General features: G+C 62.6%; 53 protein-coding genes and 1 pseudogene (1 of these 54 only partly in view). 33 read left to right on the top strand and 21 right to left on the bottom strand.

Features of this window, described 5'->3' with window-relative positions:
- The 9 genes from ccoG to ccoN (PPL01S_RS18105) all read right to left on the bottom strand — a co-directional run.
- Positions 1-900 carry the 5' portion of a cytochrome c oxidase accessory protein CcoG gene (gene ccoG / locus PPL01S_RS18145; RefSeq protein WP_016393733.1) on the bottom strand. Its footprint begins 516 nt before the window's first position, so only the first 900 of its 1,416 coding nucleotides appear in the window; the start codon lies at positions 898-900; its stop codon lies beyond the left edge, outside the window.
- 302 nt (positions 901-1,202) lie between these two features.
- Complete coding sequence (gene ccoP, locus PPL01S_RS18140; RefSeq protein ID WP_016393732.1) at positions 1,203-2,180, bottom strand: cytochrome-c oxidase, cbb3-type subunit III; 978 nt, start codon at positions 2,178-2,180, stop codon at positions 1,203-1,205.
- Positions 2,177-2,374 (bottom strand): CcoQ/FixQ family Cbb3-type cytochrome c oxidase assembly chaperone, encoded by a 198-nt coding sequence (locus PPL01S_RS18135; RefSeq protein WP_016393731.1) that lies wholly within the window; start codon positions 2,372-2,374, stop codon positions 2,177-2,179. Before PPL01S_RS18135 ends, ccoP (PPL01S_RS18140) begins: the two co-directional genes overlap by 4 nt.
- Positions 2,375-2,379: 5 nt before the next feature.
- Entirely contained in the window at positions 2,380-2,988 is a 609-nt protein-coding gene (gene ccoO / locus PPL01S_RS18130) for a cytochrome-c oxidase, cbb3-type subunit II (RefSeq protein ID WP_016393730.1), read from the bottom strand.
- Positions 2,988-4,430, bottom strand: a complete 1,443-nt coding sequence (ccoN, locus tag PPL01S_RS18125) for a cytochrome-c oxidase, cbb3-type subunit I (protein ID WP_016393729.1) — start codon at positions 4,428-4,430, stop codon at positions 2,988-2,990. The genes ccoO (PPL01S_RS18130) and ccoN (PPL01S_RS18125) overlap by 1 nt, the downstream gene beginning before the upstream one ends.
- A gap of 458 nt (positions 4,431-4,888) precedes the next feature.
- Positions 4,889-5,824 carry a cytochrome-c oxidase, cbb3-type subunit III gene (gene ccoP / locus PPL01S_RS18120; RefSeq protein WP_016393059.1) on the bottom strand — a complete coding sequence of 312 codons (936 nt, stop codon included), beginning with the start codon at positions 5,822-5,824 and terminating at the stop codon, positions 4,889-4,891.
- Positions 5,824-6,012 carry a cbb3-type cytochrome oxidase subunit 3 gene (locus tag PPL01S_RS18115; protein ID WP_016393060.1) on the bottom strand — a complete coding sequence of 63 codons (189 nt, stop codon included), beginning with the start codon at positions 6,010-6,012 and terminating at the stop codon, positions 5,824-5,826. Before PPL01S_RS18115 ends, ccoP (PPL01S_RS18120) begins: the two co-directional genes overlap by 1 nt.
- Before the next feature lie 5 nt (positions 6,013-6,017).
- Positions 6,018-6,626, bottom strand: coding sequence for a cytochrome-c oxidase, cbb3-type subunit II (ccoO, locus tag PPL01S_RS18110; RefSeq protein ID WP_016393061.1), 609 nt, complete (start codon positions 6,624-6,626; stop codon positions 6,018-6,020).
- Between the two features lie 13 nt (positions 6,627-6,639).
- Positions 6,640-8,064 carry a cytochrome-c oxidase, cbb3-type subunit I gene (gene ccoN / locus PPL01S_RS18105; protein WP_016393062.1) on the bottom strand — a complete coding sequence of 475 codons (1,425 nt, stop codon included), beginning with the start codon at positions 8,062-8,064 and terminating at the stop codon, positions 6,640-6,642.
- Between the two features lie 50 nt (positions 8,065-8,114).
- Between ccoN (PPL01S_RS18105) and PPL01S_RS18100 the strand changes: the two genes are divergently transcribed.
- On the top strand, positions 8,115-8,807 hold the full coding sequence (locus tag PPL01S_RS18100) for an alpha/beta family hydrolase (RefSeq protein WP_016393063.1): 693 nt from the start codon (positions 8,115-8,117) through the stop codon (positions 8,805-8,807).
- 87 nt (positions 8,808-8,894) lie between these two features.
- Here PPL01S_RS18100 and ppnP read toward each other — a convergent pair whose 3' ends face one another.
- The gene (gene ppnP, locus PPL01S_RS18095; RefSeq protein ID WP_016393064.1) at positions 8,895-9,179 is read right to left on the bottom strand and encodes a pyrimidine/purine nucleoside phosphorylase; all 285 of its coding nucleotides are present in this window, start codon (positions 9,177-9,179) and stop codon (positions 8,895-8,897) included.
- 65 nt (positions 9,180-9,244) lie between these two features.
- Positions 9,245-9,793 (bottom strand): 3'-5' exonuclease, encoded by a 549-nt coding sequence (locus tag PPL01S_RS18090; protein WP_016393065.1) that lies wholly within the window; start codon positions 9,791-9,793, stop codon positions 9,245-9,247.
- A 162-nt stretch (positions 9,794-9,955) separates the two neighbouring features.
- On the opposite strand from PPL01S_RS18090, the gene PPL01S_RS18085 reads away from it, so the two are divergent.
- Positions 9,956-10,756, top strand: coding sequence for a substrate-binding periplasmic protein (locus tag PPL01S_RS18085; protein WP_028625108.1), 801 nt, complete (start codon positions 9,956-9,958; stop codon positions 10,754-10,756).
- Between the two features lie 82 nt (positions 10,757-10,838).
- Here PPL01S_RS18085 and dsbG read toward each other — a convergent pair whose 3' ends face one another.
- Genes dsbG through dsbD form a run of 3 tightly spaced genes read right to left on the bottom strand, consistent with a single transcriptional unit; the run spans position 10,839 to position 14,156 of the window.
- Complete coding sequence (dsbG, locus tag PPL01S_RS18080) at positions 10,839-11,597, bottom strand: thiol:disulfide interchange protein DsbG (protein WP_016393067.1); 759 nt, start codon at positions 11,595-11,597, stop codon at positions 10,839-10,841.
- Between the two features lies 1 nt (position 11,598).
- A complete protein-coding gene (locus PPL01S_RS18075) occupies positions 11,599-12,435 on the bottom strand; it encodes a TlpA disulfide reductase family protein (RefSeq protein WP_016393068.1) in 837 nt (278 codons plus the stop codon).
- Positions 12,435-14,156, bottom strand: a complete 1,722-nt coding sequence (gene dsbD / locus PPL01S_RS18070) for a protein-disulfide reductase DsbD (protein WP_016393069.1) — start codon at positions 14,154-14,156, stop codon at positions 12,435-12,437. The genes PPL01S_RS18075 and dsbD overlap by 1 nt, the downstream gene beginning before the upstream one ends.
- 254 nt (positions 14,157-14,410) lie before the next feature.
- On the opposite strand from dsbD, the gene PPL01S_RS18065 reads away from it, so the two are divergent.
- Genes PPL01S_RS18065 through PPL01S_RS18045 form a run of 5 tightly spaced genes read left to right on the top strand, consistent with a single transcriptional unit; the run spans position 14,411 to position 20,522 of the window.
- Complete coding sequence (locus tag PPL01S_RS18065; protein ID WP_016393070.1) at positions 14,411-17,242, top strand: xanthine dehydrogenase family protein molybdopterin-binding subunit; 2,832 nt, start codon at positions 14,411-14,413, stop codon at positions 17,240-17,242.
- Positions 17,235-17,771: a (2Fe-2S)-binding protein gene (locus PPL01S_RS18060; RefSeq protein WP_028625107.1), complete on the top strand. Its 537-nt coding sequence runs from the start codon at positions 17,235-17,237 to the stop codon at positions 17,769-17,771. The genes PPL01S_RS18065 and PPL01S_RS18060 overlap by 8 nt, the downstream gene beginning before the upstream one ends.
- A gap of 2 nt (positions 17,772-17,773) precedes the next feature.
- Positions 17,774-18,985 (top strand): cytochrome c, encoded by a 1,212-nt coding sequence (locus tag PPL01S_RS18055; RefSeq protein ID WP_016393072.1) that lies wholly within the window; start codon positions 17,774-17,776, stop codon positions 18,983-18,985.
- Between the two features lie 2 nt (positions 18,986-18,987).
- Positions 18,988-19,959, top strand: a complete 972-nt coding sequence (locus PPL01S_RS18050) for an XdhC family protein (RefSeq protein WP_016393073.1) — start codon at positions 18,988-18,990, stop codon at positions 19,957-19,959.
- Positions 19,956-20,522: a nucleotidyltransferase family protein gene (locus PPL01S_RS18045; RefSeq protein WP_016393074.1), complete on the top strand. Its 567-nt coding sequence runs from the start codon at positions 19,956-19,958 to the stop codon at positions 20,520-20,522. The genes PPL01S_RS18050 and PPL01S_RS18045 overlap by 4 nt, the downstream gene beginning before the upstream one ends.
- On the opposite strand, the gene PPL01S_RS18040 is transcribed toward PPL01S_RS18045, so the two are convergent.
- From PPL01S_RS18040 to PPL01S_RS18030, 3 genes and pseudogenes are all read right to left on the bottom strand, one after another.
- Positions 20,455-21,165, bottom strand: coding sequence for a GAD-like domain-containing protein (locus tag PPL01S_RS18040; RefSeq protein WP_081833288.1), 711 nt, complete (start codon positions 21,163-21,165; stop codon positions 20,455-20,457). The two genes, PPL01S_RS18045 and PPL01S_RS18040, sit on opposite strands and share 68 nt — an antisense overlap.
- A gap of 49 nt (positions 21,166-21,214) precedes the next feature.
- Positions 21,215-21,718: a GAD-like domain-containing protein gene (locus tag PPL01S_RS18035; protein WP_345940130.1), complete on the bottom strand. Its 504-nt coding sequence runs from the start codon at positions 21,716-21,718 to the stop codon at positions 21,215-21,217.
- A 57-nt stretch (positions 21,719-21,775) separates the two neighbouring features.
- Positions 21,776-22,222 (bottom strand): annotated as a pseudogene (locus PPL01S_RS18030) (DUF6861 domain-containing protein); the annotation flags it as partial.
- Positions 22,223-22,471: 249 nt separating this feature from the next.
- Here PPL01S_RS18030 and PPL01S_RS18025 point away from each other — a divergent pair.
- On the top strand, positions 22,472-23,155 hold the full coding sequence (locus PPL01S_RS18025) for a response regulator (protein ID WP_016393078.1): 684 nt from the start codon (positions 22,472-22,474) through the stop codon (positions 23,153-23,155).
- Positions 23,152-24,474, top strand: a complete 1,323-nt coding sequence (locus PPL01S_RS18020; protein ID WP_016393079.1) for an ATP-binding protein — start codon at positions 23,152-23,154, stop codon at positions 24,472-24,474. Before PPL01S_RS18025 ends, PPL01S_RS18020 begins: the two co-directional genes overlap by 4 nt.
- Before the next feature lie 107 nt (positions 24,475-24,581).
- Here PPL01S_RS18020 and PPL01S_RS18015 read toward each other — a convergent pair whose 3' ends face one another.
- Together PPL01S_RS18015 and PPL01S_RS18010 are read right to left on the bottom strand one after the other, a co-directional pair.
- Positions 24,582-25,364 carry a TorF family putative porin gene (locus PPL01S_RS18015; RefSeq protein ID WP_016393080.1) on the bottom strand — a complete coding sequence of 261 codons (783 nt, stop codon included), beginning with the start codon at positions 25,362-25,364 and terminating at the stop codon, positions 24,582-24,584.
- A 116-nt stretch (positions 25,365-25,480) separates the two neighbouring features.
- Positions 25,481-27,223, bottom strand: a complete 1,743-nt coding sequence (locus PPL01S_RS18010; protein WP_028625106.1) for an amidohydrolase — start codon at positions 27,221-27,223, stop codon at positions 25,481-25,483.
- A 108-nt stretch (positions 27,224-27,331) separates the two neighbouring features.
- Between PPL01S_RS18010 and PPL01S_RS18005 the strand changes: the two genes are divergently transcribed.
- The 5 genes from PPL01S_RS18005 (at position 27,332) to PPL01S_RS17985 (ending at position 31,664) form a co-directional block, all read left to right on the top strand.
- Complete coding sequence (locus PPL01S_RS18005) at positions 27,332-28,249, top strand: LysR family transcriptional regulator (RefSeq protein WP_016393082.1); 918 nt, start codon at positions 27,332-27,334, stop codon at positions 28,247-28,249.
- Between the two features lie 291 nt (positions 28,250-28,540).
- A complete protein-coding gene (locus PPL01S_RS18000; protein WP_016393083.1) occupies positions 28,541-28,876 on the top strand; it encodes a TonB-dependent receptor domain-containing protein in 336 nt (111 codons plus the stop codon).
- 268 nt (positions 28,877-29,144) lie between these two features.
- A complete protein-coding gene (locus PPL01S_RS17995; RefSeq protein WP_016393084.1) occupies positions 29,145-29,621 on the top strand; it encodes a sigma-70 family RNA polymerase sigma factor in 477 nt (158 codons plus the stop codon).
- 170 nt (positions 29,622-29,791) lie between these two features.
- Positions 29,792-30,271: a response regulator gene (locus PPL01S_RS17990; RefSeq protein WP_016393085.1), complete on the top strand. Its 480-nt coding sequence runs from the start codon at positions 29,792-29,794 to the stop codon at positions 30,269-30,271.
- 67 nt (positions 30,272-30,338) lie between these two features.
- Entirely contained in the window at positions 30,339-31,664 is a 1,326-nt protein-coding gene (locus tag PPL01S_RS17985; protein WP_016393086.1) for an MFS transporter, read from the top strand.
- A gap of 70 nt (positions 31,665-31,734) precedes the next feature.
- Here the strand turns inward: PPL01S_RS17985 and PPL01S_RS17980 are convergent, their stop codons facing one another.
- The gene (locus PPL01S_RS17980) at positions 31,735-33,417 is read right to left on the bottom strand and encodes an electron transfer flavoprotein-ubiquinone oxidoreductase (RefSeq protein WP_081663525.1); all 1,683 of its coding nucleotides are present in this window, start codon (positions 33,415-33,417) and stop codon (positions 31,735-31,737) included.
- 534 nt (positions 33,418-33,951) lie between these two features.
- On the opposite strand from PPL01S_RS17980, the gene PPL01S_RS17975 reads away from it, so the two are divergent.
- The 9 genes from PPL01S_RS17975 to PPL01S_RS17935 all read left to right on the top strand — a co-directional run bounded on the left by PPL01S_RS17975 (position 33,952) and on the right by PPL01S_RS17935 (position 40,920).
- A complete protein-coding gene (locus PPL01S_RS17975; RefSeq protein WP_016393088.1) occupies positions 33,952-34,701 on the top strand; it encodes an electron transfer flavoprotein subunit beta/FixA family protein in 750 nt (249 codons plus the stop codon).
- Entirely contained in the window at positions 34,702-35,631 is a 930-nt protein-coding gene (locus PPL01S_RS17970) for an electron transfer flavoprotein subunit alpha/FixB family protein (RefSeq protein WP_016393089.1), read from the top strand.
- Positions 35,632-35,708: 77 nt separating this feature from the next.
- Positions 35,709-36,530, top strand: coding sequence for a substrate-binding periplasmic protein (locus PPL01S_RS17965; RefSeq protein ID WP_028625105.1), 822 nt, complete (start codon positions 35,709-35,711; stop codon positions 36,528-36,530).
- A 9-nt stretch (positions 36,531-36,539) separates the two neighbouring features.
- Positions 36,540-36,893 carry a DUF4398 domain-containing protein gene (locus PPL01S_RS17960; RefSeq protein WP_016393091.1) on the top strand — a complete coding sequence of 118 codons (354 nt, stop codon included), beginning with the start codon at positions 36,540-36,542 and terminating at the stop codon, positions 36,891-36,893.
- A complete protein-coding gene (locus tag PPL01S_RS17955) occupies positions 36,890-37,702 on the top strand; it encodes an OmpA family protein (RefSeq protein WP_028625104.1) in 813 nt (270 codons plus the stop codon). Before PPL01S_RS17960 ends, PPL01S_RS17955 begins: the two co-directional genes overlap by 4 nt.
- 235 nt (positions 37,703-37,937) lie before the next feature.
- Positions 37,938-39,380, top strand: coding sequence for an aminotransferase-like domain-containing protein (locus PPL01S_RS17950; protein WP_016393093.1), 1,443 nt, complete (start codon positions 37,938-37,940; stop codon positions 39,378-39,380).
- A 64-nt stretch (positions 39,381-39,444) separates the two neighbouring features.
- The gene (locus PPL01S_RS17945) at positions 39,445-39,903 is read left to right on the top strand and encodes a hypothetical protein (protein ID WP_028625103.1); all 459 of its coding nucleotides are present in this window, start codon (positions 39,445-39,447) and stop codon (positions 39,901-39,903) included.
- Between the two features lie 122 nt (positions 39,904-40,025).
- Positions 40,026-40,280 carry a YkgJ family cysteine cluster protein gene (locus tag PPL01S_RS17940; protein WP_016393095.1) on the top strand — a complete coding sequence of 85 codons (255 nt, stop codon included), beginning with the start codon at positions 40,026-40,028 and terminating at the stop codon, positions 40,278-40,280.
- 34 nt (positions 40,281-40,314) lie between these two features.
- The gene (locus PPL01S_RS17935; RefSeq protein ID WP_016393096.1) at positions 40,315-40,920 is read left to right on the top strand and encodes an START domain-containing protein; all 606 of its coding nucleotides are present in this window, start codon (positions 40,315-40,317) and stop codon (positions 40,918-40,920) included.
- 138 nt (positions 40,921-41,058) lie between these two features.
- Here the strand turns inward: PPL01S_RS17935 and gltA are convergent, their stop codons facing one another.
- Positions 41,059-42,348 carry a citrate synthase gene (gene gltA / locus PPL01S_RS17930; protein ID WP_016393097.1) on the bottom strand — a complete coding sequence of 430 codons (1,290 nt, stop codon included), beginning with the start codon at positions 42,346-42,348 and terminating at the stop codon, positions 41,059-41,061.
- Positions 42,349-42,700: 352 nt separating this feature from the next.
- Here gltA and sdhC point away from each other — a divergent pair, with 352 nt between their 5' ends.
- The 10 genes from sdhC (at position 42,701) to brnQ (ending at position 55,655) form a co-directional block, all read left to right on the top strand.
- Positions 42,701-43,087 (top strand): succinate dehydrogenase, cytochrome b556 subunit, encoded by a 387-nt coding sequence (sdhC, locus tag PPL01S_RS17925; protein WP_008091902.1) that lies wholly within the window; start codon positions 42,701-42,703, stop codon positions 43,085-43,087.
- Positions 43,081-43,449, top strand: coding sequence for a succinate dehydrogenase, hydrophobic membrane anchor protein (gene sdhD, locus PPL01S_RS17920; protein ID WP_008091903.1), 369 nt, complete (start codon positions 43,081-43,083; stop codon positions 43,447-43,449). The genes sdhC and sdhD overlap by 7 nt, the downstream gene beginning before the upstream one ends.
- Before the next feature lie 3 nt (positions 43,450-43,452).
- Positions 43,453-45,225, top strand: a complete 1,773-nt coding sequence (sdhA, locus tag PPL01S_RS17915) for a succinate dehydrogenase flavoprotein subunit (protein WP_016393098.1) — start codon at positions 43,453-43,455, stop codon at positions 45,223-45,225.
- Positions 45,226-45,236: 11 nt separating this feature from the next.
- Positions 45,237-45,941 carry a succinate dehydrogenase iron-sulfur subunit gene (locus tag PPL01S_RS17910; RefSeq protein WP_012315348.1) on the top strand — a complete coding sequence of 235 codons (705 nt, stop codon included), beginning with the start codon at positions 45,237-45,239 and terminating at the stop codon, positions 45,939-45,941.
- Between the two features lie 246 nt (positions 45,942-46,187).
- Positions 46,188-49,019, top strand: a complete 2,832-nt coding sequence (locus PPL01S_RS17905) for a 2-oxoglutarate dehydrogenase E1 component (protein WP_028625102.1) — start codon at positions 46,188-46,190, stop codon at positions 49,017-49,019.
- Between the two features lie 42 nt (positions 49,020-49,061).
- Positions 49,062-50,273, top strand: coding sequence for a 2-oxoglutarate dehydrogenase complex dihydrolipoyllysine-residue succinyltransferase (gene odhB / locus PPL01S_RS17900; RefSeq protein ID WP_016393100.1), 1,212 nt, complete (start codon positions 49,062-49,064; stop codon positions 50,271-50,273).
- A 97-nt stretch (positions 50,274-50,370) separates the two neighbouring features.
- Positions 50,371-51,807, top strand: a complete 1,437-nt coding sequence (gene lpdA / locus PPL01S_RS17895; RefSeq protein WP_016393101.1) for a dihydrolipoyl dehydrogenase — start codon at positions 50,371-50,373, stop codon at positions 51,805-51,807.
- A gap of 173 nt (positions 51,808-51,980) precedes the next feature.
- Positions 51,981-53,147 (top strand): ADP-forming succinate--CoA ligase subunit beta, encoded by a 1,167-nt coding sequence (gene sucC, locus PPL01S_RS17890; protein ID WP_011534748.1) that lies wholly within the window; start codon positions 51,981-51,983, stop codon positions 53,145-53,147.
- The gene (gene sucD, locus PPL01S_RS17885; RefSeq protein ID WP_016393102.1) at positions 53,147-54,031 is read left to right on the top strand and encodes a succinate--CoA ligase subunit alpha; all 885 of its coding nucleotides are present in this window, start codon (positions 53,147-53,149) and stop codon (positions 54,029-54,031) included. Before sucC ends, sucD begins: the two co-directional genes overlap by 1 nt.
- A gap of 310 nt (positions 54,032-54,341) precedes the next feature.
- Entirely contained in the window at positions 54,342-55,655 is a 1,314-nt protein-coding gene (gene brnQ / locus PPL01S_RS17880; protein ID WP_016393103.1) for a branched-chain amino acid transport system II carrier protein, read from the top strand.
- The last annotated feature ends 160 nt before the right edge of the window (positions 55,656-55,815 follow it).

The following is a 55,815-nucleotide window of genomic DNA, read 5'->3' as shown; positions in this document are numbered from 1 at the left end:
GCAGGCGGCGCAGCCGATGCACTCGATCTGCAGGCCGTCGCGGATGTCGATGCCGGTGGGGCAGACCTGCACGCACATGGTGCAGTCGATGCAGTCACCGAGGCCCTTGGCCTTGTAGTCCAGGTCTTTCTTGCGCGGGCCACGGGTTTCGCCGCGGCGCGGGTCGTAGGAGACGATCAGGGTGTCCTTGTCGAACATCACGCTCTGGAAGCGCGCATAGGGGCACATGTACACGCACACCTGCTCGCGCAGCCAGCCGGCGTTGCCATAGGTGGCGAGGGTGAAGAAGCCGACCCAGAAGTAGGCCCAGCCATCGGCCTGGCCGGTGAAGAATTCGATGACCAGTTCGCGGATCGGCGAGAAATAGCCGACGAAGGTCATGCCGGTGACGAAGCCGATCAGCAGCCACAGGCTGTGCTTGGCGAACTTGCGCAGGAACTTGTTGCCGCTCATCGGCGCCCGGTCGAGCTTCATGCGTTGGTTGCGGTCACCCTCGGTGACTTTTTCGCACCACATGAAGATCCACGTCCACACGCTCTGCGGGCAGGTGTAGCCGCACCACACGCGGCCGGCGAACACGGTGATGAAGAACAGGCCGAAGGCGGCGACGATGAGGATGCCCGAGAGCAGGATGAAGTCCTGTGGCCAGATGGTGGCGCCGAAGATGTAGAACTTGCGTTCGGGCAGGTTCCACCAGACGGCCTGGTGGCCTCCCCAGTTCAGCCACACGGTGCCGAAGTACAGCAGGAACAGCAAGGCCCCACCGGCGATCCGCAGCCTGCGGAACACGCCGGTGAAGGCGCGGGTGTAGATTTTCTCGCGAGAGGCGTAGAGATCGACGGAGTCCTTCCCTTTGCTGGCAGGCGGGGTGACGTCATGTACCGGAATTTGCTTGCTCATCATCAAGTCCCACGGCAGTGGAGAAACGCCGCGGCCAGTGCGTGCCGGCCGCAGTCTCGCGCCTTCTGCTGGCGCGCTGCGATCCATGATACGCCGGTGATGGCACGCTGGGGTCGCGCTGCGACCTTTAGTCGCGTTGGGTCCAGGATATGAATCGTGTTATGGCGGGTGTCAATTGATTCAGGTCATGAAGCGGGTGGATTCGCTGGCCCTATCGCCGGCAAGCCGGCTCCCACAAGGTCTCCACAACACTGGGAGGCATCTGTAGGAGCCGGCTTGCCGGCGATAGGGCCAGGCCTCCCTTACTCGGCCTTGGCCGGCTCAGCCTGATGCGACAGGCTGTAAACGTAAGCCGCCAGCAAATGCACCTTGTCGTTGCCCTGCAGCTGTTCCTGCGCCGGCATCTGCCCCTGGCGACCATAACGAATGGTCTGCTGCAGCTGGGCGAAGCTCGAACCGTAGATGAACGCCTGCGGGTGGGTCAGGTTAGGCGCACCCATCGCCGGCGTGCCCTTGCCCTCGGGCCCGTGGCAGGCGACGCAGTTGGCAGCGAAGATCTTCTGCCCGTTCTCGGCGTCGGCCTTGACGCCTTCCGGCAGGCTGCGGCCATCGAGCTTGCTGACCACGAAGGCCGCCACATCGGCAACGCCCTGCTCGCCGATCACTTCCGACCAGGCCGGCATCACGCCGTGGCGACCGCCCATGATGGTGGTCTTGATGGTGTCCGGCTCGCCGCCCCAGCGCCAGTCATTGTCGGTCAGGTTGGGGAAGCCGTAGGCACCCTTGGCGTCGGAACCGTGGCAAACCGAGCAGTTGGAGGCGAACAGCCGTGCGCCCATCTTCAGGGCTTGCGGGTCCTTGGCCACATCGACGATGGGCATGGCCGCGAACTTGGCGAAGATCGGCCCGAAGCGGGCATCGGCCTTGGCCATTTCCTTTTCCCACTCGTGCACGCCGGTCCAGCCTGGCTGGCCGTTGGTGAACTCGGTCTGCTTGTCGGTATCCAGGTAGCTATAGCCTGGCAGGATGCCTTTCCAGTTGCCCAGGCCCGGGTACAGCACCAGGTAGCCGAGGGCGAAGATGATGGTGCCGACGAACAGCCAGAACCACCATTTCGGCAGTGGGTTGTCGTATTCCTCGATGCCATCGAAGGCATGCCCGACGGTTTCGTCGGTGACCTCTTCGCGTTGGCCCTTGCGGGTCGACAGCAGCAGCCAGGTCAGCGAGAAGATGGTGCCCAGGGTCAGGACGGTGACGTACAGACTCCAGAAGGTTGTCATTGGTGTTTGCTCCCAGAAGCTTTTGCTTGCGCTTGCTCGACGTGCTTTTTGGCTTCGGGATCATCCGCGAAGGGCAGTTGCGTGGCTTCGTCGAATTCCTTTTTGCGCCGTGGGTTGAACACCCACAGCGCCAGGCCCACGAACGCCACCATCACCACCACGGTACCGAGCCCGCGAATCATCCCGATATCCATCAGCGTCACCGTTTGCTCTTGATGATGGTGCCAAGACCCTGCAGGTACGCGACGATGGCGTCCATTTCGGTCTTGCCCTTGACCGCGTCACGGGCACCGGCGATATCAGCGTCGGTGTACGGCACACCGAGGGTGCGCAGCACTTCCATCTTCTTCGCGGTGTCCTTGCCGTCGAGCTTGTGCTCGACCAGCCACGGGTAGGACGGCATCTTCGATTCCGGCACCACGTTGCGCGGGTTGTACAGGTGCGCACGGTGCCAGTCGTCCGAGTAGCGCCCGCCGACACGGGCCAGGTCCGGGCCGGTGCGCTTGGAGCCCCACAGGAACGGGTGGTCCCAGACGCTTTCACCGGCCACCGAGTAGTGGCCGTAGCGCTCGGTTTCGGCACGGAACGGGCGGATCATCTGCGAGTGGCAGCCGACGCAGCCTTCGCGGATGTAGATATCGCGGCCTTCGAGTTCCAGCGCGGTGCGCGGCTTCATGCCTTCGACGGGTTTGTTGGTCACGTCCTGGAAGAACAGCGGGACGATCTGGGTCAGGCCACCGATGCTCACGGCGATGACCATGAAGAAGGCCAGCAGGCCTATGTTCTTCTCGACGGCTTCATGCTTCATCAGTGCGCTCCCACGACGACGATCTTGGCGGCTTCTTCAGCCTGCGCCGGGTTGGCGGCGCGTACAGTGCGGAACACGTTGTAGGCCATCAGCAGCATGCCGGAGGCGAAGAACGCGCCGCCCAGGGCCCGGACGATATAGCCTGGGTGGCTGGCCTGCAGGGCTTCGACGAAGGAGTAGGTGAGCGTGCCGTCATCGTTGATGGCGCGCCACATCAGGCCCTGGGTGATGCCGTTGACCCACATCGAAGCGATGTAGAGCACGGTGCCGATGGTTGCCAGCCAGAAGTGCGCGTTGATCAGGCCGACGCTGTGCATCTGCTCGCGGCCATACAGGCGCGGGATCATGTGGTAAACCGCGCCGATGGAGATCATCGCCACCCAGCCCAGGGCGCCGGCGTGGACGTGGCCGATGGTCCAGTCGGTGTAGTGCGACAGCGAGTTCACGGTCTTGATGGCCATCATCGGGCCTTCGAAGGTGGACATGCCGTAGAACGCCAGCGATACCACCAGGAAGCGCAGGATCGGGTCGGTGCGCAATTTGTGCCAGGCACCGGACAGGGTCATCATGCCGTTGATCATGCCGCCCCAGCTCGGTGCCAGAAGGATGATCGACATCACCATGCCCAGCGACTGTGCCCAGTCAGGCAGCGCGGTGTAGTGCAGGTGGTGCGGGCCGGCCCAGATGTACAGGGTGATCAGTGCCCAGAAGTGCACGATCGACAGGCGATACGAGTAGATCGGCCGTTCGGCCTGCTTGGGCACGAAGTAGTACATCATCCCCAGGAAGCCGGTGGTGAGGAAGAAGCCCACGGCGTTGTGGCCGTACCACCACTGGATCATCGCATCGGTGGCGCCGGAGTAGGCCGAGTACGACTTGAACAGGCTCACCGGCAACGAGATGTGGTTGACGATGTGCAGCATCGCGGTGACCAGGATGAAGGCACCGTAGAACCAGTTGCCGACATAGATGTGTTTGGTCTTGCGTTTGATGATGGTGCCGAAGAACACCAGGGCGTAGGTCACCCAGACCACGGCCAGGAGGATCGCCAGCGGCCACTCGAGCTCGGCGTATTCCTTGGAGGTGGTGTAGCCCATCGGCAGGGTGATCCCTGCGCCGAGGATCACCGCCTGCCAACCCCAGAAGGTGAAGGCGGCCATGCTGTCGGAGATCAGTCGGGTCTGGCAGGTTCGCTGCACCACGTAGTAGCTGGTGCCGAACAGCGCACAGCCGCCAAAGGCGAAGATGACCAGGTTGGTGTGCAGGGGGCGCAGGCGGCCGAAGCTGGTCCAGGGCAGGTCCAGGTTCAGCTGTGGCCACACCAACTGCGAGGCGATGTAGACGCCGAGGCCCATGCCAAGGATCCCCCAGACCACCGTCATGATGGCGAACTGGCGGACGACCTTGTAGTTATAAGCAGTCGGACTGATTGCTGTGCTCATTGCTAAGGTTCCACGGTTTTGGTGTTCTTGTTGGTTGAAAAATCGGCGCCAGTATCGTTAACCACCAGGGTTAAGGCAACGCAAGGAAACCTGCGCCGACCCGTGTCCGGGCCCTGTCGCCGATGTCCCGCGGCAACAGGTTGTGGACGATTGTACACAAATAAATATTTGTAATGTGTACCGTTTTTCACCTTTTTCTGATCGATCGGTCAGGCTTTTCATGCGGACGGCGTCAGGCAATGCACCGCGTCTGCCTCGCTGGATTGGCAGCGAAGCCCACTGAGGCAACAAGCTTAGTTCGGTTAGGGGGGGGTGCAAGGCGGAGAGTGGTGCGGGAGAGGGCTGGGGGCTGCTTTGCAGCCCAATCGCCGGCAAGCCGGCTCCCACAAAGATCGCAGCGCTGCAAAATCCTGTGGGAGCCGGCTTGCCGGCGATGGGGCCGCAAGCGGCTCTGGGTATTACTTGGCAGTCAGGTTTTCAGCCTCCTGCGACAGGCTGTACACATAAGCCGCCAGCAAATGCACCTTGTCATTGCCCTGGATTTGCGCCTGGGCCGGCATGTGCCCCTGGCGGCCATAGCGAATGGTCTGCTGCAACTGGGCGAAGCTCGACCCATAGATGAACGCCTGCGGATGGTTCAGATTGGGCGCGCCCATGGCCGGTGTGCCATTGCCGTCAGGCCCGTGACAGGCCACGCAGTTGGCCGCGAAGATTTCCTTGCCCTTCGCCGCATCGGCCTTGATCCCTTCCGGCAGGCTGCGGCCGTCGAGGTTGGTCAGCACATAGGCGGCGACGTCGGCCACCCCCTGTTCGCCGATCACCTCGGCCCAGGCCGGCATCACCCCTTGGCGCCCATTCATGATCGAAGCCTTGATGGTTTCCGGCTCGCCACCCCAGCGCCAGTCCTTGTCGGTCAGGTTGGGGAAGCCATAGGCGCCCTTGGCGTCCGAGCCGTGGCACACCGAGCAGTTGGAAGCGAACAGGCGGCTGCCCATCTTCAGTGCCTGCGGGTCCTTGGCCACTTCCTCCACGGGCATGGCCGCATACTTGGCGAAGATCGGGCCGAACTTGGCGTCGGCCTTGTCCATTTCCTTCTGCCACTCGTTGGCACCGGTCCAGCCGTTCTCGTAACCGGGCAGGATGCCTTTCCAGTTGCCCAGGCCAGGGTAGAGCACCAGGTAACCGGCACCGAACACCAGGGTGCCGACGAACAACCAGAACCACCACTTGGGCAGCGGGTTGTCGTATTCCTCGATGCCATCGAAGCTGTGCCCCATGGTCTGGTCGGTGGTGCTGTTGCTCTGGCCCTTGCGGGTCGACAGCAACAGCCAGGCCAGGCCGATCAGGCTGCCGATGGTCAGTACGCTGATGTACGTACTCCAGAAGGTGGTCATTACCCTTTACTCCTCATGGCAGGTTCCCGCCCGGCTGGGGGCAGGCGGTCGTCGACGAAGGGCAGCAGGCGCGCTTCGGCGAAATCACGGTCGCGACGGCGGTTGAACACCCACAGGGTGAGGCCGATGAAGGCAATCACCACCACCAGGGTGCCCAGGCCGCGGATCATGCCGATGTCCATTTCCATCGCACTCACCTCTTGTTCTTGATCGCGGTGCCCAGCACCTGCAGGTAGGCGACCAGGGCGTCCATTTCGGTCTTGCCCTTGACCGCATCGCGGGCGCCGGCAATGTCCTCGTCGCTGTACGGCACGCCGAGGGTGCGCAGGGTGCGCATCTTGGTGTCGGTGTGGCTGTTGTCGACCTTTTGCGCCACCAGCCACGGGTAGGATGGCATCTTCGACTCCGGCACCACGTTGCGCGGGTTGTACAGGTGCGCGCGGTGCCAGTCGTCCGAGTAGCGCCCGCCGACGCGTGCCAGGTCCGGCCCGGTGCGCTTGGAGCCCCACAGGAACGGGTGGTCCCAGACGCTTTCGCCAGCCACCGAGTAGTGGCCGTAGCGCTCGGTTTCGGCGCGGAACGGGCGGATCATCTGCGAGTGGCAACCGACGCAGCCTTCGCGGATGTAGATGTCGCGGCCTTCCAGTTGCAGCGCGGTGTAGGGCTTCATGCCTTCGACCGGCTTGTTGGTCACGTCCTGGAAGAACAGCGGGACGATCTGGGTCAGGCCGCCGATGCTGACGGCGAACACCATCAGCAGGGCCAGCAGGCCGACGTTCTTTTCGATCACTTCATGTTTCATCAGGCATCTCTCCTCAGGCCAGTTGCACGTTGGCAGGGGCAGCATTGGCGGCCGGGGCGCGCACGGTGCGCCAGGTGTTCCAGGCCATCAGGAACATGCCGCTGAGGAAGATCGCGCCACCGACGAAGCGCACGATGAAGCCAGGGTGGCTGGCCACCAGGGTTTCCACGAACGAGTAGGTGAGCGTGCCGTCGCTGTTGACCGCCCGCCACATCAGGCCCTGGGCGATGCCGTTGACCCACATCGAGGCGATGTACAGCACGGTGCCGATGGTTGCCAGCCAGAAGTGCGCGTTGATCAGGCCGATGCTGTGCATCTGCTCCTTGCCGAACACTTTCGGGATGGTGTGGTACAGCGCGCCGATCGAGATCATCGCCACCCAGCCGAGGGCGCCGGCGTGGACGTGGCCGATGGTCCAGTCGGTGTAGTGGGACAGGGCGTTGACCGTCTTGATGGCCATCATCGGGCCTTCGAAGGTGGACATGCCGTAGAACGCCAGCGATACCACCAGGAAACGCAGGATCGGGTCGCTGCGCAATTTGTGCCAGGCCCCGGACAAGGTCATCATGCCGTTGATCATGCCGCCCCAGCTCGGCGCCAGCAGGATCAGCGACATCACCATGCCCAGCGACTGCGCCCAGTCAGGCAGCGCGGTGTAGTGCAGGTGGTGCGGGCCGGCCCAGATGTACAGGGTGATCAGCGCCCAGAAGTGGACGATCGACAGGCGATAGGAATACACCGGGCGCTCGGCCTGCTTGGGCACGTAGTAGTACATCATCCCCAGGAAGCCCGCGGTCAGGAAGAAGCCCACGGCGTTGTGGCCGTACCACCACTGCACCATGGCGTCGGTGGCACCGGCATACACCGAGTACGACTTGGTCAGGCTGACCGGCAGTGCCAGGTTGTTGACGATGTGCAGCATCGCCACGGTGAGGATGAACGCGCCGAAGAACCAGTTGCCGACGTAGATGTGCTTGGTGTTGCGCTTCATCAGCGTGCCGAAGAACACGATGGCGTAGCTGACCCAGACGATGGTGATCAGGATGTCGATCGGCCATTCCAGTTCTGCGTACTCCTTGGAACTGGTGTAGCCCAGCGGCAGGGTGATGGCTGCCAGCAGGATGACCAGTTGCCAGCCCCAGAAGGTGAACGCGGCCAGCTTGGGTGCGAACAGGGTGGTCTGGCAGGTGCGTTGCACCGAATAATAGGAGGTCGCGAACAGCGCACAGCCGCCGAAGGCGAAGATCACCGCATTGGTATGCAGGGGTCGCAGGCGGCCGAAGCTGGTCCAGGGGAGGTCGAAATTCAGGGAAGGCCAGGCGAGCTGGGCGGCGATGAAGACGCCGAGCCCCATCCCGACGATTCCCCACACCACCGTCATGATGGCGAATTGGCGGACCACCTTGTAGTTATAGGCGGTACTGTTGGTTGTGTTCATGTATGGGTTCCCATCCACGGTTATTTGGCAGGCTATATAGCGAGGCAAGCATGATTAATGGGCAAAGTGCCTGTATTGACGGGGATCAATGGGCGAAGATCGGAAATGTCCCAGGCTTGCGCTGCGATTCCCCTTCGAATCAGGCACATAGTGCACCTGCGGGGTGCTTGATCCTGGCCCACGGCGCAGGTGCGCCAATGGACAGCGAGTTCATGAACGAAATGGCGCAAAGGCTGGCTGCGCTTGGGGTTGGCGTGGTTCGCTTCGAGTTCCCCTACATGGCCCAGCGCAGGGCTGGCGGGGGCAAGCGGCCACCCAATCCGCAGGGGGTATTGCTCGAGTGCTGGCGCGAGGTGTACCGGCAGGTGCGACCTTTGGTCACGGGAAAGCTGGCGATTGGCGGCAAGTCCATGGGCGGGCGCATGGCCAGCCTGCTGGCGGACGAACTGGGGGCCGATGCGCTGGTGTGCCTGGGGTATCCGTTCTATGCGGTGGGCAAGCCGGAGAAACCGCGGGTCGAGCATTTGGCGGGCTTGAAGACACCGACGCTGATCGTGCAGGGCGAGCGGGATGCGTTGGGTAATCGCGAGGCGGTGCAGGGGTATGCGTTGTCAGCGGCGATCGAGGTGAGCTGGCTGGTGGCGGGGGATCATGACCTCAAGCCGCTGAAGGCTTCGGGGTTCAGCCATGATCAGCACCTGCAGGTGGCGGCTGAGCGGGTGGCGGGTTTTTTGCTGAAATAGCGCTGGCTTCATCGCCGGCAAGCCGGCTCCCACACGATTGTTGTGGGAGCCGGCTTGCCGGCGATAGGGCCAGAGCAGGCGTGTTGCTTAGTCGCGATACTCGCACAGGTAAGCGGTATCCACCTTGACCTGCAGCTGGAACTTGCTGTCGGCAGGCACATTGAACTTGTCGCCGGCGTTGAAGGTTTCCCAGTTGTCGCTACCCGGCAGCTTGACGGTCAGCGCGCCGGAAACCACGTGCATGATTTCACGCTTGGCGGTGCCGAACTCGTATTCGCCCGGGGCCATCACACCGACGGTGGCCGGACCTTCGGTACCTGCGAAGGCGATCGACTTGACGGTGCCGTTGAAGTACTCATTGACCTGGAACATGGGCGACTCCTGAAAGAATGGGGGTGAAAACGGGCTGGCCAGTATGCCCAAGCCCATTCCCGCCGTCATCTGCTTTCAGGCAGGCTCAAGGGCAACAGGCGCGCGGTATTGCGGGCATCTTCCAGGGCCCTGTGCTGCTGGCCGCAAAAGTGCATCCCGGCCAGTTGCAAGGCGCCGTTGAGCCCGGTCGGGCGCTGCAGATGGCGGGCCTTGGCGAAGCGCTGCTTGAGGTTGATGTGCGGCAGTGTGCGCAACAGGCTGTCGAGATGATGCTGCTGCCATTCCTGCAACAGTTGCTGGCGATCGTAGTCGCCCCAGCTCACCCACGCCTGCAGTTGCCCGCGGTGGTGCCCCAGCCAGCGTTCGAAGCGCGCCCACACCTCCGGGAACGGCGCGGCGCTGTCGACGCTGGCCTGGCTGATGTGGGTCAGCTCGCGGCAGAACGGCGTCAGCTGCGGCCGCCGCCGCGGCCGCACGAAACGCTGGAAATGGTCCACCTCGCGGCCCTCGCGGGTCACCAGGCTGGCGCCGATTTCAATGATTTCCATTTCCGTGACCGGCCAGCCACCGTCATCGGTGGTGGCTTCCAGGTCGATCACCAACCAGTGGCCCATACCAGGCTCCCTCGCCATGAATGCTAGAGCAGCGTAGCCAATGTCCGGGCGCATGGCACCCTCTGGCAAAATGCCCTCATTTTGGCGCTTCCAGCAGTTGTGCCCGTTTCGGAAAACGCCTAGCTTAGGCCATCCAGGTATGAACCGTGATGAGTGTCCGTCTTGACTCCAGCGCCCGGCCTGAAGGTTGTTTCCACGCTGTTGCTGTTTGCCGCTATCTGGCTGGCGGCACCGGCATGGGCTGCCGATGCCATCGAGGTGAAGGTCGGTGCCGCGCATTTCCCGCCATATACCGTGCGCCCGGAGCAGGGCGCCGACACAGGGCTCTTGCCGCAACTGGTGGATGCCTTGAACCGCTTGCAACGGGATTACCACTTCGTCCTGGTGCCCACGTCCATCCAGCGGCGTTTTGGCGACCTGCAGCAAGGCCGCACCGACATGGCCATCTTCGAGAACCCGGGTTGGGGTTGGCAGCAGATCCCGCACCAGACCGTGGACATGGGCCTGGAAGACGCCGAGGTGTTCGTCGCCAAAAGGCTCGAGGGCCGTGGCCAGCAGTACTTCGATGACCTGCAGGGCAAGCGCCTGGCGCTGTTCAATGGCTATCACTACGCGTTCGCCAGCTTCGACCCCGACCCCGATCACTTGCGCACGGCCTTCAACGCGACCCTGACCTATTCCCATGACAGCAACCTGCTGATGGTCCAGGCCGGGCGTGCCGACATCGCCCTGGTCACGCGCTCCTACCTCAGCGATTTCCTCGTGCGCAACCCCGCAAGCCTCGAGCAGCTGATGGCTTCCGAGCGCATCGACCAGGTCTATCACCACTATGCCTTGCTGCGCCCAGGCGCCCCCATCAGCGCCGAGCAGTTCGCCGCGCTGCTGCGCTACCTGCGCGAGACCGGCGAACTGACGCGGATCTTCCAGCCTTATCGGATCAGCGTCACGGCGCCTGCCGATTGAATTCCGAAGCCTGGGGGCGCGGTTGCTCGAACGTTGCACGTTGCGCCGAGTTCGTGGGGCCGCTGTGCGGCCCGCCGCCAACTCAACGCTTGCCGAGAATCTGCCCCAGCAGTTCCGGCCGCGGCGCCCCTTGCTGGCTCTGCAGGTTGCCCTGTTCATCCTGATAGAAGATCGCCGGCGTCGCCTGCAATCCCATCTCTTCCATCAACGCCAGATTGCCTTCGAGCTTCTTCTGCACCGCCTCCGGTACCTTGTCCATCGCCTTCAGGGTGCTCGCCCTGCCAGCCGACTCGTGCTGTTGCAGCGCCTTGGCCGGGTCCTTGGACGCCAGCAGCGCCGCCGACTTGCCCGGGCTGTCCTCACGGATGATGCCGACCATGATGTGCCGCAGCTGCACCTTGCCCGACTCCACCCACGGTCGGGCCTGCTGCCAGAACATGTTGCAGTACTGGCAGTTCGGGTCGCTGAACAGGTACACCTTGCGCGGCGCATCGGCCTTGCCGTCGGCGATCCAGCTGGTGTTTTCCAGCTTCGCCCAGATGGCCTTGGACATTGGCCCGTACACCAGCTTTTCCAGCGGCTCGGCGCTCATGTCCTTGCCTTGCTCGTCGAACAGGCTACCGACCAGCACGTGCTTGCCATCCGGCGTCAGGTACAGCGCGATGCCATTGTTCTGGTACTCGGCGGCATAGCCGCGCAGGCCGTCGGGCGCATCGAAGCTGCCCTTGATCACGGCACCCTTGGCTTGCAGTTGCTGGATCGCCTTGGGCAACTCCTCGGCGTGTACCAGTGGGGCGGCCAGCAGGGCCAGGGAGAGGGGCAGCAGTGCAGTCAATCGCATGTCAATTTCCTTGTGCGGCAGAGGCGGGCGCGGCGGCCCGTTGGAAAGGTTCCAGGGCATGGCGCAGGCTGGCCCGGGACAGTTCGCCAAGGTGGCTGCCGATCAGGCGGCCGTCGGCGTCGTAGAACAAGGTGGTCGGCAGCGCCATCGAGCCGACCCGCTGGGCCAGCGCGCCGGTGCCGTCGAACAGCACGTGGGTCAGGCTCAGCCCGGTGGTGGCGAGGAAGGTGCTGACGTTTTCCGGCGTCTCGCCCTGGTTGACGAACAGGAAGGTCACGTGGGGGTATTCGCCCTGGGCCTGCTGCAGCACAGGCATTTCCCGCCGGCAGGGCGGGCACCAGGTGGCCCAGATATTGATTACCAAGGGTTTGCCACGGTAGCTGTGCAGGGCCACGGGCTGGCCGCCGGCATTGCGCAGGCTCAGCTCGGGCAGCTCGGTGCCTTTGCTGTACAGGTGGCTGCCCAGGCTGGCCAGGCCCCAGAACAGCGCACCGCTGAACAACGCCCAGCCCAGTGGGCGGCGCAGCCCGGGGTGGCGCCAGCCTTGCCAGAGCGCGGCGAGGACGATGCCGACCAGCCCCGACCAGAACAGGAAACCGCCATCGCGGATATCGATGACCTGCAGCGGGTCGTCGCGGTACATCGGCCAGTAGGCGGCGACGAAGCCCAGGCGGGCACACACGATGCCGACCAGGAACAGGTTGAACAGCGCCGATTCCGGGCTTTCACCGCCACGCCGGGCTGCCCACCATCCGACCAGGCTGGCCACGCCCAGAGCCGCGAGCATCAACAGGTGGTTCAGGGCCATGGTCAGCGGCCCCAGCGTGACGGTCAGCATCAGCCTTGACTCCGGGTCTGGGTCCAGTGTTGCAGGAACGCGGCAGCGTCCACTTCACCGGTAATGCGCCGCGCCCGGCGCTCTTCGCCTTCCGGGCCGAGCCAGATGATGCTCGGCGGGCCGGGGACCTGGTAGCGCTGCAGCAGCTCGCGGCTGGCCGGCGCGTCGGCGGTCACGTCCAGGCGCAACAGGTGCACGCCAGCCAGGCTGTCCTGCACTTCATTATGGGCAAACACCTGCTTTTCCATGACCTTGCACGACACGCACCAGTCGGCATAGTAGTCCAGCATCACCCACTGGCCGCGGGCCTTGGCGGCGTCCAGTTCGCGTTGCAGGTCTTGCGGGGTGCTGACCGTGACGAACACCTCTTCGCCTTGCTGGGCCGAAGCCGGCGCGGCGACACCGGCGAACGGCCGCAGCGGTTGCCAGAGGTCATCGCCACCGGCTGCGGCGCCGACCAGCAGCAAGCCACCCCACAGGGCCCCCAGCAGCGGCACCGCGCGCAGCGCCGGCAGGCGCTGCAGGGCAGGCCAGGCGGCCCAGCCCAGGGCGATCAGCCAGGCGCCGCTCAAGGCCAGCAGCAGCGGGGCACCCAGCAGGCCGCGCACGGTGTACAGGGCCATGGCCAGGAACACGAAGCCGAACACCCCCTTGACCCGATTCATCCAGGCGCCGGGGCGCGGCAGGTAACGGTTGCCCAGGGTCACCAGCAACAGCAGTGGTACGCCCATGCCCAGGCCCAGGGTGAACAGTACCAGCGCGCCCTGCAGTACATCCCCGCTCTGGGCGATGAACAGCAGCGCACCGGCCAGCGGCGCGGTCATGCACGGGCCCATCAGCAGCCCGGACAATGCGCCCAGCAACGCGGCACCGAACAGGTTGCCGCCCTGGGTGCCTTGCCCGGCACGGTCCAGGCGGTCGCGCAGGGCGGCGGGCAGCTGCAGCTCGAAGGCGCCGAACATCGGCAGCGCCAGTACCACGAACAACGCCGCCAGGCTGCCCAACAGCCACGGCTGTTGCAGCCAGGCCTGCAGGCTCGCGCCCAGCAGGGCGGCGACCACGCCCAGCGCCGCATACACCAGCGCCATGCTCAATACGTAGACGCCTGCCAGCACCCAGCCACGCCGGGCGCTGGCGCCGTTGCCGAGGACGATGCCGGCGAGGATTGGCAGCATCGGCAGCGAGCAGGGGGTGAATGCCAGCAGCAGGCCGAGGCCGAAGAACGCCAGCAGGCTCCAGGCCAGGCTGGCGCTCTGCAGGCCGCTGGCCAGGGCCTGATCGCTGGCCTGGTCAGCGGGTGCGGCGAAGGGTGCGGCCTTGCCGCCCAGTTCGATCACCGTGGTCTGCGGCGGGTAGCACAGGCCGGCGTCGGCGCAGCCCTGCCAACCCAGGCGCAGTTGGCCCTGGGCGTCGGCCGGCAGCAGCAATTCGAGCTGATCGCGGTACACCGCGCTGTCACCGAAGAATTCGTCGTGGTGGTTCAGGGCGGGTGGCAGCTGCGGCTGTTGCTCGGCGGGCAGGCCGTCGAACTTCAGGCGCTTCTGATACAGGTAGTAACCCTGCTTGATCTGGAAGAACAGGCGCACCTGGCCGTCGGCCTGGCGGTCGTGGGTCAACACGAAGGCCTGGTTCACCGGCAGGAAGTCGGGCTTGACGTCGAAGGGATTGGCTTGCAGTGGGCCGGCCAGCAGCAATGTCAGGAAGAGCAGGAAAACGCGCATGTCTTCGCCTTGGCAGTACGTGAAGTGGGGCCATGCTGGCGTGGGTCGATTAACCCAAGGTTAACCCGCTTCCCACACATGCTGTCGTCCGATTGAGACACGCCGCGACATACTGTCCGCTTGACTTTGCCTAGGGGCGTTTTTCTGATATAAATCTGACCTTGTAGTCAGCTTCCAGGCTTCCCCCCTCCCAGTTCTCCAGCACCTAGAATCAAAAGATGGGCAGACCTCCCTTTCTGCCCAGAGGATCAAGCATGTCCAACCGTGATATTTCCCGGCGCTCCTTCCTGCAAGGTGGGTTGATCGCCGGCGTCGGCGTGACCCTGGCGCCACTCGGCAGCCAGGCGTTCGCCGCCCTGATGGAAGACCGCGTCACCACCTCGCCGCAGAAGTGGATGAACCACGATGGCAAGGCGCGTTTCCGTAACGATGCCCTCTCCAAGGTGTGTGGCAACAAGGTCTTCGCCCGCGACATCCGTTCCAAGGACATGCCCGGCTGGCCCGCCCAGCAAGGCCACGCGATGTTGCTCAAGATCACCAAGGCCGACCGTATCTACGCAGGCTACGACCTCGACTGGCTCGGCGCCGACCTGCAACCGGACCGCATCGTCACCGCCGCCGACCTGCAGAAGGACGGTATCGCCTGGCCCGAAGCCCATTCGCCCGACCCGCTGCTGCCGCCGGGCAAGGTGCCGATGTTCATCGGCCACCCGGTGGCGATCCTGATCTGGCACGACTTCGAGCGCTATCGCCAGGCCAAGCGCAAGCTGCAGTTCAACGACAAGGCGATCCGCTACGGCGCCCAGGCGCCGCTGTTCCAGCGCGACCCCTACGGCAGCTTCCGCTTCGTGCGCGTCGGCGGTGCCACGCCGTTCGATGACGACGAGTTCTCCAGCCTGAAGAACTCCATGCTGTTCCCGACCATCCTCAACCGCAAACCGGTGTGGTCGAAGGAACCCAACCAGCACGGCGACCTGACCGAGCAGGGCCTGTTCTATGCCAAGCGCATCGGCGAGCAGCTGGACAACCCGCCGCAGGACTGGCTGGTGTTCGACGAGCGCTACAAGACCCCGTCCATCGAGCCGGCGGCTCTTGAGCCGGACAACGGCAACGGCTGGTACGACCCGGCCAGCGGCACGCTACACTTCGTGGTCGCCACCCAGTGCCCGTTCGAAGTGGCGCAGGAATGCGTGCACATGATCAAGCCGTCGCGCTTCGCCCTGCAGCACCTGAACATGCACCCTGGCTACACCGTGGGTTACGGCTCCAAGGACAACAACATCTTCGTGTTCTACGCCGCAGTCGCCGCGCTGTATGGCGCCGGTGTGCCGATCCGCCTGGCCAACGACCGCTACGAGCAGTTCCAGAGCGGCATCAAGCGTCACGCCTTCGACATTCGCTACCAACTGGCCGTGGACAAGAAGGACAACAGCTTCAAGATCTTCCGCGCCGACATGAGCTGCGACGGCGGTGGTCGCATCAACTACAGCCCGTCGGTGGCTGCAGTGGGCGCCACGGCTGCCCAGTCGATCTACTACATGCCGCAGAACGACCTGTCGGTCACCGCTTACCACTCGCGTGGCGTCGAGGCCGGCTCCATGCGCGGCTACGGCACCCTGCAGTCCATGGCCGCCACCGAAATGATGGTCGACGAGGTCGCCGGCCGCCTGGGCGTGGATGCCATCGAACTGCGCCGTGCCAACGCGCTGAAGTCGGGCATGAAGAACACCCAGGGCGCGGTCCCGGCCGGTGCCCTGCGCCTGCACGAGATCCTCGACAAGGCTGCCGCCCACGAGTGGTGGCGCAACCGCGACGCGCGCAAAAAGGCGATGGACGCCAAGGACCCGGACCACTGGTACGGCGTGGGCTTCGCCATCTGCCAGAAAGACTTCGGCACCGGCTCCGAAGCGCCGATGGCCAGCGTCGAGTTCACCGCGGACGGCCGCATCAGCCTGCGCCACATCGGCACCGAGCTGGGCACTGGCATGTCGACCTCCCAGGCCCTGGTGGTCAGCGACTTCCTCGGCCGCTCGGCCGATGAGGTGAAGACAGCCATCACCGAATGGCCCGAGCTGCAGCTGAGCACCAGCGGCAACCCGTACCTGATCAGCCAGGCCGAGCAGGATGCTGCGCTGCGCAACCCGCGCTGGGTCGGCAAGCTGGCCTCGCCGTCGTCGGCGACCAACTCGGCCTTCTACTTCAGCCACGCCACCCGTGAAGCGGCGCGTGTGCTGTTCAACCACGGCCTGTGGCCCGCAGCGATGGCCCTGTGGAGCAAGGGCCCGTTCGGTGGCCAGGCCAACCCGCTGGTGGTGCGCCGCGAGAATGCCGTGTGGGTCAACGGCGAGCTGACCGGCAACGGCCTGGCGCCAATCCCGTTCGCCGAACTGGCGAAAAAAGCCCACGAAATGGGCCTGGTGACCGGCGTCAGCGTGCACGGTTTCAACCGCTGGAGCTGGGCCGAGGCCGACTTCGTCATCGACGGCGTGCGCGAGCGCTTCCCGCTCGACGCCATGGCGGTGAAGTATGGCGACGGTGCGCCGAATGCCAAGAAAGCCCAGATGAGCAGCAACGGCTTCCACCTGCTCGACCGGCAGAACCCGGGCTACCCGGCCACCCAGCTGAACAACGCCATGGTCACCTACTACAGCCCAGTGGCGACCATCGTCGAAGTGAAGGTGAACAAGGGCACCCGCGAAGTGCAGGTGCTCAACCACCACAGCTGGGTCGAATGCGGCCGTGTGCTGGTGCCGGAACTGGTCAAGGGCCAGCTCGAAGGCGGTATCGCCATGGGCATCGGCCATGCGCTGACCGAAGACATGCCCCTGCATGAAGGCGGCCCGGGGGAGGGCGACTGGAACTTCAACCGCTATCGCTTGCCGTTCGCCAAGGACGTGGCGGTATGGCAGCAGACGTCCGAAATCCTGCCGCCGCTGTCGCCGACCGACCCGTCCAAAGGCATCGCCGAAGTGGTGATGATCCCGGTGGTCGGTGCCATCGGCAACGCCGTGGCCCATGCCATTGGCAAACGTGTACGCGATCTTCCGATTACTCCAGCCCGTATCAAGGAGGCCCTCAATGGCTAACCGTTCGCTTCAACTGACCCTCAACGGTCAACCGGTCGGCCCGGTCGAGGTCCCCGATAACCTGGCGATGATCGACTACCTGCACGAGCACCAGAACCTCACCGGCTCCCGCCTGGGCTGCGGCCAGGGCATTTGCCACGCCTGCGTGGTGATCGTCGACAACCCCGACGGCACCAGCGAAGAAGTGCGCACCTGCATCACCGGCGCCCATTACTTTGCCGGCAAGAAAGTGCGCACCATCGAAGGCCACGCCAAGCAGGACGAGGCCGGCAACCTGACGTTGAACCCGATCCAGCAGAAGTTCGTCGACCTGTTCGCCTTCCAGTGCAGCTACTGCGCACCGGGCTTCGTCAACGCCGCCACCGTGCTGGTGGAAAAGGCCCAGCGCCAGCCGCTGAAGAAAAGCGAAGTGGAAGACAGCATCGAGGCCAGCCTCGGTCACCACATCTGCCGTTGCACCGGTTATGTGCGTTATTACGACGCCACGCGCACGGTGCTCAATGATCTTGGCCTGGTCAAGGAGGGTTGAGCATGGGCTTCGTTCGTTCCGGCCTGGCGCTGGCGCTTGGCCTCGCCGTCTCGCTGGCTGCACAGGCGTCCGATGACGCCCAGGTCAAGCGTGGTGAATATCTGTCCCGCGCCGCCGACTGCATGGCCTGCCACACCGCCGAGGGTGGCGCACCGTTCGCCGGTGGCCTGCCGATCCATTCGCCGTTTGGCACCATCTACGGCAGCAACATCACCCCGGACAAGCAGCACGGCATCGGCAACTACAGCGCCGACGAGTTCTTCGCCGCGGTGACCGAGGGCAAGCGCAAGGATGGCGCCAACCTGTATCCGGCGATGCCGTACACCTCGTACCACCTGATCACCCGGGAAGATTCCGACGCGATCCTGGCGTATCTGATGACCATCCCGCCGATCAACCGTCCGGCACCGGAAACCAAGCTGAGCTTCCCGTTCAACGTGCGCACGGGCCTGTCCGGCTGGAACATGCTCTACGGCAAGAGCGTGCAGTTGCAGCCCACCGAGGGTAAGAGCCCGGCCTGGCAGCGCGGGCAGTACATGGTTGAAGTCATGGGCCACTGTGGCGAGTGCCACACCCCGCGCAATCCGATCGGTGCACTGCAACAGGACAAGCGCCTGACCGGTGGCCTGCTCAACGGCTACCTGGCCCCGAGCCTGCTGGCCCAGGACCTGGCGGATCGTGGCTGGACCCAGCCTGACCTGACCACCTTCCTCAAGCACGGCATCAGTGCCCAGGGCAGCATGTTCAACGAGATGTTCCCGGTGGTGCACCACAGCACCCAGCACCTGGAGGACGCCGACCTGGCCGCCATGGCCACCTACTTGCTGGGTGAACAGCCACCGGCTGCCAAGGTCATAAAGGCAGTGCCACTGGACCAGCTCACAGGCAGCGCCAAGCGCGGCCGTCAGCAGTACCTCAACGTCTGCGCCGGTTGCCACGGCGTCGACGGCGAAGGCAAGCCGCACATTGCGGTGGCCATGCAGGGCAACACGGTGCTGCGCCAGGGCGACTCGCGCAACCTGGTCAAGGCGATCCTCGACGGTATCCGTGAGCAGCAGTTCACCGGCTTCGAACGCATGCAGCCGATGCCGGGCTTTGCCGACAAGCTCAATGACGAGCAGGTGACGGACATGGTCAACTACCTGCGCCAGGCCTGGGGCGGACTGCCCGGTGACCTGAGCGTGCAGCAGCTCGCCGAGCTGAAGGCGGAGTAACAGTGCAGCATCTCGATCTGCAGGTCATACGCCAGGCGTTGCAGTGGTCCTGCAACGGCCAGCGGGTATGGTTGTGCACGGTGCTCGCCACCTACGGCTCGGCGCCCCGTGCGCCGGGCTCGTTGCTGGCGGTCAACGACAGCGGGCAGTGGGTTGGCTCGCTGTCGGGTGGCTGCGTGGAAGACGACTTCCTCGAGCGCGTGGCGCTGGGCGAGTTTCCGGAGCCGGTGGCCATCGTGCGCTATGGCGACGGTAGCGACCGGCGCTCGAACATTCGCCTGCCGTGCGGCGGCGTGCTCGAGGTGCTGGTGGAGAACCTGCCGAGCGACTGCGAGGTGCAGGCGCATTTGCGTGCGCTGGAAAGCGCCTTGCAGGGGCAGCGTCGGTTGCTGCGCGAGGTGAGCTTGCCGCAAGGCGACCGCCTGCTCAGCGATGACAATGCCCAGGGACCACGGGTTTCGCGGGATGCCAGCCGTGTGCAGGTGCGGGTCGGTGCTGCCCAGCGCCTGCTGTTGGCGGGCTATTCCAGCGTCGCCCATTACTGTGCCGAGTTCGGCAAGGGCATGGGTTTCGAGGTCATCCTCTGCGACCCACGCGATGAAGTGCTCGAAGGCGTCGTGCTGGACGGCATCGAAGTGCGCCGCGAGCTGCCCTCGGAGTTCATCGCCAATGGCGGTTGCCATGCCGACACGGCAGTGGTGGCGCTGACCCATGACCCCAAGATCGATGACCTGGCCATGCTCGAAGCCGTGCGCACCGAAGCGTTCTACATCGGTGTGATGGGTTCCCGGGCCACTTCGGACAAGCGTCGCGAACGCCTGCACCGGATTGGCGGCCTGGGCGCCGATGAGCTGGCCCGCATCCATGCGCCGATCGGCCTGAATCTGGGCAGCAAGACACCGGCGGAGATCGCCCTGGCGGTGCTCGCCGATATCCTGCGCCAGCGCAACGGCATCGAGCGGGCAGCGCTGTGAGTGTAGTGGCGCTGGTTCTGGCGGCAGGGCGCAGTGTGCGCTTTGGCGCCGACAAGCGCCGGGCCGCGCTGGACGACGGGCGCAGCTTGCTGGTGCACAGCGTCGAGCGGGCCTGTTCGGTGTTCGGCGATGTGCGGGTTGTGCTGCGTGATGGCGAGCGGGGCGAGGATCTCGGGTTGCCGGGGGACTGCCGGATCATTGCCAGCCCTGATGCCGGGTTGGGCATGGGGCATAGCCTGGCGGCTGGCGCCGCTTCGCTGGTCGACAGCGATGCCGTGGCGGTGGCGATTCTGTTGGGCGACATGCCCTGGATCGCTCCGGCAACCTTTGGCCAGCTGGTATCGGCTGCAGGTCCATCCACCATCGTCTTGCCATGGCATGAGGGGCAGCAGGGGCATCCCGTGTTGTTCGGGCGTGATTTCTGGCCGGCGCTTTCATGCCTGACCGGTGATGAAGGGGCGCGTTCTGTGCTGAAGGCGCACCCGGCGAGTTGCATCAGGCTTGAAGTACAGGACGCCGGGGTGTTGCAGGACGTGGATCGGCCTGAAGCGGTTTACCGCTGAGCGCTTTCGTTCTGCCTTCATCTTCTGCTTCCTCGTCATCGAGCTCATACGGCTCGAGTTCAGCCATCTGCGAGAGCAGAATCAAATGCACTTCGGCGTCGAGTCGCTGAAGACGTTCCAGTTTGGCTGAGCCTCCCAGCATCAGGGCAGGCACGAAACCGTACATCTCATTTGGCGCCAGGTCGCCCAATGTTGCCCGCGCCTCGTCGAAAAGGTCCAGGCCGATGTTTTCGGTCATGGCCCACATGAGCAGGCTCTGGATCTTGTTGTCCCGTTCTTCGCTGCTTGAGCTTGGAGCGCTCAGGAAGTAGCGGGAATGGTAGGCCGCAAGGGTCAGGATGGAACCGGTGTTTTCACCCCACAGGTACAGGTCTCCGAAAGCACTTCGTGCAATCAGGTGGTAGGTGTCGTGGGAGCCAAGATTGGTATTTTCTAGCCAATATGAAACCATGGCATCGTATTCTTGTGGATTGACCAGCCAGAATATGCCATTTCCATAGCCAGCCCACCCATGCTCTGACCAATACTCCAATAGTTTGGGAGGGAGCTTATCTTTGTACCGCTCAATTGTTGAGGTGGGTACTTCTCGGCGGTCGATTGGTGGGCCGAAGGCTTCGACGAATCTAGTAAAAAACCTATCCATTGTTTATCTCGAGGAGGTTGAATTTAAAGTCAGTATATGTTTTAGGATTTCATTGGTTGTAACCCTGGAGGTCTGCTATCTGAGATAGTAAGGTCAGGTGCTCTACGGCTTTAAGTTTCGCAAGATGCTCAAGTGTGTTTGGGCCGCCCAGCATTACGGCTGGGACAAAACCGTACATTTCGTCCGGTGCGAGAGGGCCAAGCCTGTGATAAGCGGGTTCGAACAAATCGCCGTAATTGTTAGAGTCTGTGCTTATGGATAAGAGAAAAGCAGGAAAGCCTTTGTCAAGCTGGTCGCCGGTGTACATGGATGTGCGGGTTACATACCGTGAAAGAATGCTGCTTATTTTAAGTGAGGCCCCGGTTTTCTCTCCCCAGAAGTAGAGGTCGCCAAAAGCGCTGCGTGCTATGAGATGATAGTTGTCATATGTCGCGAATTTTGTGTTTTCTAACCAAGCGTTGACGACACAGTCGTACTCTTGGGGATTGACCAGCCAAAAAATACCTTTGCCAAAACCACTCCAGCCATGTTGAGACCAGTAATCAGTACTGATTCAGCGGCGATGGCGAGGTTGTGGATCTCGCTTTTCCACTGTGGGCCAATGGTGGGGGCCTTCGACGAAGAACTCGGCGATGGAGGCAAGCCCCAGCACGCCGAGGATCCAGCCACTGACCTTCAGGCCCATCGCCGCGCCGGCGCCGGCAAAGGGAATGGCCCCTGCACCTGCGCCAAATGCCCCGATCCCGGCGCCGATGGCGCCGCCGGTGAGGGTGCTGGCGGCGACGATCATCGCCATGTCCCTCACCACCCTCAGCAGGTCATCGACGATGCTGGCGATCTCAAGCTCGGCAAAGCGTTGGCGCAGCATGACGCTGGCCTGCCACTCGGCCTGATTGAAGGCCGAGCGCACCGCCTTGACCCGGTTCAGGTTGAGGGACAGCGAGGGGGCGGCCTGGTTGAGGTGATCGAGAAAATGGGCGCCTCCTTGATAGCCCATTGCGTCAATGATGCGTGACTCGATCTCGAACCATGACGGCACGAGGTAATCCAGATACATGAGGTGTCTCCCTGACATCGCGTACAGGGGGAAATCTCACCACAGATCAATTGAGGAAAAATCCGTAAAGCTTGTAGGGAAGGTCTCTATCGTCTCCGAACGAGTAGAATCATGCGCAAATTCAGAAATGGTTTTTTCCGACTTGCGCCGAGGTAATGACCCCACACCGTCCACCGAATAAAGCCCATAATCCCCAGTTAATCCCCTCATAGTGCAATGCCACCCACACCATTCCGGGAGCTCCTGACCATGCACGTTCTGCTTTGCGAGGACGACGACCTGATCGCCAGCGGCATCTGCGCCGGCCTTACCGCCCAGGGCCTGACCGTCGACCGCGTGGCCAATGCCGCCGCTGCCCGGGCCATGCTCCAGGCGGCGCAGTTCGACGTGATGATCCTCGACCTCGGGCTGCCCGACGAAGACGGCCTGAAGTTGCTGCGCCGCCTGCGCCAGCAGGGCATCGACCTGCCGGTGCTGGTGCTCACCGCCCGCGATGCGGTGACCGACCGGGTCGACGGGCTGCAGGCCGGCGCCGACGACTACCTGCTCAAACCGTTCGACCTGCGCGAACTGGCCGCGCGCCTGCACACCTTGCTGCGGCGGGTCGCCGGGCGGGCGGTGAACGTGATCGAGCACGGCCCGCTGCGCTACGACCCCAGCAGCTGCGAAGCCACGCTGGCCGGCCAGCCGGTCGACCTGTCGCGGCGTGAGCAGGCCTTGCTCCAGGCCCTGCTGCAGAACCCGGGCAGGGTGCTGTCCAGCGAGCAACTCAAGGACTGCGTGTACGGCTTCAGCGACGAAGTCGAGAGCAACGCGCTGAACGTGCACATCCACCACTTGCGCCGCAAGCTCGGCAACAGCATCGTCGAGACCGTGCGCGGCCTGGGCTACCGCCTGGGGCCGGCGCAGGCGCCGGAGGAAGCCGCCTCATGAGCCTGCGGGTCCGCCTCAGCCTGATCCTGGGCAGTGCCTTCATCATCATCTGGGTGCTTGCCGCCGCCTGGATGCTGCGCGACCTGCGCCAGCAGATGATGTTTTCCCTCGACCAGCGCCTGGTGGCCTCGGCGCGGATGGTCGCCGGGCTGATCGACCAGTTGCCGCAACCGCTGACCGCCAAGGGCGAAGAAGCGCATTTCTTGGCCGACCAGTTCAGCGTGCCCGACGGCATGGCGTGCCAGGTGACCTCGCTGCGCGGCGAGATCCTGGCCAGCAACCACAAGCACGACGGCACGATGGACGACCAGCAGAGCGGCTTTCGCGACCAGACCATCGACGGCGCGTTGTGGCGCACCTTCACCTACAACCACGGCGATGTGCGCATCACCACCGCCGACCGTCACATGGAGCGCGAAGCGCTCAACCAGTCCATCCTGCTGGCGGCCTCGGCACCGGTGCTGATGGCCCTGCTGGGCAGCCTCGGGTTGTTGTGGATCGGCCTGGGCAAGGGCCTGGAGCCGCTCAACCGCATGCGCGATGCCTTGCGCAGGCGACGCGCCGACAGCGTCGAACCCCTGCAGGTGTCCGGCCTGCCCAGCGAGCTGCAACCCTTGCTCGAAACCCAGAACCAGCTGTTCCTGCGTATCGGCCAGACCCTGGAGCGCGAGCGGCGCCTGACCGACGATGCCGCGCACGAACTGCGCAGCCCGCTGACGGCGATCAAGACCCACCTGCAGGTAGCCCGCATGACCGACGGCGTGGTGCGCGAGCAGGCGCTGGAGCATGCCGAGCAGGGCGCCGATCGCATGCACCGGACCCTGGAGCAGTTGCTGATGCTGGCGCGGGTCGAAGGCAGCCTGTCGTTCGAGGACGGCGTGCAGTGCAGCGCCGAGCAAGTGGCACGGCAGGCGGTGCAGGATGCCGGGGGCGGTGACAACCGGCGCATCGTGCTGCACTTGCCCGACGAGGCCACGCAGATCTACCTGGGCATGCCTGCGCCGCTGGCCGTGGCGGCCTTGCGCAACCTGCTCGACAACGCCCTGCGCCATGGCGGTGACCGCGAGGTGGAGCTGGAGGTGCAGATGGAGGCGGGGCAGGTCGGTTTCATGGTTCGCGACCACGGGCCGGGGATTGCCGAAGGCGATCTGCAGCACCTGACCGAGCGCTTCTGGCGTCATGGGCAGAGTGGCGGGTGCGGGCTGGGGCTGGCGATCGTGCAGGCGATCGTGCAGCGCTGTGCCGGCAGCCTGAAGTTCGACAGCCGCAGTGATGGGTTGCGGGTGTTGTTGCAGGTGCCGGCGCGTGCGGGCCAGTGATCTTCATCGCTTGCACTGGCCCTATCGCTGGCTTGCCAGCGATAGGGCCAGTGGCCGCAAAGAAATTCTGAACCTGAAACCTTCAGTATTTGCTTGGGAAGCTGCACCTAGAATGTCTTGCTGGCACTGGCAATCACGGCAGGCCCACACAAGTCGTCGTAACCGGTAAAGCTCTGGCACTCGGCATCGGACAACTCGGTATCGACGTAGCTGAGCCCCCATGTCACACCCACCAGTTCACGGCTCAGCTTGACCTCCCAGTTGCGGTACGCAGAGCGGCCGTTGCCATCGTTACTGAAAAAGACATCATCCTTGTAGTCCACGTATTCGTAACGGGCTTCGAAACCGACCTCTGCCGGCAACACGGTGCGATAGCCGATCAGCAACGAGGCCAGGTCCTCGTCTTTGCCTGCCGGGTGAATGATGTGCGCTTCATTATCGTCCCAGACCTCCGGCCCCAGGGCGTTGTGAACGTACTTGGCACCGAACAGCACGCCGTAGACATCCAGCAGTGCCTGTACGTCACTCTGGTTGAAGTCGCTTTCTCGGGGGTAGTCGTACTTGGTGTAGTACGTGTCGAGGCTGATGTCGTCCGTCATCTGCCAAAAGTAGCCAGCGTAATACTCGACTTCCTGGCGGGTCCGGGTGTGATGGCCGAAATCGACATTTGATGTCCACGTACCCGCGTACAGGCCGCTGGCGTGGCTGAGCACGATGTTCAACTGCGCGGCGGGGTCGCCGAGGGTTTGCGAGAGGCCACTGGAGCGATAATCGCTGACCAGCGTGGGCGTCACATCGAGACGAAACTGATCATTGAGCTCGAACGCCTGAGCACTGCCCAGTGGCGCTAGCACAAGGCCAAGCAGAAGCTGAGCGGGTAACGTGCGCATACGAATCTTCCTGTTCTTGTTGGTGTCGGGCAGATGCGGCAATGCTTCGCCCAGCCCCGTGCAATGCACGGGGCTGGGCTATTGAGGTTGTTGTTCTGGTGTTCTGAGGGGGCGTATCAGGACTTGGGGGCGTATACCTGCTTGCCCGCGAAGTAGGTCTTCAGCACCTGGGTTTCGAACAGTTCTTCGTCGCTGACCTTGAACACATCTCGGTCCAGGACAATCAAGTCAGCTTGCTTGCCGGGCGCCAGGGAACCGATCTGCCGGTCCAGACGCAGGGCTTTGGCGGCGTTGAGGGTGTAGGCGTAGAACATGCTTTCGCGGTCGATGCTTTCGCCACTGTTGAGCACGCCAAGCGGGCCTTTGCGGGTGCTGGCCTGGGCAATGGCATTCCACGGATTAGGGCTCGACACCGGCCAGTCGCTGCCACCGGCAATCACTGCGCCGGCCTTGTGCAAGGACTGCGCGGGGTACATGTAGCGGTAGGCGGAGTCGCTGATGTAGGGCTTTACCAGTTCCTCGGTATAGGACTCGGCGGTGGCCCAGAGCAGTTGCATGTCGGCAATCACCCCTAGTTGCTTGAAGCGTGGGAAGTCTTTCGGGTCAATCAGCTGAATGTGGCCAATGCTGTGCGGCATTGGGGTGGGGTCGAGCTTGCGGGCATACGCGAAGCCATTGAGTGCTTCACGCACGGCACGGTCACCAACCGCGTGCACATGCACGATCCAGTCGTGTTTTTCCGCAGCTTCAACCAGTTTGCCGAAGCTCGCCGGATCGATCAGCAGCTCACCCTTCTTCTGGCTGTTCTTGTAGGGCTCAAGCACTGCGGCGCTCTGGCCCGGGAATTCCAGGATGCCATCGGCGAAGACCTTGAGGCCGGGGAATGTCAGGTTCGGCACACCTTCAAACTGTTGCATGACCTTGGCCAACGCTTCGAGCGCTTGCGGCTTGCTTTTCGGGTAGGCAATCAGCAGGGCGGCGACGTGGGCATTCAGTTCGCCCAGCTCCGACAGCTTACGGTAGAGCGGTAGCACGCCGACGTTCTGCTCGGTGGGGCGCAGTTCGAACAACGAGTCGCCAGCGCCGGCATTGGAGGCAGCGTCCATCCATGCGGTGACGCCGTATTGGTTGTTGATCTTCACTGCTTGGCGGGTGGCCTCCAGCATGATCTCTTCGCTGTGCTTGGGCAGCTGACTGCGCACACGATCCCAGCCATTTTCGGCGAGGTAACCCGTCGGTGTGAAATCGGCCTCATGGGCAATGTAGTTGCGCTCCTTCTCCGGCAGGCCTTTCACCAGGACGGCGTTGATCTTCAGGCGTTCGAGCATGGCCTGGTTGGCCCAGCCGGTATGCCCGTCGATACCGTTCAGGACCAGTGGTTGCTCGGCCCAGCGGCCCTGGTTGAAGCGCTGCCCGAGCGCCCGGTCCTGCTCCCAGTAGGCCGAGCTGACCCCAGCAATGCTGATGACGTCGGCGCGACGGGCACGGCCGGCCTTGTCCTCGGCAATGATCCACTGTTCAAGTTCAGGTAACGGTTTGACTTCGTCCAGCAGGTTCGAACCCAGGCCATCAAGGGCGGCGAAGATCGGATGGCTGTGGCCGTCGATCATGCCAGGCATCAGCACCTTGCCGCCCAGGTCGACAACCTCGGTCGAGGTGCCTGCAAGGGCCTTGATCTCGGCATCGCTGCCCACTTTGAGGATCTTGCCGTTTTCCACGGCAACGGCTTGCGCCAGCGCTTGGCCGGGCTCTGCAGTGAACACCTTGCCATTGAAAAACAGCAGATCGGGCGCGGCCATGGCTTCCATTGAGGCAAAAGCCATGGCACTGACCAGAACGTTCGAGATAAATCGTTGCATCGAGGCGGCCTATAGTTTTTATTGGACTCCACGCGAGACTAACCAATGGTGCAGGCCGGCAGAACATCGCTGGCAAGCAAAACCATTTTGCCATAAAGGAAAAACTGCATGGACACGCTCGGCGCCCTGAGCATGTTTGTCGCCACCGCCGAGCACGGCAGTTTCAGCCGGGCGGCCGAGCAGTTGGGCAAGACCCCCTCGGCACTGACCAAGGCGGTCAGCCACCTGGAGGCCGACCTTGGCGCGAAGCTGTTCGAGCGCAGCACCCGGCGCACCGTGCTGACCGAGGCTGGCCGGCTTTACCTGGAAACCGCCCGCCAGGTTTTGCAGCGCCTGCATGAGGCGGGTGAGGAGATTGGCCAGTTGCAGCACGGGCTGCATGGCAACCTGAGGCTGACCGCGCCGCTGGCCTTTGGCCGGGCCTTTCTCGATCAGGCCTGTGCAGGCTTTCTCGTTGCCCATCCGCAGATCAAGCTGCGCGTAGACCTCAGCGATACCTTCGTCGACCTTGGCGATGGCAGCTATGACTTGGCCCTGCGTGAAGGGCGCAGTGACCTGCCAGGGCTGATCGTCAGGCTCTTGGGGGAAAACCGCATCGTGCTGTGTGGCAGCCCGGCGTACCTGGCGGCCCACCCGTTGACGGTGAGCCCGGAAACCTTCGACCTTCATCAGTGGCTGATCTACCGCCATCCGGCGCTGGATCAGCGCTACTGGTGGGTATCCCTGGACGGAGTCCGCATGCGCGTCGCACAACCGCATGCGCGCCTGCAGAGCGACAACTACGACCTGTTGCTGGCCAACACCCTGCTGGGCCTGGGCCTGCACGCGTGTCCGTTGTGGAGCGTGCAGCCCTACCTGGAGAGCGGCCAGTTGCTGCAGGTAATGACGGACTACGACTTCGACCCGGACGCTTTCGGCCCGCTCATCCTCGCCGTTTACCCCAGCCATCGCCGAGCGACGCGCAAGGTGCAGGCGTTCATCGATTATCTGGCAGCCTTTCTCCAGGCCCGCGGATTGACGCTCTGAAACCAGCCTTGGGCCGGGGAATCCCGCGAAAGGGCTGTCACAGCATCCACACCGACTTCTTCGCCGCAGGCGACCATTGGCTGCTGACCATCAAGCGGGGTGGTGGGCAGGCGTTGGTATGTGCAAATCAATCCTGAATGAAAAAACTTATCAGTTTTTTTAGCGTTCGTGCGTCTCACTACATGACCCGCCCGCAACCGCTCATGCAGTCCGCGTGGTCCCCGACACAAACGGCCCTGCAGAGGCCGTCGCCCAGACACTCATAGAACATTCGGAGTCAGTTGCGCACATGTGTTCACCACCTACCGCCTGCCGGGTGCGCTGAACGACTTCCGCGTCGGCGGTGGTGTGGACATCCAGAGCGCGACCAAGGTCAGCGGCACCGCGGCGACCTTGGACGGCCAGGGCAATGTGCTGCAGAGCAGCGTGCCGTTCGAGTACGAGCAAAGTGGCTATGCGATCTGGAACGCGATGGTCGACTACCGCATCGACGAGCACTGGAACGTGGCGCTCAACGGCAACAACCTGTTCGACAAGAAGTACTACCAGACGGTGGGGACCTCGACCTACGGCAACTACTATGGCGACCCGCGCAACTTCATGCTGACGGTGCGGGCTACGTACTGAGCGCTGAGGGTGTGAAGCAGAAAATGGGAGCTTGCACCGGTTTTCCCCGACATCCGCAAGAAATCATGGGTCACCCTGCCTCGACGCGCACGGTGGTCGGCGTGCCACTCGCTTCGAGCTTGCCGGCATAAGCCGGCCCTTCATCGAACAAAGGCAAGCGACGTGTCTTTAGATCGGCGTGTTGCTGAGAATAATTATAATTTGTAATATCCTCGCGATATCACTCAGCCCTTGTCCCGGCCAGTCAGGACGACCCCCAGGTGCCGTCGTGGAAAATTACTATCGCGAATTGCTGAGCTTCCTCTCTACCCGCCTGGGCAATCGCCAGGCGGCCGAGGACGTCGCCCACGATGCCTACTTGCGGGTGCTGGAACGTAGCGACACGCAGCAGATCGAGCACCCCCGTGCGTTTCTTTATCGCACCGCGCTGAACCTGGTGATCGACCGGCATCGTCGCAGCCGCCTGCGCCAGTGCGAGCCGCTGGAAGTCCTGGACCTGGACGAGCGCTGGCACACTGCGGCGCCGACCTCGAATCTGCAGCAGGACCAGCGGCTGGCGTTGATGCGCAAGGCCCTGGACGAGTTGAGCAAGCCCTGCCGCGAAAGTTTTTTGTTGCGCAAGCTCGATGGCCTGTCGCATCAGCAGATCGCCGAGCGCCTGGGCATCTCCCGCAGCCTTGTGGAAAAACATATCGTCAACGCCATGAAGCATTGCCGGGTGCGCATGCGCCAATGGGAAACCTGAAGAAGTGGTCGTAAGCCGGTGAAAATTCTGTGTGCTGGCAACTTGATTTCTCACTGTTTCACGACAACTATCTAAATTGACCCCTCCAGGTATCACCTGGCGGTTGCCTGTCACCGGCGCAGTATGGTCAGGGAGCGTGCCCTAATTCACCTCACGGCCCAGGTCCGACAATGACCAACAAGACCCTGCGCATCCTGATTGCCGACGAGCACCCGTGCCAGCGCCTGCAGCTGGAAAAACTGCTCAATGGCCTGGGCTATTACCGGATTGCTCCGGTGGAGAGTTTCGACGAATTGCAGCGCCTGGTGCATTGCGCGCTGCAGCCGTTCAATCTGCTGCTTGGCAACTTCGAACTGGGCAGTCATGCCGGTGTCGATCTGGCGCGTTTCTGCCGGGTCAGCGCGCAGATCCAGCACGCCTTGCTGTATCACTCCCAGCATCTGAAAGTACCGGCGGTGCCCCAGACCGAGCGCCAGGCGGTGAACGTCAGCCTGCCGCAAGTGCCGGACAACGAAGCGCTGGAATCTTTCATGGCGATCATCGATGCACCGCTGCTGATCGGCAAGCTGGAGCTGCCGTCCAGTCTCTGCGCTGGCGGCAAGCCGGGCTACCCACGCAGGAATTTCGCCAATACCGTGTTCAACCGCTAACGGGGAGGGCGGGGCTTGGCGGGGATTTGCTATCCTCTTGCCCTTTGCCGATTTGCGGATGCCTGCCATGACTGCCATCGATACCGCTCGCCCGCCCCGGTTCAGCCGTGGCGACCATCGGACCCTGGGCCTGGCGGCACTAGGCGGCGCGCTGGAAATCTACGATTTCATCATCTTCGTGTTCTTCGCCCTGACCCTCAGCCAGCTGTTCTTCCCGCCAGAGATGCCTGAGTGGCTGCGCCTGCTGCAGAGCTTCGGCATCTTCGTCACCGGCTACCTGGCGCGGCCGCTGGGCGGCATCCTCATGGCCCACTTTGCCGACCATCTCGGGCGCAAGCGGGTGTTCAGCCTGAGCATCCTGATGATGGCGCTGCCGTGCCTGCTGATCGGGGTGATGCCGACCTATGCCGACATCGGCTACGCGGCGCCGCTGATCCTGCTGGGGCTGCGCATCCTGCAGGGTGCTGCGGTCGGTGGCGAGGTGCCGAGCGCCTGGACCTTCGTCGCCGAGCACGCGCCACCCGGGCGGCGCGGCTATGCGCTGGGCTTCCTGCAGGCGGGTCTTACCTTCGGTTACCTGTTGGGCGCGCTGACGGCGACGCTGCTGGCGCAGGCGTTCACGCCCCAGGAGATTCTCGATTACGCCTGGCGTTATCCGTTCCTGCTGGGCGGCGTGTTCGGCGTGATCGGCGTCTGGCTGCGGCGCTGGCTGAGTGAGACCCCGGTATTCCTGGCCTTGCGCGAGCGCCAGGAGCAGCCGGTGCAGTTCCCGCTGCGGCGGGTGCTGGGCGAGCACCGCTCGGCGTTGATCCCGGCTGCGCTGCTGACCTGCGTGCTGACCTCGGCGGTAGTGGTGCTGGTGGTGATTACCCCGACCGTGATGCAGCAGCGCTTCGGCATGACCGCTGGGCATACGTTCGCCTTGAGCAGCGTGGGCATCGTCTTCCTCAATATCGGCTGTGTGCTGGCCGGGATGCTGGTCGATCGCCTGGGCGCCTGGCGTGCACTGATGATCTACAGCCTGCTGCTGCCGCTGGGCATCGGTGCGCTGTATGCGAGCCTGGTAGGGCAATGGGGCATGACCTGGCTGGCCTACGCGCTGGCGGGGTTGAGCTGCGGCGTGGTTGGGGTGGTGCCGTCTGTGATGGTCGGGTTGTTCCCTGCTGAAATCCGCGTGTCGGGGATTTCCTTTACCTACAACGTCGCCTATGCCCTGTGGGCCAGTACTACGCCGTTGGCGTTGATCGCATTGATGCCGTGGAGCCCGTGGGTATGCGTCGGCTTCTGTCTGATCATGGGCACCGTCGGGCTGCTGACGGCGCTGTATTTCGAGCGTCGCGAGCCGCTTGAATTTTCGGCTGAGCCGATGCCCGTGATGTGCGGCGAAAAATAACGACGTCGGGCAAATGAAAAAGCCCCGGGATCTGGCGATCCCGGGGCTTTTTTTGCCGCAAGGGCAGGGCTTACATGTTCGGGTAGTTCGGCCCGCCCGCGCCTTCAGGGGTGACCCAGGTGATGTTCTGGGCCGGGTCCTTGATGTCGCAGGTCTTGCAGTGCACGCAGTTCTGCGCGTTGATCTGGAAGCGCTTGTTGCCGTCTTCCTGGGTGACCACTTCGTACACGCCGGCCGGGCAGTAGCGCTGGGCTGGCTCGTCGTACAGCGGCAGGTTGCTGGCGATCGGCACGTTCGGGTCGGTCAGCTTCAGGTGGCAGGGTTGTTCCTCTTCATGGTTGGTACTGGAGAGGAATACCGAGCTGAGCTTGTCGAAGCTGAGCTTGCCGTCCGGTTTCGGGTAGTCGATCTTCTTCGAGTCGGCGGCGAGCTTGAGGCAGGCATAGTCCGGCTTGGTGTCGTGCAGGGTGAACGGCAGCTTGCCGCCGAACCAGTTCTGGTCGATGTAGTTGAACGCGCCACCGAGCAGCGGGCCGAACTTGTGCAGCGCCGGGCCGAAGTTGCGGCTGGCGAACAGTTCTTCATGCAGCCAGCTGGCCTTGAAGGCGTCGACGTAGGTGTTCAGCGCATCGCCGCCCTCGCTGCCAGCGATCAGTGCGTCGGCCACGGCGTCGGCCGCGAGCATGCCGGACTTCATCGCGGTGTGGCTGCCCTTGATCTTGGAGAAGTTCAGGGTGCCCAGGTCGCAGCCGATCAGCGCGCCACCGTTGAACACCATCTTCGGCAGCGAGTTCAGCCCGCCCTTGCAGATGGCGCGGGCGCCGTAGCTGATGCGCTTGCCGCCTTCGAGGTACTGCTTCATCACCGGGTGGTGCTTGAGGCGCTGGAACTCGTCGAACGGCGACAGATAGGGGTTGGCGTAGGACAGGTCGACGATCAGGCCGACCACCACCTGGTTGTTTTCCAGGTGATAGAGGAACGAGCCACCGGTATTGTCCTTGCTCGTCACGTCCAGCGGCCAGCCGGCGGTGTGCACCACCAGGCCCTGCTCGTGCTTGGCCGGGTCGATTTCCCAGATTTCCTTGAGGCCGATGCCGTAGTGCTGGGCGTCGGCATCGCTGTCGAGGTTGAAGCGCTTGATCAGCTGCTTGCCGATGTGGCCGCGGCAGCCTTCGGCGAACAGGGTGTATTTTGCACGCAGCTCCATGCCCGGGGTGTACAGGCCGTCTTTCGGGTTGCCTTCGCGGTCAACGCCCAGGTCGCCGGTGACGATGCCACGGACCACGCCATTTTCGTCGAACAGTGCTTCCTGCGCGGCGAAGCCAGGGTAGATTTCCACGCCCAGGTTTTCCGCCTGCTGGGCCAGCCAGCGGCACAGGTTGCCCAGGGAGATGATGTAGTTGCCGTGGTTGTGCATGGTCTTGGGCACGAACAGGTCGGGGACCTTGGTCGAGCTGCCGGCGTCCTTGAGCACATAGATGTCGTCGCGCTTGACCTCGGTGTTGAGTGGTGCGCCGAGCTCTTTCCAGTCGGGGAACAGTTCGTTCAGGGCGCGCGGTTCGAACACCGCGCCGGAGAGGATGTGGGCGCCGACTTCAGAGCCTTTCTCGACCACGCAGACGCTGATCTCGCTACCGGCTTCGGCGGCCTTCTGCTTCAGGCGGCAGGCGGCGGACAGGCCCGCCGGGCCGGCGCCGACGATGACCACGTCGAATTCCATGTATTCGCGTTCCACTGGTTCTCTCCTACTCATCAAGGCTCGTGCTGTTGCTTGGTCTTATTTGGGGTGCTTGCGTGCAGCGGCTCATCACGGGAGCGGAACTGTAGCTACGCAATGGATGGACTACACCGATTTGTCTCGGCCGCGCATTATATCTACACCACTCGGCGGGTCCAATACAAACGTTTGTTTGAATTTGCCGCAGGCCAGTAAAATCACAGGAGCGCGGCTGAAGGGTGACCGATTTGCCGTATTGACCGGATTGGGTGTTACGGTCAAGATACGAGCGGTTTTACGTTCGCCGTAGCCTGACCGTCGGGCGCAGGTGCACCCCTAAAAACCAGGCGTAGCGCAGGGTTTCCGGGCCAGAGCCCGTTTTGTAGTGGAGTCTACACGCCACGACAGGAAATGACCCGCGGGTTTTGCCGCAAAGCTTCTGGCAGGACTGATTGGTCATTGTGAAGTTTGCGCTTACCGGTTCGTTTTTAGAGGTGCCCTTGTACCCACGCGCATCGCCGGGCATGGCCCCAGGCGACTATCTATTCACCGGAGAGTAACGAGGAATCCATGAAGGTTCTTGTAGCTGTCAAACGAGTGGTCGACTACAACGTCAAGGTTCGCGTCAAGGCGGACAACTCCGGCGTCGACCTTGCAAACGTCAAGATGTCCATGAACCCCTTCTGCGAAATCGCCGTGGAAGAAGCCGTGCGCCTGAAAGAGAAAGGCGTTGCGAGCGAGATCGTGGTCGTTTCCGTCGGTCCGTCCACTGCCCAGGAACAGCTGCGTACCGCACTGGCGCTGGGTGCTGATCGCGCCATCCTGGTCGAAGCCGCCGATGAACTGAACTCCCTGGCCGTGGCCAAGGCGCTGAAAGCCGTTGTCGATAAAGAGCAGCCGCAGCTGGTCATCCTCGGCAAACAGGCGATCGACAGTGACAACAACCAGACCGGCCAGATGCTGGCCGCGCTGACCGGCTTTGCCCAAGGTACCTTCGCCTCCAAGGTCGAAGTCGCTGGCGACAAGCTGAACGTCACCCGTGAAATCGATGGCGGCCTGCAGACCGTTGCGCTGAACCTGCCAGCCATCGTCACCACCGACCTGCGCCTGAACGAGCCGCGCTACGCGTCGCTGCCGAACATCATGAAGGCCAAGAAGAAGCCGCTGGAAACTGTCACTCCAGACGCGCTGGGCGTATCGCTCGCCTCCACCACCAAGACCCTGAAAGTCGAAGCGCCAGCTGCCCGCAGCGCTGGCATCAAGGTCAAATCGGTGGCCGAACTGGTCGAGAAGCTGAAGAACGAAGCGAAGGTAATCTAAATGACTATCCTGGTTGTCGCTGAATACGAAAACGGTGCCGTAGCCCCGGCCACCCTGAACACTGTCGCCGCAGCCGCCAAGATCGGTGGCGATGTGCATGTGCTGGTCGCAGGCCAGAACGTCGGTGGCGTCGCCGAATCCGCTGCCAAGATCGCTGGCGTGGCCAAGGTGCTGGTTGCCGATAACGCGGCTTACGCCCACGTCCTGCCGGAAAACGTCGCGCCGCTGATCGTCGAGCTGGCCAAGGCTTACAGCCACGTGCTGGCCCCGGCCACCACCAACGGCAAGAACATTCTGCCGCGCGTTGCTGCACTGCTGGACGTCGACCAGATCTCCGAGATCATCTCGGTAGAATCGGCCGACACCTTCAAGCGCCCGATCTACGCCGGTAACGCCATTGCTACCGTGCAATCGAGCGCTGCGGTCAAGGTCATCACCGTGCGTACCACCGGCTTCGACGCCGTGGCCGCCGAAGGTGGCTCGGCTGCCGTTGAAGCTGTAGGTGCCGTGCACTACACCGGTCTGTCTGCCTTCGTTGGCGAAGAGCTGGCCAAGTCCGACCGCCCTGAGCTGACCGCTGCCAAGATCGTCGTTTCCGGCGGCCGTGGCATGGGCAACGGTGACAACTTCAAGCACCTGTACAGCCTGGCCGACAAGCTCGGCGCCGCCGTCGGTGCCTCGCGCGCTGCGGTCGACGCCGGCTTCGTGCCGAACGACATGCAGGTCGGTCAGACCGGCAAGATCGTCGCGCCACAGCTGTACATCGCCGTCGGTATCTCCGGCGCGATCCAGCACCTGGCCGGCATGAAGGACTCCAAGGTGATCGTTGCGATCAACAAGGATGAAGAGGCGCCGATCTTCCAGGTGGCTGACTACGGCCTGGTCGCTGACCTGTTCGAAGCGGTTCCGGAGCTGGAAAAGCTGGTCTGATCCGCCTGCTTCACTTATAAAGAAGCCCGGCCCTCATCCTGAGGGTCGGGCTTTTTTTGTCGGGCAAGGAGTGAGGGATGGCGTTTCGCGAAACGGGCAGGGTGCTGGCATGCATGGTGGCGATGCTTTCGCCGCTGGCCATGGCGGCAGGCAAGTGCGAGCGCCTGGTGGCGACCGGCAGCCCGGACGCACCTCCTTATTCCTGGCAGGACCCGAAAGACCCCAGGCACCTGATCGGCGCCAATGTCGACCTGCTCAAGCAGGTGGCTGGCGAACTCGGTGTGCAAGTGGAAGTGCTCAGTGCCGGCAGGCGCGACCAGGCGTTGGAAGAGGTGCGCAGTGGGCGCATGGACCTGCTGCTCGACACCCCCATGCAAGTGGAGCAATTGACCGCGCTGGACTACATTCACCCCCCCTTGCAGCTCAACGAGTACCTGGTGTGGACGCGCCATGATGCGGTGCTGGCGTTCGATGGGCCGGCGGACCTGGCCAGGTACCGCGGCAGCGTGTCCGAGCGCGCCCGCCTGACCCCTGCGTTCAGCGCCTTCGCCAAGGCGCAGCTCAAGCTTGAGCCTGCACAGAACCTGACTCAGGCGTTCCAGAAACTGGTGCTTGGCCAGGTCGATTACGTGCTCGCAGGGCGCTACTCGGGCATGGCCATGACCCAGAGCCTGGGCATGGGCAGTCACCTGATCGCCCGTGGCTTGCCGGTGGACCGCCCCGGCCTGTACCTGGCGGTATCGCACAACTCGGCCTGCAATGACGCCTGGTTGCGTGGGCAACTGGCGAAAAAACTGACAGAATTGCCGATCTCCGGTGCGTCCGAAGCCGTGCTGCAGCGTAATGTCGAGCGCTGGAAAGCGCAGATGCAAGTGCAGGCGGACGCCCCCAAACAGTAGGAAGAGTGCGTGAGAACCCAATCCCTGATCCTTGCCGTGGCCTTGCTCGGCCTGGCCGGTTGCGCCAATGACCCGGCGCCCAACGAACAGATGCGTATTTCCGAACAGGCGCTGGAGCAGGCCAAGGCGGTCGGTGCCACCGACCAGGTCGAGGCGCTGAAGCTGGCCGAAGGCAAGTTCGCCCGGGCCAAGACCAACATGCTGACCGAAGACTACCGGGATGCCCGCATGCGTGCCGAGCAGGCCGAGCTGGATGCGCGCCTGGCAGAAGCGCAGGTGCTGAACCAGAAGAGCGACGAGCAGCTGGAGCTGTTGCAGACGCGGGTCAAGCGCTTGCGCAAGCAGCTGGAGGTGCAGCCATGATGCGCACTAGACCAATGGCCGCACTGGCCTTGCTGGCACTGGTGGCGGGCTTGCAGGGCTGTGCCAGCCAGCGCAGCTCGGCGGCGCTGGGCGACGCCACGGCGGCGTTCCAGAAGGTCAAGGATGACTCCAATGTGCTGCGCAGTGCACCACGTGACGTGATCCGCGCGGGCGAGTCGCTGGCCCGTGCCGAGCGCTTGTCGAGCTATGTCGGCACTGGCAGTGATGTGCGCCATTATGCCTACCTGAGTCAGCGCTACAGCCAAATCGCCAGCGAGCACGCCAAGTTGGCGCTGAACCAGGAGCGCCTGGCCAAGCTCGACCTCGAGCGTCAGCGCCTACAGCTGGCCTTGCGCGAGGCCAAGCTGGCCAGTGTGCAGCAGCAGGGCCAGTGGGTAGAGACACAGATTGCCGCGATGGCCTCCGAACAGGCTGACCGTGGCCTGGTGATGACCCTGGGCGATGTGCTGTTCGACACCGGTCGTGCCGACCTGAAGAGCTCGGCCAGTCGCACGGTGCTCAAGCTCGTGCAGTTCCTCCAGCTCAACCCGAGACGCGTGGTTCGTATCGAGGGTTATACCGACAGCACAGGCGCGCCTGAGGACAATCTCAAGCTCTCGCGCGATCGCGCCCAGGCGGTGGCCGATATGCTGGTCGATCTTGGGATCGACGAGAAGCGCATGCAGGTCGAAGGATATGGCGACCAGTACCCGGTCGATGCCAATGCGTCCGAGCGGGGGCGGGCACAAAACCGCCGGGTTGAAATCGTCTTCTCCGACGACAAGGGCAAGCTCGCGCCAGTGCGGTGACTGTACTGGCCTCATCGCCGGCAAGCCGGCTCCTATAGGTTAGTACGCAGCGTTCAGAAAACCTGTGGGAGCCGGCTTGCCGGCGATAGGGCCCGAACAGCCCTAGGGGATGGCAAGGTTTAGGTGCCACGCAACTGTAATGTCGACTATTCTGCAATCTGTCCCAGTACACTTTGCAACTGTTACGGTATTCTCTACCGACAGTGAGTCGCACAAGAACAATGAGCCGTCCACCATGACCAACCTGCTGCTGTACCAGCGTATCGCCCAGCAACTGGCCGATGACATCCGCCGTGGTGTCTATCAGCCGGGTGAGCGTGTACCGTCCGTGCGCAAGATGAGCGCCCAGCTCAATGTCAGTCATGCCACGGTGCTGCAGGCCTATGCCAACCTCGAAGACCAGGGGTTGATCCGTGCCCGGCCGCAATCAGGCTACTACGTCCACCAGACTCCGGCACTGACCGCGCAGACGCCGGACATCGCCCGGGTGGAACGCCCTGGCCTGGTCACCCGCGCCAGCATCATCCAGCAAGTGCTGACCGAGGCGCGCCGTGACGGCGTATTCCCGTTCGGGGCCGCCGTACCGCACGTCGACTACTTGCCGGTGCGCGCCCTGCATCAGCAGATTGCCAAGGTCACCCGCTTCCACAGCCCCCGTGCCTTCAGCTACATGTTCAGCCCCGGCTTCGAGCCGCTGCGCCGGCAGATCGCGATTCGCATGCGCGATGCCGGCGTGCTGGTCGATCCGCGTGAAGTGATCGTCACCCATGGCTGCGTCGATGCGCTGCAGATGTCGTTGCGCGTGCTGACTCGGCCTGGGGACCTCATTGCGGCCGAGTCGCCGACCTATTATGGCTTGCTGCAACTGGCGGACCTGCTTGGGCTGAAAGTCATCGAGATCCCTAGCGATCCGTCCACGGGCATCAGTCTGGAGGCCTTGCAGCTGGCAGCCAACCAGTGGTCGATCAAGGCCCTTGTGTTGACCGCGCGTCTGAGCAACCCGCTGGGTGGTACCGTCCCCGAGGAGCGGCAGAAACAGCTGTTGCGCCTGGCTTCGGACTTCGACATCCAGATCATTGAAGACGACATCTATGGCGAGCTGATGTTCGAGCAGGGCAAGACCAAGGCGCTGAAGGCCTTCGATCGGCTCGATCGGGTGATCTACTGCTCCAGTTTCTCCAAGACGTTATCGCCGGGCGTGCGAGTCGGCTGGATGGTGGCGGGGCGTTATCAGGAAGAGATCCAGCGACTGCAGACCTTCACCACCCATTCGGCCTGCAGCGTGACGCAGATGGGCGTGGCGGCCTATCTGGAGAATGGCGGTTATGACCGCCACCTGCGTTACATTCGCCAGGAGTACCGCAAGAATCTCAGTGCCTACCAGCTGGCGGTGCAGCAGCACTTCCCCGAAGGTACGCAGATGACCCGACCCACCGGTGGCTTCATCCTGTGGGTGAGCCTGCCAGGGCGGGTCAACACCCAGGAGCTGCACGTGCGCGCCCTCGAGCAGGGGATCAGCATTGCGCCGGGGTTGATCTTCAGCAATACCGAGCAGTTCAACCATTGCATTCGCCTCAATTGTGGCATTCCCTGGAACAAGGAAGCCGAGCGGGCAGTGATTACCTTGGGCTTGCTGGCTCAGCAATTGTGCAGAGAGTCTGTAACCAATTACGTGTGAGGCTTGCCAGGCGCTGGCGGAACGGTGAGCATACGCACTTTTCCAGCCTGTCCTGCCGATGTCCATGAACCTGTTGCGTAGTCTTGCCCTGATCGTTTGCCTTGCGCCGCTGTGCCTGCCCGTTGGCGTGACCCAGGCTGCGCAGCCTGTCGCCAAGGAGCAGCGCAAGGCGGCCAGGCCTGCAGTCAAGCAAACGGCCAAGCAAACGGCCAAGCCTGTCAAAAGCAAAGCCAGGCCTGCGCGCAAGCCGATCAGCAAGGTGGTGTCCGAACCCTTGCCCAATGCCACCGTGGATTTGCGGCTGCCTGCCGAGATGGTCAAGGACCTTGAGCCGAATGTCGGCACGTCCACGACACGTCGCAAACCTTTGCTGCCTGCCATGTTCACCGAAAAGCCGCAGAACGACGACAGCCCGTTCCAGCTCAACGGCCGCCTGATCAGCAATGAAATGCAGCTGCAGTTGCGTAACGACAGCCGTCGCGAGGTAGAGGGCGCGGCCATCGAATTCGAGTTCCGCCAATAGCCCTGGGCGAACTGACTGCCGAGTCACGGCAGATTTCATTGGGTCAGCAATTTCAAACACATGTTTGAGCGGTTACTATCCAGGGACGTTCGTCCCGTTCTGCTTCTGGGAGACCTGATTTCATGAAGTGTCGCGAGGGTTGCGGTGCCTGCTGCATTGCCCCGTCCATCAGCTCGGCGATGCCGCGCATGCCTGAAGGCAAGCCGGCCGGCGAGCGCTGCCTGCACCTGACCGCCGAAAACCTCTGCGACTTGTTCGGCAAGCCCGAGCGGCCAGCGGTGTGCGGAGGGTTCCAGGCGGACATCGAGGTCTGTGGCAGTGACCGTGAGGAAGCGATTCGGATTCTGGGTTGGTGGGAGCAAATGACGGCGGCGTGACAAGGCTGGATCTTCGACAACAAGGATAAAGATGATGAGATCGTTCAAGCGTATTGCACTGCTGTGTGGCATGGGTGTTTTGCTGGCGCCGGCGGCCTGGGCGGAAAACTGGCAGGTGGCCAAGGAAGAGGAGGGGATCAAGATATCCCTCAGCGAAGTGCCTGGCTCCAAGTACAAGGCTTACCAGGGCGTGACCCTGATCAAGGCGCCATTGGCCAAGGTGCAGGCGCTGCAGGAAGACGCGGCTGGGGCATGCGCATGGATACATGAGTGCAAGTCGCAGAAGCTGCTCAAGCACGAGGGTGACCAGAGCTGGACCTACACCCAGTTCAATACGCCATGGCCGGTGACGCCGCGAGACTCTGTGCTGCACATCACCACGGTCAAGGGCCCTGATGGCAGCCTGGTGCGTAACCTGAAGGAAGAACCGACCTATATCCCGGAAGAGGAGGGGTTTGTGCGGGTGGCGAAAGTCGAAGGCTTCTGGAAGCTGGTGCCCAAGGGGGACAGTACCGAAGTGACCTACCAGGTGCACACCGAGCCGGGTGGTAGTGTGCCAGCGATGGTTGCCAACAAGTTCGTGGTCGATGCGCCGTTCAATACCCTGAAAGGGTTGCGTGAGCGGGCTGAGAAGAACTGAGGTCTGAACTGGCCATGTCGCCGGCAAGCCGGCTCCCACAGGTATCCCGCAAAGCTTGAGTATTGTGGGGTACCTGTGACACAGCAATAAAAAAGGCTGCCCGAGGGCAGCCTTTTTTAGCGTTCGGCTCAGGGGGGCTTACTTGCGGTCCTTCAGGTCGACGATGTCGCGCTGCAGCTCGCCGGTGTACAGCTGGCGCGGGCGGCCAATCTTGTACGGGCTGGAGAGCATTTCTTTCCAGTGCGAGATCCAGCCCACGGTACGTGCCAGGGCGAAGATCACGGTGAACATGCTGGTCGGAATGCCGATGGCCTTCAGGATGATGCCCGAGTAGAAGTCGACGTTCGGATACAGCGAGCGCTCGATGAAGTACGGATCGGTCAGGGCGATCTCTTCAAGGCGCATGGCCAGTTCCAGCTGCGGGTCGTTCTTGATGCCCAGCTCGCCGAGCACTTCGTCGCAGGTCTTCTTCATCACGGTGGCGCGCGGGTCGCGGTTCTTGTACACGCGGTGACCGAAGCCCATCAGCTTGAACGGATCGTTCTTGTCCTTGGCCTTGGCGATGTACTTGTCGATGTTCGAGACATCGCCAATTTCATCGAGCATGGTCAGCACGGCTTCGTTCGCACCGCCGTGGGCAGGGCCCCAGAGTGCGGCGATACCGGCGGCGATACAGGCGAACGGGTTGGCACCCGAGGAGCCGGCAAGGCGCACGGTGGAGGTGGAGGCGTTCTGCTCATGGTCGGCATGAAGGATGAAGATCCGGTCCATCGCCTTGGCCAGCACCGGGCTGATCGGTTTGATCTCGCACGGGGTGTTGAACATCATGTGCAGGAAGTTTTCCGCGTACGACAGGTCGTTGCGCGGGTACATCATGGGCTGGCCCATGGAGTACTTGTAAACCATCGCGGCCAGGGTCGGCATCTTGGCGACCAGGCGTACCGCGGAGATTTCGCGGTGTTGCGGGTTATTGATGTCCAGGGAGTCGTGGTAGAACGCCGAGAGGGCGCCGACCACACCGCACATCACCGCCATCGGGTGAGCGTCGCGGCGGAAACCGTTGAAGAACGACTTCAGCTGCTCGTGAACCATGGTGTGGTTCTTCACGGTGCTGACGAACTGAGCCTTCTGCTCGGCATTCGGCAATTCGCCGTTGAGCAGCAGGTAGCAGGTTTCCAAGTAGTCCGATTGCTCGGCGAGCTGTTCGATCGGGTAGCCGCGGTGCAGCAGTACGCCCTTGTCGCCGTCAATGTAGGTGATCTTCGACTCGCACGAGGCAGTCGCCATGAAACCAGGGTCGAAGGTGAAGTGACCAGTGGCCCCCAACCCGCGGACGTCGATTACATCAGGACCAACGGTGCCGGTTAAAATGGGCAGCTCGACGGGGGCAGCGCCCTCGATGACCAACTGCGCTTTTTTGTCAGCCATGTGGCCTCCTATTAATGCTTGAAATCATCAGACAGACCCCCCACGCAGGGCCCGCACCACTATAGAGAAGTAAATTCGAATGTCAATTTGCCTAAAGGCTGGTTGAAAGCGGCCTGCAGGCCTGATTTTTCACGAAATTCTCGCCCATTTACGCCTTTTGCTCACTAAAGGCAATGCGCTATTTGGGCTACCCCCTCACGTTGTCATAAGCAGCCTAACTGTCTATACTCGGCACCCGACCGCCAGGGGCTTGCAAGCCCGAACTGCTGGGGGTCGCCGTTCCCTGGGTGGTGGGTACCTGACCAGTACACTTACCAACAACTTTGCCCTGATTCGCTAGGGGCTCTTCAGTGTGAAAAAAGCCGTGAAAAGCCAACGACCTGTAAACCTAGACCTAAGGACCATCAAGCTTCCTGTCACTGCGTACACGTCCATCCTGCACCGTATCTCCGGCGTCATCCTGTTCATCGGCCTTGCCATCATGCTTTATGCACTGGGCAAGTCGCTGGGCTCCGAGGAAGGCTTCGGCGAGGTGAAGGCGTGTCTGACCAGCCCGCTGGCCAAGTTCGTGACCTGGGGCCTGCTGTCCGCCCTGCTTTATCACCTCGTGGCAGGTGTTCGCCACCTGATCATGGACATGGGCATCGGTGAGACGCTGGAAGGCGGCAAGCTGGGCTCGAAAATCGTGATCGTCATCTCCGTGGTGCTGATCGTTCTGGTGGGAGTTTGGGTATGGTAACCAATGTCACGAACCTGTCGCGTTCGGGCCTCTATGACTGGATGGCGCAGCGCGTCTCGGCGGTCGTTCTCGCGGCTTACTTCATCTTCCTGATCGGCTACGTGGTCGCCCACCCAGGCATCGACTACACCCAGTGGCACGGTCTGTTCTCCAACAACGCGATGCGGATCTTCAGTCTGCTGGCCCTCGTTGCCCTGGGCGCTCACGCCTGGGTCGGCATGTGGACCATCGCCACCGACTACCTGACGCCGATGTCGTTCGGCAAGTCGGCGACTGCGATTCGTTTCCTGTTCCAGGCGGTATGCGGCGTTGCGATGTTCGCTTACTTCGTCTGGGGTGTGCAGATTCTCTGGGGTATCTGATCCATGGCTAGCATTCCAACTATTTCCTTCGACGCCATCATCATCGGTGGCGGCGGTGCCGGCATGCGCGCAGCGCTGCAGCTGGCTCAGGGCGGTCACAAGACAGCCGTGGTCACCAAGGTCTTCCCGACCCGTTCGCACACCGTATCCGCCCAGGGCGGCATCACCTGCGCCATCGCTTCGGCCGACCCGAACGACGACTGGCGCTGGCACATGTACGATACCGTCAAGGGCTCCGACTACATCGGTGACCAGGACGCTATCGAATACATGTGTCAGGAAGGCCCGGCCGCGGTCTTCGAGCTGGATCACATGGGCCTGCCGTTCTCGCGTACCGAAACCGGCCGTATCTACCAGCGTCCGTTCGGTGGCCAGTCCAAGGACTTCGGCAAGGGTGGCCAGGCTGCCCGTACCTGTGCCGCTTCCGACCGTACCGGTCACGCGCTGCTGCACACCCTGTACCAGGGCAACCTGAAGGCAGGTACCACCTTCCTCAACGAGTACTACGCTGTCGACCTGGTGAAAAACCAGGAAGGCGCCTTCGTCGGTGTGATCGCGATCTGCATCGAAACCGGCGAAACCATGTACATCAAGTCCAAGGCCACCGTTCTGGCCACGGGCGGTGCGGGCCGTATCTACGCCTCGACCACCAACGCCCTGATCAATACCGGTGACGGTATCGGCATGGCCCTGCGCGCCGGCGTGCCGGTGCAGGACATCGAGATGTGGCAGTTCCACCCGACCGGCATCGCCGGCGCCGGTGTACTGGTCACCGAGGGTTGCCGCGGTGAGGGTGGCTACCTGATCAACGCCCACGGCGAGCGCTTCATGGAGCGTTACGCGCCGAACGCGAAAGACCTGGCCGGCCGCGACGTGGTCGCCCGTTCCATGGTCAAGGAAATCATCGCCGGCAACGGCGTGGGCCCGAACAAGGACCACGTACTGCTGAAGCTGGACCACCTGGGCGAGGAAGTGCTGCACAGCCGCCTGCCAGGTATCTGCGAACTGTCCAAGACCTTCGCCCACGTCGACCCTGTGGTCGCGCCGGTCCCGGTCGTGCCAACCTGCCACTACATGATGGGTGGCGTTGCCACCAACATCCATGGCCAGGCCATCACCATGGACGAAGAAGGCAAGGATCACATCATTCCTGGCCTGTTCGCGGTCGGTGAAGTGGCGTGCGTATCGGTTCACGGTGCCAACCGCCTGGGCGGCAACTCGCTGCTCGACCTGGTGGTGTTCGGTCGCGCTGCCGGTCTGCACCTGGAGAAGGCGCTGAGCGACGGCATCGAGCACCTCGACGCCAGCGACACCGACATCGATGTTGCCCTGAGCCGCCTGAACAAGCTCAACGAGCGTTCCACTGGCGAAGACGTTGCAAGCCTCAAGCGCGAACTGCAGAGCTGCATGCAGAACTACTTCGGTGTATTCCGTACTGGCGAATACATGCTGAAGGGTATCGAGCAGCTGGCTGGCCTGCGCGAGCGCATCGCCAACGTCAAGATCAACGACAAGTCCCAGGCCTTCAACACCGCGCGTATCGAAGCGCTGGAGCTGCAGAACCTGCTGGAAGTTGCCGAAGCTACCGCCATTGCGGCCGAAGCCCGTAAAGAGTCCCGCGGCGCTCACGCCCGTGAAGACTTCGAAGACCGTGACGACGAAAACTGGCTGTGCCACACCCTGTACTACCCGGGTGAGAAGCGCGTTGCCAAGCGTGGCGTCAACTTTGCGCCGAAGACTGTTCCAGCCTTCGAACCAAAAGTCCGGACTTACTAAGGGTGGCTGCTATGTTGAAAGTCGAAGTTTATCGTTACAACCCGGACACCGACTCGGCGCCCAAGATGGAGTCGTTCGACGTCGATACCGGCGGCAAGGACCTGATGGTTCTGGATGTATTGGCGCTGATCAAGGAAAAGGACGAGGGTTTCTCGTATCGTCGTTCCTGCCGTGAAGGCGTGTGCGGTTCCGATGGCATGAACATGAACGGCAAGAACGGCCTGGCCTGCATCACCCCGCTGTCGGGTGTGGTGAAGGGCAACAAGCTGGTTCTGCGTCCGCTGCCAGGCCTGCCGGTCATTCGTGACCTGGTGGTCGACATGAGCATCTTCTACAAGCAGTACGAGAAGGTGAAGCCATTCCTGCAGAACGATACGCCGGCTCCGGCCATCGAGCGTCTGCAGTCGCCGGAAGATCGCGACAAGCTGGACGGTCTGTACGAGTGCATCCTGTGCGCCTGCTGCTCGACCTCCTGCCCGTCGTTCTGGTGGAACCCGGACAAGTTCCTGGGCCCCGCCGCCCTGCTGCAGGCCTATCGCTTCCTGGCCGACAGCCGTGACACCAAGACCCAGGAGCGCCTGGCGTCCCTGGATGACCCGTTCAGCGTATTCCGCTGCCGCGGGATCATGAACTGCGTGAACGTTTGCCCGAAGGGTCTGAACCCGACCAAGGCAATCGGCCATGTACGTAACATGCTGCTGCAAAGCGGCACCTGATTCAAAGTGTTGTAACTGCAGTAAGCCGAGGTGCGGGTGGTGAGCCCGCACTGAGGTAAAACCTGAGCAAGGGCCCAGAAAGCCCGCGCTCGATACCTATGAAGATATGAGACCAGCAGGGGCTTTCCGGGCTGGTACCCGGAAAATCAGCAGGATCCAAGTGGCGTGGTTCAGTCGCTGTGTTCGGACTTTTCCAGGTTTGCTCTGGCTCTCGCCGATCAGTCCCCTAACCGAGGGTGACCAAGCATGCAAGAAAGCGTGATGCAGCGCATGTGGGAAAGCGCCCACCTTTCAGGTGGTAACGCTGCATATGTGGAAGAGCTCTACGAGCTCTACCTGCACGACCCTAACGCTGTGCCAGAAGAGTGGCGCACTTACTTCCAGAAGTTGCCTGCTGATGGCAGCACCGCTACCGATGTATCGCACTCGACGATCCGCGACCATTTCGTACTGCTGGCAAAGAACCAGCGCCGCGCCCAACCGGTATCCGCCGGGAGCGTGAGCACAGAACACGAGAAGAAGCAGGTTGAAGTTCTGCGACTGATCCAGGCCTATCGTATGCGCGGCCATCAGGCTGCCAAGCTCGACCCGTTGGGGTTGTGGCAGCGCCCTGCGCCCGTAGACCTGTCGATCAATCACTACGGCTTGACCAATGCCGATCTTGATACGACCTTCCGTGCCGGCGACCTGTTCATCGGCAAAGAGGAAGCGAGCCTACGCGACATCTTCGAGGCACTCCAGAAGACATATTGTCGCACCATTGGCACCGAGTTCACCCACATCACCGATTCCGAGCAGCGCAGCTGGTTCCAGCAGCGCCTGGAAAGCGTGCGCGGTCGTCCGGAGTTTTCCGCCGACGTGCAGGCTCACCTGCTCGAGCGCGTGACCGCCGGTGAGGGCCTTGAGAAGTACCTGGGCACCAAGTACCCAGGCACCAAGCGCTTCGGCCTGGAGGGTGGCGAAAGCCTGATCCCGATGCTGGACGAAATGATCCAGCGCTCCGGCTCCTATGGCACCAAGGAAGTTGTGATCGGCATGGCCCACCGCGGCCGTCTCAACGTCCTGGTCAACACCTTCGGCAAGAACCCGCGCGAGCTGTTCGACGAGTTCGAAGGCAAGAAGATGAACGAGCTGGGCTCCGGTGACGTGAAGTATCACCAGGGCTTCTCCTCCAACGTGATGACCCCGGGCGGCGAAGTCCACCTGGCCATGGCGTTCAACCCGTCCCACCTGGAGATCGTCTCGCCAGTGGTGGAAGGTTCGGTACGTGCTCGCCAGGACCGTCGCAACGACACCGTCGGCGACAAGGTGCTGCCGATCTCGATCCACGGTGACGCTGCCTTCGCCGGCCAGGGCGTGGTCATGGAAACCTTCCAGATGTCGCAGACCCGCGGTTTCAAGACCGGCGGCACCGTGCACATCGTGATCAACAACCAGGTCGGTTTCACCATCAGCAACCCGCTGGACTCGCGCTCCACCGAGTATGCCACCGACGTTGCCAAGATGATCCAGGCGCCGATCCTGCACGTGAACGGCGACGATCCGGAAGCGGTCCTGTTCGTGACCCAGCTGGCTGTCGACTACCGCATGCAGTTCAAGCGTGACGTGGTCATCGACCTGGTCTGCTACCGTCGTCGCGGCCACAACGAGGCCGACGAGCCGAACGGTACCCAGCCGCTGATGTACCAGCAGATCAGCAAGCAGCGCACCACCCGTGAGCTGTACGCCGAAGCGCTGATCCAGGCCGGTCGCATCGACGCCGAGCGTGCCCAGGCCAAGATCGACGAGTACCGCAACGCGCTGGACAACGGCCTGCACGTGGTGAAGAGCCTGGTCAAGGAGCCGAACCGCGAGCTGTTCGTCGACTGGCGTCCGTACCTGGGCCATGCCTGGACCGCGCGTCACGACACCCGCTTCGACCTCAAGACCCTGCAGGAACTGTCGGCCAAGCTGCTGGAACTGCCAGAAGGCTTCGTCGTCCAGCGTCAGGTCTCGAAGATCTACGAAGACCGCCAGAAGATGCAGGCCGGTGGCTTGCCGATCAACTGGGGTTATGCAGAGACCATGGCCTACGCCACCCTGCAGTTCGAAGGTCACCCGATCCGCATGACCGGCCAGGACATCGGCCGTGGCACCTTCTCGCACCGCCACGCGGTGTTGCACAACCAGAAGGACGCCAGCACCTACGTACCGCTGCAGAACCTGTTCCCGGGCCAGCCGCGCTTCGACCTGTACGACTCCTTCCTGTCGGAAGAAGCAGTACTGGCCTTCGAATATGGCTACTCGACCACCACGCCGAACGCGCTGGTGATCTGGGAAGCCCAGTTCGGCGACTTCGCCAACGGTGCGCAAGTGGTGATCGACCAGTTCATCACCAGCGGCGAGCACAAGTGGGGCCGCCTGTGCGGTCTGACCATGCTGCTGCCACACGGCTACGAAGGGCAGGGGCCGGAGCACTCCTCCGCGCGCCTGGAGCGTTACCTGCAGCTGTGCGCCGAGCACAACATCCAGGTCTGCGTACCGACCACCCCGGCACAGATCTACCACCTGCTGCGTCGTCAGGTCATCCGCCCGCTGCGCAAGCCGCTGGTCGTCCTGACACCGAAGTCGCTGCTGCGCCACAAGCTGGCCATCTCGACGCTGGAAGACCTGGCAGAAGGTTCGTTCCAGACCGTGATCCCGGAAGTCGATGCAATCGACCCGGCCAAGGTCGAACGCCTGGTCCTGTGCAGCGGCAAGGTCTACTACGACCTGCTGGAAAAACGCCGTGCCGAAGGCCGCGAAGACATCGCGATCCTGCGTATCGAGCAGCTGTATCCGTTCCCTGAGGACGACCTGGTCGAAATCCTGGCGCAGTACAGCAACCTCAAGCATGCGGTCTGGTGTCAGGAAGAGCCGATGAACCAGGGCGCCTGGTACAGCAGTCAGCACCACATGCGCCGTATCCTGGGCCGCCACAACAAGGCACTGGTCCTGGAATACGCTGGCCGCGACGCTTCTGCCGCGCCAGCCTGTGGTTACGCTTCGAAGCACGCCGAACAGCAGGAAAAACTGCTGCAAGACGCCTTCACTGTCTAACGCCTTCGCGCACCTGAAACCGAATTTAAGGAAACACTGATAATGGCTATCGAGATCAAAGCCCCAACCTTCCCGGAATCGGTTGCCGACGGCACCGTTGCCACCTGGCACAAGCAGCCGGGCGAAGCCGTCAAGCGTGACGAGCTGATCGTCGACATCGAGACCGACAAGGTCGTCCTGGAAGTGCTGGCCACCGCTGACGGTGTGCTGGGTGCCATCGTCAAGGGCGAGGGCGACACCGTCCTGTCCGACGAAGTATTGGGTTCGATCGTTGAAGGTGGCGCTGCCGCCGCCGCTCCAGCCGCTGCTGCTCCGGCTGCCGCTGCCGCCGACGCTGGCGAAGACGACCCGGTCGCCGCTCCAGCCGCACGCAAGCTGGCTGAAGAGAACGGCATCGACCTGGCTACCGTTGCCGGTACCGGCAAAGGTGGTCGCGTGACCAAGGAAGACGTGGTTGCCGCGGTTGCCAACAAGAAGTCGGCACCTGCCGCCGCTCCGGCTGCCAAGCCTGCCGCTGCTGCCGCTGCTCCGGTCGTGACCGCCGCTGGCGACCGCACCGAGAAGCGCGTACCGATGACCCGCCTGCGTGCCAAGATCGCCGAGCGTCTGGTCGAAGCCCAGTCGAACATGGCGATGCTGACCACCTTCAACGAAGTCGACATGACCGAAGTCATGGCCCTGCGTTCGAAGTACAAGGACCTGTTCGAGAAGACCCACAACGGCGTGCGCCTGGGCTTCATGTCGTTCTTCGTCAAGGCCGCCACCGAAGCGCTGAAGCGCTTCCCGGCAGTCAATGCGTCGATCGACGGCAACGACATCGTCTACCACGGCTTCGCCGACGTCGGCGTTGCCGTCTCCAGCGACCGTGGCCTGGTGGTACCGGTGCTGCGTAACGCCGAGTCGATGAGCCTGGCTGAAATCGAGAACGGCATCGCCACCTTCGGCAAGAAGGCCCGTGACGGCAAGCTGTCGATCGAAGAAATGACCGGCGGCACCTTCACCATCACCAACGGTGGTACCTTCGGTTCGATGATGTCGACCCCGATCGTCAACCCGCCGCAGGCTGCCATTCTCGGCATGCACAACATCATCCAGCGTCCGATGGCCGTCAACGGCCAGGTGGTAATCCGCCCGATGATGTACCTGGCGCTGTCGTACGATCACCGCCTGATCGACGGCAAGGAAGCGGTAACCTTCCTGGTCACCATCAAGAACCTGCTGGAAGATCCGTCTCGCCTGCTGCTGGACATCTAATCGCGCAGCTGCAAACGGCAAGCGGCAGGTTTCAAGCAGAAGCCTGCTCGTCTTGTAGCTTGCAGCTTGCTGCTTGAAGCTAAAAAAGGAATCTTTTATGACCCAGAAATTCGACGTAGTGGTGATTGGTGCAGGTCCTGGCGGCTATGTGGCTGCCATCAAGGCTGCCCAACTCGGTCTGAAGACTGCCTGTATCGAGAAGTACACCGACGCCGAGGGCAAGCTGGCCCTGGGCGGCACCTGCCTGAACGTAGGCTGCATTCCGTCCAAGGCGCTGCTGGACAGCTCCTGGAAGTACAAGGAAGCCAAAGAGAGCTTCAACGTCCACGGTATCTCCACTGGCGAAGTGAAGATGGACGTGGCCGCGATGGTTGGCCGCAAGGCTGGCATCGTCAAGAACCTGACCGGCGGCGTTGCCACCCTGTTCAAGGCCAATGGCGTCACTTCGATCCAGGGCCACGGCAAGCTGCTGGCTGGCAAGAAAGTCGAAGTCACCAAGGCTGACGGCACCACCGAAGTCATCGAAGCCGAGAACGTGATCCTGGCTTCCGGTTCGCGTCCGATCGACATTCCGCCGGCTCCGGTCGACCAGAACGTCATCGTCGACTCCACCGGCGCCCTGGAATTCCAGTCGGTACCGAAGCGCCTGGGCGTGATCGGCGCTGGCGTGATCGGCCTGGAGCTGGGCTCGGTATGGGCTCGCCTGGGTGCTGAAGTCACCGTCCTGGAAGCCCTGGACACCTTCCTGATGGCTGCCGATACTGCCGTGTCGAAAGAAGCCCAGAAGACCCTCACCAAGCAAGGCCTGGACATCAAGCTGGGCGCTCGCGTGACCGGCTCGAAAGTCAACGGCAACGAAGTCGAAGTGACTTACACCAATGCCGAAGGCGAGCAGAAGATCACCTTCGACAAGCTGATCGTTGCGGTCGGTCGTCGTCCGGTGACCACCGACCTGCTGGCCTCCGACAGCGGCGTGACCATCGACGAGCGTGGCTACATCTTCGTCGACGATCACTGCGCTACCAGCGTCCCTGGCGTCTACGCCATCGGTGACGTGGTGCGTGGCATGATGCTGGCGCACAAGGCCTCGGAAGAGGGCATCATGGTCGTCGAGCGCATCAAGGGCCACAAAGCCCAGATGAACTACGACCTGATCCCGTCGGTCATCTACACCCACCCGGAAATCGCGTGGGTCGGCAAGACCGAACAAACCTTGAAGGCCGAGGGTGTTGAGGTTAACGTAGGCACCTTCCCGTTCGCGGCCAGCGGCCGTGCGATGGCAGCCAACGACACCGGTGGTTTCGTCAAGGTCATCGCCGATGCCAAGACCGACCGCGTACTGGGTGTGCACGTGATTGGCCCATCGGCTGCCGAGCTGGTACAGCAGGGCGCGATCGCAATGGAATTCGGCACCAGTGCCGAGGATCTGGGCATGATGGTCTTCAGCCATCCAACCCTGTCCGAAGCGCTGCATGAAGCAGCGCTGGCAGTGAATGGCGGCGCCATTCACGTGGCCAACCGTAAGAAGCGTTAATTATAAGAAACCACGGCGGGCTGCCCGTCGTGAGTCTTGCGTGCATGACTCACCGCGGAACGTCGGCCGGACCGGACTACATGGGATAACCCGGGGTCTATCGGTCACAGGTGGTGCGGCGCCAGCAATGGCGCAGCGCCGAAGCGCAGTACCTAACGAAGACGGTAAAAAGCATGAATCTTCACGAGTATCAGGGTAAGCAGCTGTTCGCTGAATACGGCCTGCCAGTTTCCAAGGGTTTCGCAGTCGATACCCCTGAGCAAGCGGCAGAAGCCTGCGACAAGATCGGTGGTTCCGAGTGGGTCGTCAAAGCCCAGGTTCACGCCGGTGGTCGCGGTAAGGCGGGCGGCGTCAAGCTGGTTCGCAGCAAGGAAGACGCCAAGGCGTTCGCTGCACAGTGGTTGGGCAAGAATCTGGTCACCTACCAGACCGATGCCAACGGTCAACCCGTCTCCAAGATTCTGGTCGAATCCTGCACTGACATCGCCAAAGAGCTGTACCTGGGCGCTGTCGTAGATCGTTCGAGCCGCCGTATCGTGTTCATGGCCTCCACCGAAGGTGGCGTGGACATCGAGAAAGTCGCTCACGAAACGCCTGAGAAGATCCTCAAGGCCACCATCGACCCGCTGGTCGGTGCTCAGCCGTTCCAGGGTCGCGAGCTGGCATTCCAGCTGGGCCTGGAAGGCAAGCAAGTTCAACAGTTCGCCAAGATCTTCGTTGGCCTGGCCAAGCTGTTCAAGGATCACGACCTGGCGCTGCTGGAAGTGAACCCGCTGGTCATCAAGGCCGACGGCGACCTGCACTGCCTCGATGCCAAGATCAACATCGACGCCAACGCCATGTACCGTCAGCCCAAGCTGAAGACCTTCCACGACCCGTCCCAGGACGACGCCCGTGAAGCCCACGCTGCCAAGTTCGAACTGAACTACGTTGCCCTTGAAGGCAACATCGGCTGCATGGTCAACGGTGCCGGCCTGGCCATGGGTACCATGGACATCGTCAACCTGCACGGCGGCAAACCAGCCAACTTCCTCGACGTTGGCGGTGGCGCTACCAAAGAGCGCGTTACCGAAGCGTTCAAGATCATTCTGTCCGACAGCAATGTCGCGGCCGTTCTGGTCAACATCTTCGGCGGCATCGTTCGCTGCGACATGATTGCCGAAGGCATCATCGGTGCAGTGAAAGAAGTCGGCGTCAAAGTACCGGTTGTTGTTCGCCTCGAAGGCAACAACGCCGAACTGGGCGCTAAAGTACTGGCAGAAAGCGGTTTGAACATCATTGCGGCAACCAGCCTGACCGACGCTGCTCAACAAGTTGTCAAAGCTGCGGAGGGCAAGTAATGAGCGTCCTGATCAATAAAGACACCAAAGTCATCTGCCAGGGCTTCACCGGCTCGCAGGGTACTTTCCACTCCGAACAAGCCATCGCCTACGGCACCAAGATGGTTGGCGGCGTGACCCCAGGCAAAGGCGGCACCACTCACCTGGGCCTGCCGGTGTTCAACACCGTGAAAGAAGCGGTAGAAGCTACCGGCGCTGACGCTTCGGTCATCTACGTTCCGGCTCCTTTCTGCAAGGACTCGATCCTGGAAGCGGCCTTCGGCGGCATCAAGCTGATCGTCTGCATCACCGAAGGTATTCCTACCCTCGACATGCTGGACGCCAAGGTCAAGTGCGACGAACTGGGCGTGACCCTGATCGGCCCTAACTGCCCAGGCGTGATCACTCCGGGCGAGTGCAAGATCGGCATCATGCCAGGTCACATCCACCTGCCAGGCAAGGTCGGTATCGTTTCGCGTTCCGGCACCCTGACCTACGAAGCTGTGAAGCAGACCACCGACGCCGGTTTCGGCCAGTCGACCTGCGTCGGCATCGGCGGTGACCCGATCCCGGGTTCCAACTTCATCGACATCCTGAAGCTGTTCCAGGAAGACCCGAAGACCGAAGCGATCGTCATGATCGGTGAGATCGGCGGTTCGGCTGAAGAAGAAGCCGCGGCCTACATCAAGGCCAACGTGACCAAGCCAGTCGTTTCCTACATCGCCGGTGTTACCGCACCTGCGGGCAAGCGCATGGGCCACGCTGGCGCCATCATCTCCGGCGGCAAGGGCACTGCGGACGAGAAGTTCGCCGCCCTGCAGGACGCTGGTGTGAAGACCGTGCGTTCCCTGGCTGACATCGGCAAGGCCCTGGCCGAGCTGACTGGCTGGGAAGCCAAGAAGTAAGTAACACATAGTACCCCCACGCGCACAGAGGCCACCTTCGGGTGGCCTTTGTCGTTTCTGGGATTGGGGAGTGGCCGCACTGGCCTCATCGCTCACTCAGACGACAAACATGTACGCACATCGGACAAGCAGCACCATGGCAGTGCGTTTGCCGGGTAAAACGGTTAATCTACGCGCTCACTCTGTGCCCGTACCCCAAAAGGGAACGACACGCTAAACGGGTCTGGCCTATCAAGCCGGGCAGCATTTCCCTCATCCATGGGGAAATCCCTTCTCGAATCCCGATTTCAGCAGTGTGGTACTATCCTAAATGAAAGTTTTAAAAGGCCAGGATATCCTGGCGCTTGGCTTTATGACGTTCGCGCTTTTCGTGGGCGCCGGCAATATCATCTTCCCGCCTATCGTTGGCCTGCAATCCGGTCCGCATGTCTGGATGGCAGCCTTGGGCTTCCTGGTGACCGCAGTGGGTCTGCCGGTCATCACCGTTGTCGCCCTGGCCAAGGTCGGTGGCGGCATGGATGCCCTGAGCAGCCCGATCGGCAAGTTCTTCGGTGGGCTGTTGGCGGCCGTGTGCTACCTCTCGGTCGGCCCGCTGTTCGCGACCCCGCGCACCGCGACCGTGTCGTTCGAAGTGGGTGTGGCGCCGCTGACCGGCGAAAGCCCGCTGGCACTGTTCATCTACAGCCTGGTGTACTTCATCGTGGTACTGGCAGTGTCCATGTACCCGGGCAAGTTGCTCGACACCGTGGGTCGCTTCCTGGCGCCGCTGAAGATCATCGCCCTGGCCGTGCTCGCCATTGCCGCCTTCGCGCTGCCTGCCGGGACCATTGGTGAAGCGCAGCCGGCTTATGCTGCCGCTGCGTTCTCCAAGGGCTTCTCCGATGGCTACCTGACCATGGATACCCTCGGTGCCCTGGTATTCGGTATCGTCATCGTCAACGCCATCCGCTCGCGCGGTGTCGAGTCGCCGAAGCTGATCACCCGCTACGCCATCATCGCCGGCCTGATCGCCGGTGTCGGCCTGGCGCTGGTGTACATCAGCCTGTTCCGCCTGGGCGCCGGCAGCCACGAAATCGCCGCAGGCGCCACCAACGGCGCAGCGGTACTGCACGCATACGTGCAGCACACCTTCGGCTCGCTCGGCAGTGGTTTCCTGGCCGTACTGATCGCCCTGGCCTGCCTAGTGACTGCCGTTGGCCTGACCTGCGCCTGCGCCGAATACTTCAGCCAGATGCTGCCGCTGTCGTACCGCACGCTGGTGGTGATCCTGGCGGGCTTCTCGCTGGTGATCTCCAACCTGGGCCTGACCAAGCTGATCATGTTCTCGATCCCGGTGCTGACCGCCATCTACCCGCCGTGCATCGTGGTGGTGGGCCTGAGCTTCGTCAAAGACCTGTGGAATTCGCCAACGCGCATCCTCGCGCCGGTCATGCTGGTATCGCTGGTGTTCGGTATCGTCGATGCGATCAAGGGCAGCAACCTCGCCCACGTACTGCCGGACTTCATGGCCCATCTGCCGCTGAGCGACCAGGGCCTGGCCTGGCTGGTACCTTCGGTGGTGACGCTGGTGGGGGCCGTGGTCTGCGACCGCATGCTTGGCAAGCCGCGCGAAGCGTTGGCCTGATGGGTTGAAACCTGAGGGCGGCACCGGCCACAAGCCGTAGGGTGCGCGCCATGGGTGCAGACCAGAAAACCCCGCATTCGCAAGGATGCGGGGTTTTTGTTTGTCTGCACTGGCCTCATCACCGGCAAGCCGGCTCCCACAAAAAAGTCACCACCGCCCC

It is taken from the genome of Pseudomonas plecoglossicida NBRC 103162 = DSM 15088, from assembly GCF_000730665.1.
Classification (GTDB): Bacteria; Pseudomonadota; Gammaproteobacteria; order Pseudomonadales; family Pseudomonadaceae; genus Aquipseudomonas; species Aquipseudomonas plecoglossicida.
The sequence above is the reverse complement of the archived record's forward strand: the minus strand, read 5'-3'. Positions and strand labels throughout refer to the sequence as shown.

What these genes read in the sequence shown, in the direction of transcription:
- ccoP (WP_016393732.1), bottom strand. Translation starts at nt 2,180, where the DNA reads ATGACAACCTTCTGGAGTCTGTACGTCACCGTCCTGACCCTGGGCACC.
- PPL01S_RS18135 (WP_016393731.1), bottom strand. Translation starts at nt 2,374, where the DNA reads ATGGATATCGGGATGATTCGCGGGCTCGGTACCGTGGTGGTGATGGTG.
- ccoO (WP_016393730.1), bottom strand. Translation starts at nt 2,988, where the DNA reads ATGAAGCATGAAGCCGTCGAGAAGAACATAGGCCTGCTGGCCTTCTTC.
- ccoN (WP_016393729.1), bottom strand. Translation starts at nt 4,430, where the DNA reads ATGAGCACAGCAATCAGTCCGACTGCTTATAACTACAAGGTCGTCCGC.
- ccoP (WP_016393059.1), bottom strand. Translation starts at nt 5,824, where the DNA reads ATGACCACCTTCTGGAGTACGTACATCAGCGTACTGACCATCGGCAGC.
- PPL01S_RS18115 (WP_016393060.1), bottom strand. Translation starts at nt 6,012, where the DNA reads ATGGAAATGGACATCGGCATGATCCGCGGCCTGGGCACCCTGGTGGTG.
- ccoO (WP_016393061.1), bottom strand. Translation starts at nt 6,626, where the DNA reads ATGAAACATGAAGTGATCGAAAAGAACGTCGGCCTGCTGGCCCTGCTG.
- ccoN (WP_016393062.1), bottom strand. Translation starts at nt 8,064, where the DNA reads ATGAACACAACCAACAGTACCGCCTATAACTACAAGGTGGTCCGCCAA.
- PPL01S_RS18100 (WP_016393063.1), top strand. Translation starts at nt 8,115, where the DNA reads ATGATTAATGGGCAAAGTGCCTGTATTGACGGGGATCAATGGGCGAAG.
- ppnP (WP_016393064.1), bottom strand. Translation starts at nt 9,179, where the DNA reads ATGTTCCAGGTCAATGAGTACTTCAACGGCACCGTCAAGTCGATCGCC.
- PPL01S_RS18090 (WP_016393065.1), bottom strand. Translation starts at nt 9,793, where the DNA reads ATGGGCCACTGGTTGGTGATCGACCTGGAAGCCACCACCGATGACGGT.
- dsbG (WP_016393067.1), bottom strand. Translation starts at nt 11,597, where the DNA reads ATGCGATTGACTGCACTGCTGCCCCTCTCCCTGGCCCTGCTGGCCGCC.
- PPL01S_RS18075 (WP_016393068.1), bottom strand. Translation starts at nt 12,435, where the DNA reads ATGCTGACCGTCACGCTGGGGCCGCTGACCATGGCCCTGAACCACCTG.
- dsbD (WP_016393069.1), bottom strand. Translation starts at nt 14,156, where the DNA reads ATGCGCGTTTTCCTGCTCTTCCTGACATTGCTGCTGGCCGGCCCACTG.
- PPL01S_RS18065 (WP_016393070.1), top strand. Translation starts at nt 14,411, where the DNA reads ATGTCCAACCGTGATATTTCCCGGCGCTCCTTCCTGCAAGGTGGGTTG.
- PPL01S_RS18060 (WP_028625107.1), top strand. Translation starts at nt 17,235, where the DNA reads ATGGCTAACCGTTCGCTTCAACTGACCCTCAACGGTCAACCGGTCGGC.
- PPL01S_RS18055 (WP_016393072.1), top strand. Translation starts at nt 17,774, where the DNA reads ATGGGCTTCGTTCGTTCCGGCCTGGCGCTGGCGCTTGGCCTCGCCGTC.
- PPL01S_RS18040 (WP_081833288.1), bottom strand. Translation starts at nt 21,165, where the DNA reads ATGGATAGGTTTTTTACTAGATTCGTCGAAGCCTTCGGCCCACCAATC.
- PPL01S_RS18025 (WP_016393078.1), top strand. Translation starts at nt 22,472, where the DNA reads ATGCACGTTCTGCTTTGCGAGGACGACGACCTGATCGCCAGCGGCATC.
- PPL01S_RS18020 (WP_016393079.1), top strand. Translation starts at nt 23,152, where the DNA reads ATGAGCCTGCGGGTCCGCCTCAGCCTGATCCTGGGCAGTGCCTTCATC.
- PPL01S_RS18015 (WP_016393080.1), bottom strand. Translation starts at nt 25,364, where the DNA reads ATGCGCACGTTACCCGCTCAGCTTCTGCTTGGCCTTGTGCTAGCGCCA.
- PPL01S_RS18010 (WP_028625106.1), bottom strand. Translation starts at nt 27,223, where the DNA reads ATGCAACGATTTATCTCGAACGTTCTGGTCAGTGCCATGGCTTTTGCC.
- PPL01S_RS18005 (WP_016393082.1), top strand. Translation starts at nt 27,332, where the DNA reads ATGGACACGCTCGGCGCCCTGAGCATGTTTGTCGCCACCGCCGAGCAC.
- PPL01S_RS17990 (WP_016393085.1), top strand. Translation starts at nt 29,792, where the DNA reads ATGACCAACAAGACCCTGCGCATCCTGATTGCCGACGAGCACCCGTGC.
- PPL01S_RS17985 (WP_016393086.1), top strand. Translation starts at nt 30,339, where the DNA reads ATGACTGCCATCGATACCGCTCGCCCGCCCCGGTTCAGCCGTGGCGAC.
- PPL01S_RS17980 (WP_081663525.1), bottom strand. Translation starts at nt 33,417, where the DNA reads ATGAGTAGGAGAGAACCAGTGGAACGCGAATACATGGAATTCGACGTG.
- PPL01S_RS17975 (WP_016393088.1), top strand. Translation starts at nt 33,952, where the DNA reads ATGAAGGTTCTTGTAGCTGTCAAACGAGTGGTCGACTACAACGTCAAG.
- PPL01S_RS17970 (WP_016393089.1), top strand. Translation starts at nt 34,702, where the DNA reads ATGACTATCCTGGTTGTCGCTGAATACGAAAACGGTGCCGTAGCCCCG.
- PPL01S_RS17965 (WP_028625105.1), top strand. Translation starts at nt 35,709, where the DNA reads ATGGCGTTTCGCGAAACGGGCAGGGTGCTGGCATGCATGGTGGCGATG.
- PPL01S_RS17955 (WP_028625104.1), top strand. Translation starts at nt 36,890, where the DNA reads ATGATGCGCACTAGACCAATGGCCGCACTGGCCTTGCTGGCACTGGTG.
- PPL01S_RS17950 (WP_016393093.1), top strand. Translation starts at nt 37,938, where the DNA reads ATGACCAACCTGCTGCTGTACCAGCGTATCGCCCAGCAACTGGCCGAT.
- PPL01S_RS17945 (WP_028625103.1), top strand. Translation starts at nt 39,445, where the DNA reads ATGAACCTGTTGCGTAGTCTTGCCCTGATCGTTTGCCTTGCGCCGCTG.
- PPL01S_RS17940 (WP_016393095.1), top strand. Translation starts at nt 40,026, where the DNA reads ATGAAGTGTCGCGAGGGTTGCGGTGCCTGCTGCATTGCCCCGTCCATC.
- PPL01S_RS17935 (WP_016393096.1), top strand. Translation starts at nt 40,315, where the DNA reads ATGAGATCGTTCAAGCGTATTGCACTGCTGTGTGGCATGGGTGTTTTG.
- gltA (WP_016393097.1), bottom strand. Translation starts at nt 42,348, where the DNA reads ATGGCTGACAAAAAAGCGCAGTTGGTCATCGAGGGCGCTGCCCCCGTC.
- sdhD (WP_008091903.1), top strand. Translation starts at nt 43,081, where the DNA reads ATGGTAACCAATGTCACGAACCTGTCGCGTTCGGGCCTCTATGACTGG.
- sdhA (WP_016393098.1), top strand. Translation starts at nt 43,453, where the DNA reads ATGGCTAGCATTCCAACTATTTCCTTCGACGCCATCATCATCGGTGGC.
- PPL01S_RS17910 (WP_012315348.1), top strand. Translation starts at nt 45,237, where the DNA reads ATGTTGAAAGTCGAAGTTTATCGTTACAACCCGGACACCGACTCGGCG.
- PPL01S_RS17905 (WP_028625102.1), top strand. Translation starts at nt 46,188, where the DNA reads ATGCAAGAAAGCGTGATGCAGCGCATGTGGGAAAGCGCCCACCTTTCA.
- odhB (WP_016393100.1), top strand. Translation starts at nt 49,062, where the DNA reads ATGGCTATCGAGATCAAAGCCCCAACCTTCCCGGAATCGGTTGCCGAC.
- lpdA (WP_016393101.1), top strand. Translation starts at nt 50,371, where the DNA reads ATGACCCAGAAATTCGACGTAGTGGTGATTGGTGCAGGTCCTGGCGGC.
- sucC (WP_011534748.1), top strand. Translation starts at nt 51,981, where the DNA reads ATGAATCTTCACGAGTATCAGGGTAAGCAGCTGTTCGCTGAATACGGC.
- sucD (WP_016393102.1), top strand. Translation starts at nt 53,147, where the DNA reads ATGAGCGTCCTGATCAATAAAGACACCAAAGTCATCTGCCAGGGCTTC.
- brnQ (WP_016393103.1), top strand. Translation starts at nt 54,342, where the DNA reads ATGAAAGTTTTAAAAGGCCAGGATATCCTGGCGCTTGGCTTTATGACG.